This is a genomic window from Mariprofundus erugo (genome assembly GCF_005818865.1).
GTDB classification, from domain to species: domain Bacteria; phylum Pseudomonadota; class Zetaproteobacteria; order Mariprofundales; family Mariprofundaceae; genus Mariprofundus; species Mariprofundus erugo.
The window spans coordinates 57672-115342 of the sequence record NZ_VBRY01000005.1 but is presented as its reverse complement, the minus strand read 5'-3'; the positions used below and the strand labels follow the sequence as shown (position 1 = coordinate 115342).

At 53.5% G+C, this 57671-nt stretch carries 58 protein-coding genes (2 of these 58 cut by a window edge); 39 read left to right on the top strand and 19 right to left on the bottom strand.

Annotation, left to right across the window (positions count from 1 at the left end; genetic code table 11):
• The 3 genes in view from FEF65_RS06550 to FEF65_RS06540 are tightly spaced (at most 13 nt apart) and all read right to left on the bottom strand, a layout consistent with a single transcriptional unit that may run on beyond the window.
• On the bottom strand, positions 1 to 279 hold the 5' end (the start) of the coding sequence (locus tag FEF65_RS06550; protein WP_138239003.1) for an ATP-binding protein. It extends 3234 nt beyond the left edge of the window; the window shows 279 of its 3513 coding nt (coding positions 1–279); its start codon is at positions 277 to 279; its stop codon lies beyond the left edge, outside the window.
• A 13-nt stretch (positions 280 to 292) separates the two neighbouring features.
• On the bottom strand, positions 293 to 685 hold the full coding sequence (locus FEF65_RS06545) for a response regulator (RefSeq protein ID WP_138239002.1): 393 nt from the start codon (positions 683 to 685) through the stop codon (positions 293 to 295).
• On the bottom strand, positions 675 to 1289 hold the full coding sequence (locus FEF65_RS06540; RefSeq protein ID WP_138239106.1) for a response regulator: 615 nt from the start codon (positions 1287 to 1289) through the stop codon (positions 675 to 677). The genes FEF65_RS06545 and FEF65_RS06540 overlap by 11 nt, the downstream gene beginning before the upstream one ends.
• Positions 1290 to 1834: 545 nt before the next feature.
• On the opposite strand from FEF65_RS06540, the gene FEF65_RS06535 reads away from it, so the two are divergent.
• Positions 1835 to 3139, top strand: coding sequence for a mechanosensitive ion channel family protein (locus tag FEF65_RS06535; RefSeq protein WP_138239001.1), 1305 nt, complete (start codon positions 1835 to 1837; stop codon positions 3137 to 3139).
• A 537-nt stretch (positions 3140 to 3676) separates the two neighbouring features.
• On the opposite strand, the gene FEF65_RS06530 is transcribed toward FEF65_RS06535, so the two are convergent.
• The 4 genes from FEF65_RS06530 to FEF65_RS13390 all read right to left on the bottom strand — a co-directional run bounded on the left by FEF65_RS06530 (position 3677) and on the right by FEF65_RS13390 (position 7736).
• Positions 3677 to 5602 (bottom strand): M48 family metallopeptidase, encoded by a 1926-nt coding sequence (locus tag FEF65_RS06530; RefSeq protein WP_138239000.1) that lies wholly within the window; start codon positions 5600 to 5602, stop codon positions 3677 to 3679.
• Between the two features lie 13 nt (positions 5603 to 5615).
• Positions 5616 to 6224 (bottom strand): LemA family protein, encoded by a 609-nt coding sequence (locus FEF65_RS06525; RefSeq protein ID WP_238701228.1) that lies wholly within the window; start codon positions 6222 to 6224, stop codon positions 5616 to 5618.
• A 76-nt stretch (positions 6225 to 6300) separates the two neighbouring features.
• Positions 6301 to 7551, bottom strand: a complete 1251-nt coding sequence (locus FEF65_RS06520; RefSeq protein WP_138238998.1) for an MFS transporter — start codon at positions 7549 to 7551, stop codon at positions 6301 to 6303.
• 41 nt (positions 7552 to 7592) lie between these two features.
• Positions 7593 to 7736: a hypothetical protein gene (locus FEF65_RS13390; RefSeq protein ID WP_161595195.1), complete on the bottom strand. Its 144-nt coding sequence runs from the start codon at positions 7734 to 7736 to the stop codon at positions 7593 to 7595.
• Between the two features lie 80 nt (positions 7737 to 7816).
• Between FEF65_RS13390 and FEF65_RS06515 the strand changes: the two genes are divergently transcribed.
• The gene (locus FEF65_RS06515) at positions 7817 to 8770 is read left to right on the top strand and encodes a serine hydrolase (protein ID WP_138238997.1); all 954 of its coding nucleotides are present in this window, start codon (positions 7817 to 7819) and stop codon (positions 8768 to 8770) included.
• A 267-nt stretch (positions 8771 to 9037) separates the two neighbouring features.
• Here FEF65_RS06515 and FEF65_RS13385 read toward each other — a convergent pair whose 3' ends face one another.
• On the bottom strand, positions 9038 to 9214 hold the full coding sequence (locus tag FEF65_RS13385) for a hypothetical protein (protein ID WP_161595194.1): 177 nt from the start codon (positions 9212 to 9214) through the stop codon (positions 9038 to 9040).
• Positions 9215 to 9394: 180 nt separating this feature from the next.
• Between FEF65_RS13385 and FEF65_RS06510 the strand changes: the two genes are divergently transcribed.
• Positions 9395 to 11473, top strand: a complete 2079-nt coding sequence (locus FEF65_RS06510) for a putative bifunctional diguanylate cyclase/phosphodiesterase (protein WP_238701227.1) — start codon at positions 9395 to 9397, stop codon at positions 11471 to 11473.
• Between the two features lie 101 nt (positions 11474 to 11574).
• Here FEF65_RS06510 and FEF65_RS06505 read toward each other — a convergent pair whose 3' ends face one another.
• Both FEF65_RS06505 and FEF65_RS06500 read right to left on the bottom strand, forming a co-directional pair.
• The gene (locus FEF65_RS06505; RefSeq protein ID WP_138238995.1) at positions 11575 to 12351 is read right to left on the bottom strand and encodes a TatD family hydrolase; all 777 of its coding nucleotides are present in this window, start codon (positions 12349 to 12351) and stop codon (positions 11575 to 11577) included.
• Between the two features lies 1 nt (position 12352).
• Complete coding sequence (locus FEF65_RS06500) at positions 12353 to 13111, bottom strand: HAD-IA family hydrolase (protein WP_138238994.1); 759 nt, start codon at positions 13109 to 13111, stop codon at positions 12353 to 12355.
• Between the two features lie 49 nt (positions 13112 to 13160).
• Here FEF65_RS06500 and clpS point away from each other — a divergent pair, with 49 nt between their 5' ends.
• The 5 genes from clpS (at position 13161) to FEF65_RS06475 (ending at position 19492) form a co-directional block, all read left to right on the top strand.
• Positions 13161 to 13490 carry an ATP-dependent Clp protease adapter ClpS gene (gene clpS, locus FEF65_RS06495; protein ID WP_138238993.1) on the top strand — a complete coding sequence of 110 codons (330 nt, stop codon included), beginning with the start codon at positions 13161 to 13163 and terminating at the stop codon, positions 13488 to 13490.
• 60 nt (positions 13491 to 13550) lie between these two features.
• Positions 13551 to 15818: an ATP-dependent Clp protease ATP-binding subunit ClpA gene (clpA, locus tag FEF65_RS06490; RefSeq protein ID WP_170304427.1), complete on the top strand. Its 2268-nt coding sequence runs from the start codon at positions 13551 to 13553 to the stop codon at positions 15816 to 15818.
• Positions 15815 to 16384, top strand: a complete 570-nt coding sequence (gene tsaA / locus FEF65_RS06485; protein ID WP_138238992.1) for a tRNA (N6-threonylcarbamoyladenosine(37)-N6)-methyltransferase TrmO — start codon at positions 15815 to 15817, stop codon at positions 16382 to 16384. The genes clpA and tsaA overlap by 4 nt, the downstream gene beginning before the upstream one ends.
• Before the next feature lie 72 nt (positions 16385 to 16456).
• The gene (locus FEF65_RS06480) at positions 16457 to 17437 is read left to right on the top strand and encodes an SPOR domain-containing protein (RefSeq protein ID WP_138238991.1); all 981 of its coding nucleotides are present in this window, start codon (positions 16457 to 16459) and stop codon (positions 17435 to 17437) included.
• Positions 17438 to 17524: 87 nt separating this feature from the next.
• Positions 17525 to 19492, top strand: coding sequence for an SPOR domain-containing protein (locus tag FEF65_RS06475; RefSeq protein ID WP_161595193.1), 1968 nt, complete (start codon positions 17525 to 17527; stop codon positions 19490 to 19492).
• 96 nt (positions 19493 to 19588) lie between these two features.
• On the opposite strand, the gene FEF65_RS06470 is transcribed toward FEF65_RS06475, so the two are convergent.
• Positions 19589 to 20548: a 5'-nucleotidase gene (locus tag FEF65_RS06470; RefSeq protein WP_138238989.1), complete on the bottom strand. Its 960-nt coding sequence runs from the start codon at positions 20546 to 20548 to the stop codon at positions 19589 to 19591.
• 97 nt (positions 20549 to 20645) lie between these two features.
• Between FEF65_RS06470 and FEF65_RS06465 the strand changes: the two genes are divergently transcribed.
• The 6 genes from FEF65_RS06465 to FEF65_RS06440 all read left to right on the top strand — a co-directional run bounded on the left by FEF65_RS06465 (position 20646) and on the right by FEF65_RS06440 (position 29520).
• A complete protein-coding gene (locus FEF65_RS06465; protein ID WP_138238988.1) occupies positions 20646 to 21125 on the top strand; it encodes a GreA/GreB family elongation factor in 480 nt (159 codons plus the stop codon).
• Between the two features lie 497 nt (positions 21126 to 21622).
• On the top strand, positions 21623 to 22594 hold the full coding sequence (locus FEF65_RS06460) for a type 2 periplasmic-binding domain-containing protein (protein WP_138238987.1): 972 nt from the start codon (positions 21623 to 21625) through the stop codon (positions 22592 to 22594).
• Between the two features lie 3 nt (positions 22595 to 22597).
• Positions 22598 to 25243, top strand: a complete 2646-nt coding sequence (locus FEF65_RS06455; RefSeq protein ID WP_138238986.1) for a hybrid sensor histidine kinase/response regulator — start codon at positions 22598 to 22600, stop codon at positions 25241 to 25243.
• 164 nt (positions 25244 to 25407) lie between these two features.
• Positions 25408 to 26316: a GGDEF domain-containing protein gene (locus tag FEF65_RS06450; protein WP_138238985.1), complete on the top strand. Its 909-nt coding sequence runs from the start codon at positions 25408 to 25410 to the stop codon at positions 26314 to 26316.
• A gap of 238 nt (positions 26317 to 26554) precedes the next feature.
• Complete coding sequence (locus tag FEF65_RS06445; RefSeq protein WP_138239104.1) at positions 26555 to 27460, top strand: cupin domain-containing protein; 906 nt, start codon at positions 26555 to 26557, stop codon at positions 27458 to 27460.
• Positions 27461 to 27729: 269 nt separating this feature from the next.
• Positions 27730 to 29520 (top strand): ABC transporter substrate-binding protein, encoded by a 1791-nt coding sequence (locus tag FEF65_RS06440; protein WP_138238984.1) that lies wholly within the window; start codon positions 27730 to 27732, stop codon positions 29518 to 29520.
• Positions 29521 to 29705: 185 nt separating this feature from the next.
• Here FEF65_RS06440 and purT read toward each other — a convergent pair whose 3' ends face one another.
• A complete protein-coding gene (gene purT, locus FEF65_RS06435) occupies positions 29706 to 30893 on the bottom strand; it encodes a formate-dependent phosphoribosylglycinamide formyltransferase (RefSeq protein WP_138238983.1) in 1188 nt (395 codons plus the stop codon).
• A gap of 73 nt (positions 30894 to 30966) precedes the next feature.
• On the bottom strand, positions 30967 to 31410 hold the full coding sequence (locus tag FEF65_RS06430; RefSeq protein ID WP_138238982.1) for a DUF1499 domain-containing protein: 444 nt from the start codon (positions 31408 to 31410) through the stop codon (positions 30967 to 30969).
• 70 nt (positions 31411 to 31480) lie between these two features.
• Here FEF65_RS06430 and FEF65_RS13380 point away from each other — a divergent pair, with 70 nt between their 5' ends.
• The 7 genes from FEF65_RS13380 to FEF65_RS06400 all read left to right on the top strand — a co-directional run bounded on the left by FEF65_RS13380 (position 31481) and on the right by FEF65_RS06400 (position 36257).
• Positions 31481 to 31726, top strand: a complete 246-nt coding sequence (locus tag FEF65_RS13380; RefSeq protein ID WP_161595192.1) for a hypothetical protein — start codon at positions 31481 to 31483, stop codon at positions 31724 to 31726.
• Positions 31723 to 32151 (top strand): BLUF domain-containing protein, encoded by a 429-nt coding sequence (locus FEF65_RS06425; protein ID WP_138238981.1) that lies wholly within the window; start codon positions 31723 to 31725, stop codon positions 32149 to 32151. The genes FEF65_RS13380 and FEF65_RS06425 overlap by 4 nt, the downstream gene beginning before the upstream one ends.
• A gap of 134 nt (positions 32152 to 32285) precedes the next feature.
• Positions 32286 to 33017, top strand: a complete 732-nt coding sequence (locus FEF65_RS06420) for an EAL domain-containing protein (protein WP_202978240.1) — start codon at positions 32286 to 32288, stop codon at positions 33015 to 33017.
• Between the two features lie 218 nt (positions 33018 to 33235).
• Positions 33236 to 34108 (top strand): AraC family transcriptional regulator, encoded by an 873-nt coding sequence (locus tag FEF65_RS06415; protein WP_170304426.1) that lies wholly within the window; start codon positions 33236 to 33238, stop codon positions 34106 to 34108.
• 256 nt (positions 34109 to 34364) lie between these two features.
• On the top strand, positions 34365 to 34628 hold the full coding sequence (locus tag FEF65_RS06410; RefSeq protein ID WP_138238979.1) for a VF530 family protein: 264 nt from the start codon (positions 34365 to 34367) through the stop codon (positions 34626 to 34628).
• A gap of 184 nt (positions 34629 to 34812) precedes the next feature.
• Positions 34813 to 35118: a hypothetical protein gene (locus tag FEF65_RS06405; protein WP_138238978.1), complete on the top strand. Its 306-nt coding sequence runs from the start codon at positions 34813 to 34815 to the stop codon at positions 35116 to 35118.
• Between the two features lie 275 nt (positions 35119 to 35393).
• Positions 35394 to 36257 (top strand): zinc-ribbon domain-containing protein, encoded by an 864-nt coding sequence (locus FEF65_RS06400; protein ID WP_138238977.1) that lies wholly within the window; start codon positions 35394 to 35396, stop codon positions 36255 to 36257.
• A gap of 234 nt (positions 36258 to 36491) precedes the next feature.
• Here FEF65_RS06400 and sucD read toward each other — a convergent pair whose 3' ends face one another.
• From sucD to mdh, 3 genes are all read right to left on the bottom strand, one after another.
• Positions 36492 to 37361 carry a succinate--CoA ligase subunit alpha gene (gene sucD / locus FEF65_RS06395; RefSeq protein ID WP_138238976.1) on the bottom strand — a complete coding sequence of 290 codons (870 nt, stop codon included), beginning with the start codon at positions 37359 to 37361 and terminating at the stop codon, positions 36492 to 36494.
• A 2-nt stretch (positions 37362 to 37363) separates the two neighbouring features.
• Entirely contained in the window at positions 37364 to 38530 is a 1167-nt protein-coding gene (sucC, locus tag FEF65_RS06390; protein ID WP_138238975.1) for an ADP-forming succinate--CoA ligase subunit beta, read from the bottom strand.
• Between the two features lie 370 nt (positions 38531 to 38900).
• Positions 38901 to 39881 (bottom strand): malate dehydrogenase, encoded by a 981-nt coding sequence (gene mdh, locus FEF65_RS06385; protein WP_138238974.1) that lies wholly within the window; start codon positions 39879 to 39881, stop codon positions 38901 to 38903.
• 266 nt (positions 39882 to 40147) lie between these two features.
• On the opposite strand from mdh, the gene FEF65_RS06380 reads away from it, so the two are divergent.
• The 7 genes from FEF65_RS06380 (at position 40148) to FEF65_RS06350 (ending at position 43696) form a co-directional block, all read left to right on the top strand.
• Positions 40148 to 40507, top strand: coding sequence for a pentapeptide repeat-containing protein (locus FEF65_RS06380; RefSeq protein ID WP_138238973.1), 360 nt, complete (start codon positions 40148 to 40150; stop codon positions 40505 to 40507).
• Entirely contained in the window at positions 40504 to 40902 is a 399-nt protein-coding gene (locus tag FEF65_RS06375) for a hypothetical protein (RefSeq protein WP_138238972.1), read from the top strand. Before FEF65_RS06380 ends, FEF65_RS06375 begins: the two co-directional genes overlap by 4 nt.
• A gap of 42 nt (positions 40903 to 40944) precedes the next feature.
• Positions 40945 to 41904, top strand: coding sequence for an ADP-glyceromanno-heptose 6-epimerase (gene rfaD / locus FEF65_RS06370; protein ID WP_138238971.1), 960 nt, complete (start codon positions 40945 to 40947; stop codon positions 41902 to 41904).
• Positions 41904 to 42227, top strand: coding sequence for an outer membrane protein assembly factor BamE (locus FEF65_RS06365; RefSeq protein ID WP_138238970.1), 324 nt, complete (start codon positions 41904 to 41906; stop codon positions 42225 to 42227). Before rfaD ends, FEF65_RS06365 begins: the two co-directional genes overlap by 1 nt.
• A gap of 212 nt (positions 42228 to 42439) precedes the next feature.
• Entirely contained in the window at positions 42440 to 42784 is a 345-nt protein-coding gene (locus FEF65_RS06360; RefSeq protein WP_138238969.1) for a hypothetical protein, read from the top strand.
• Positions 42777 to 43262, top strand: coding sequence for a roadblock/LC7 domain-containing protein (locus FEF65_RS06355; protein WP_138238968.1), 486 nt, complete (start codon positions 42777 to 42779; stop codon positions 43260 to 43262). Before FEF65_RS06360 ends, FEF65_RS06355 begins: the two co-directional genes overlap by 8 nt.
• 35 nt (positions 43263 to 43297) lie before the next feature.
• On the top strand, positions 43298 to 43696 hold the full coding sequence (locus FEF65_RS06350; RefSeq protein WP_138238967.1) for a roadblock/LC7 domain-containing protein: 399 nt from the start codon (positions 43298 to 43300) through the stop codon (positions 43694 to 43696).
• A 195-nt stretch (positions 43697 to 43891) separates the two neighbouring features.
• Here the strand turns inward: FEF65_RS06350 and FEF65_RS06345 are convergent, their stop codons facing one another.
• Positions 43892 to 45418 carry a metallophosphoesterase family protein gene (locus FEF65_RS06345; RefSeq protein WP_138238966.1) on the bottom strand — a complete coding sequence of 509 codons (1527 nt, stop codon included), beginning with the start codon at positions 45416 to 45418 and terminating at the stop codon, positions 43892 to 43894.
• 173 nt (positions 45419 to 45591) lie between these two features.
• Here FEF65_RS06345 and FEF65_RS06340 point away from each other — a divergent pair, with 173 nt between their 5' ends.
• From FEF65_RS06340 to FEF65_RS06290, 11 genes are all read left to right on the top strand, one after another.
• Complete coding sequence (locus tag FEF65_RS06340; RefSeq protein WP_238701224.1) at positions 45592 to 45978, top strand: hypothetical protein; 387 nt, start codon at positions 45592 to 45594, stop codon at positions 45976 to 45978.
• Between the two features lie 42 nt (positions 45979 to 46020).
• A complete protein-coding gene (locus FEF65_RS06335; protein ID WP_138238964.1) occupies positions 46021 to 46770 on the top strand; it encodes an oxygen-binding di-iron domain-containing protein in 750 nt (249 codons plus the stop codon).
• Positions 46771 to 46806: 36 nt separating this feature from the next.
• The gene (locus FEF65_RS06330; RefSeq protein WP_138238961.1) at positions 46807 to 47172 is read left to right on the top strand and encodes a roadblock/LC7 domain-containing protein; all 366 of its coding nucleotides are present in this window, start codon (positions 46807 to 46809) and stop codon (positions 47170 to 47172) included.
• Between the two features lie 230 nt (positions 47173 to 47402).
• A complete protein-coding gene (locus FEF65_RS06325; protein ID WP_138238963.1) occupies positions 47403 to 47924 on the top strand; it encodes a protoglobin domain-containing protein in 522 nt (173 codons plus the stop codon).
• A 241-nt stretch (positions 47925 to 48165) separates the two neighbouring features.
• Positions 48166 to 48531 (top strand): roadblock/LC7 domain-containing protein, encoded by a 366-nt coding sequence (locus tag FEF65_RS06320; RefSeq protein ID WP_138238961.1) that lies wholly within the window; start codon positions 48166 to 48168, stop codon positions 48529 to 48531.
• 53 nt (positions 48532 to 48584) lie between these two features.
• Positions 48585 to 49106 (top strand): protoglobin domain-containing protein, encoded by a 522-nt coding sequence (locus FEF65_RS06315; RefSeq protein ID WP_138238962.1) that lies wholly within the window; start codon positions 48585 to 48587, stop codon positions 49104 to 49106.
• A 44-nt stretch (positions 49107 to 49150) separates the two neighbouring features.
• Complete coding sequence (locus FEF65_RS06310) at positions 49151 to 49516, top strand: roadblock/LC7 domain-containing protein (RefSeq protein ID WP_138238961.1); 366 nt, start codon at positions 49151 to 49153, stop codon at positions 49514 to 49516.
• A 558-nt stretch (positions 49517 to 50074) separates the two neighbouring features.
• Entirely contained in the window at positions 50075 to 50779 is a 705-nt protein-coding gene (locus FEF65_RS06305; RefSeq protein ID WP_238701223.1) for a hypothetical protein, read from the top strand.
• 2 nt (positions 50780 to 50781) lie between these two features.
• The gene (locus FEF65_RS06300) at positions 50782 to 51363 is read left to right on the top strand and encodes a GTP-binding protein (protein WP_138238960.1); all 582 of its coding nucleotides are present in this window, start codon (positions 50782 to 50784) and stop codon (positions 51361 to 51363) included.
• Positions 51364 to 51501: 138 nt separating this feature from the next.
• On the top strand, positions 51502 to 52737 hold the full coding sequence (locus tag FEF65_RS06295) for a LysM peptidoglycan-binding domain-containing protein (RefSeq protein WP_138238959.1): 1236 nt from the start codon (positions 51502 to 51504) through the stop codon (positions 52735 to 52737).
• On the top strand, positions 52707 to 54386 hold the full coding sequence (locus FEF65_RS06290) for a peptide-binding protein (RefSeq protein WP_138238958.1): 1680 nt from the start codon (positions 52707 to 52709) through the stop codon (positions 54384 to 54386). Before FEF65_RS06295 ends, FEF65_RS06290 begins: the two co-directional genes overlap by 31 nt.
• A 174-nt stretch (positions 54387 to 54560) precedes the next feature.
• Here FEF65_RS06290 and FEF65_RS06285 read toward each other — a convergent pair whose 3' ends face one another.
• Together FEF65_RS06285 and FEF65_RS13375 are read right to left on the bottom strand one after the other, a co-directional pair.
• Positions 54561 to 56906 (bottom strand): hybrid sensor histidine kinase/response regulator, encoded by a 2346-nt coding sequence (locus FEF65_RS06285; RefSeq protein WP_138238957.1) that lies wholly within the window; start codon positions 56904 to 56906, stop codon positions 54561 to 54563.
• 12 nt (positions 56907 to 56918) lie between these two features.
• Positions 56919 to 57671 carry the 3' portion of a response regulator gene (locus FEF65_RS13375; RefSeq protein WP_161595191.1) on the bottom strand. Its footprint extends 225 nt past the window's final position, so the window shows 753 of its 978 coding nt (coding positions 226–978); the start codon falls outside the window, past its right edge; the stop codon is at positions 56919 to 56921.

The following is a 57671-nucleotide window of genomic DNA, read 5'->3' as shown; positions in this document are numbered from 1 at the left end:
CCCGTCTGTTCGATAGATGCGCACACTTTCAACATCGGGCAGTGATGAAATGCGGTTGATCCAGTCGCGAACAATATTGGCATGGCCGGTCAGCATGATGCTGCGCAGACTCGCCTCCAGCGAGCTGGCGGTAGCCAGTGCCCGCTCCTTTTCGCCCTGATCGGCAAGCGAATTGCCCACCCGGTCAAGCCAGCCGCCACACAGGGCCAGCATCAGGGCAGCCAGTCCTCCCACCACCATGGATGTTCTTACGCTGATACTCCTCATTCCAACCCCCATTCAGCCTCCACGGTTAACATGCAACAGCCAGATTACCCGGCGTCATGATCTGCCCGATTACCTGCAACAGCTGATCCGGCTCAACCGGCTTTAGCACAATCGGAGCAATGTGCTCACCGGCGTGCGTAAAATAGTCGCCGCTGACCAGCACCGTATGGGCAAGCAGGCCGGGTCTGCAGATGGCAACATGATCCAGTAATTCTGTGCCGGTATGCCCACCATCCAGATGCTGGTCACAGGTCATCGCATCCACCGTCACATCACTGCTCAGGATCTGGAGGGCTTCTGAAAAACTGCCAGCCGTGATGATCTCATAATCGAACTCGAGCACAGCGATGTAGTATTCCAGTTGAATGGGGTCATCATCGACAATCAAAACAGATTTATTGCCTGGCTCAACACCCATGGGCAACCACCTGCTGCTTCCCTGCCATCAGCAAACTGCCGATTGTCTCAACCAGCGTCGGAACAGCGACGGGTTTGTGCAGTACGGCATCCGGTCCCGCCTTGCTCAACCGTTGCATGACCAGCCTGCGATCCTGAGCACCGGTCAGCACCAGGGTCGACATGGTCGCGGCCAGTTCGGCATCCTTTTTAATCCGCTCAATCAGCTCCAGGCCGTTGATCTCCGGCATCATGATATCAAGCACCAGCAAATGCGGTGTAAAACGGCCGATTTCGATCAAACCGGCATAACCATCATGGGCAAATACAAATTCCGCATTGATGCCCCCCATCATACAGGCATCCTCTACAAACGAATGAATATGCGGGTCATCATCGACAACAAGAATACGGAACGACTCTGCAGCTGCCGCCGGTTCAACACAGCGCTCCTCTTCGGGCCCGTTTTTTTGTCCGGCCGAAGCGAGAAAACGATCAAGCTCGGCGGCTGAAATACGCCAGTGACCGCTCGGCAACTGAATCGCCTTTATATGGCCGCTCCGAATCCAGCTTTTGATCGTATTCAGGCCCACCCCGCATATACGGGCCGCCTTCCCTGTCGTCATTAACACCTGCCAGCCTCCTGCCAAAAGATCTGCGAATATCTGACGATTTTGACGATTTTGTCAATTATTACACCTGAAATTTACAGTGCACGCGCCCGGCTTGCTGTTGATTGCCCCTACCGGCTCCCGCCTTGCAGATGCATGCTCCTCCGGCAAAAGAGACGACCTCATAAGCATTTATTAAATAGCTGCTGACGCATCAACATGCAAATGCGAAACGAGGCGTTGGCTGCGCTTACAATGCCGACAGTGATGCCCCCTGTTTGACTCGATGCATCATATATTCCAGCCGATAGTGGCAAAGGCGTCCGATCCGCCCGGCCTGACAAATGGTGGCATCAATCCATCTCCTGCACGGAAGCGCGGAATACATCTGCGCTTACTTGCAGCTCACCATCCCTCAGCTTGCTCTGTCTGATCCATTCATTTACAGTCAATGAGTGACAGCGCAGGAAGCATGACCCTGCCATCCGGGGCAGATGTCGATGATTGCCGCCTGGCAAATATCATCGTTTCCCGGGGCACAACGCACACAGGAGGCCTCCATGCCGGAGTGGATTCAACAACATGCATTGGTCTGGACAGATATGATGCAACAGAGCGCATTCTGGTGGCAGCTCATCGTGCTTGGGCTGGCTGTGACGACCGCACTTGCGATGCGTCAGTGGATCAAGCGGATACCTGAATCACACCATCATACGGACCAGCAGAATCGTTTGCGTACCATTTCATGGCATACGCTGGAGCGCATTCAGTTTCCCATCTCCATGTTACTGGTCACACTGGTCGGACAGGCCATTCTGCATGCTGCCGGACTTCCATCGTCGATCCTGATCGTTGCCACCCCGCTGCTGCTGTCGCTGGCAGGTATCCGCATCGCAGTCTATCTGCTGCGCAAGGTGTTTACCCCCGGTCCTCTGATCAAAGCCTGGGAAAATGTCATTGCCTCGGTGATCTGGTGCATGGTCGCACTGCACCTGCTGGGCTGGCTGCCCGATGTACTGTCAGCACTCGATACACTGGCATTCAGGCTCGGTGATAATCGCATCTCGCTGCTGCTTGCCATCAAGCTATGCCTGACGGTTGTATTCTTCTGGATTCTGGCGTTGTGGATCGCCAATATCATCGAACAGCAACTGCATCGTTCGCCCCATATCAGCAGCAGTGCACAGGTCGCCCTCTCCAAGTTCAGCAAGTTTTTCCTCATTGCCCTGGCCATACTGATCGCACTCGATGCTGCCGGTATCGACCTCACCGCTCTGACCGTTTTCAGTGGTGCCGTCGGCGTCGGTATCGGTTTCGGCCTGCAGCGCATCTCCAGCAACTTTATCAGCGGCTTCATCCTGCTCTTTGACCGGTCCATCAAACCGGGAGATGTCATCACCGTGCGCGACAAGTTCGGCTGGGTACAGGAGCTGAGGGCGCGTTATATCGTTGTCCGTGACCGTGACGGTGTAGAGACGCTGATTCCGAATGAGAATCTGGTGACATCCGAGGTGATCAACTGGAGCTATTCCGACCCCAATGTCCGCATCAAAATCCGTATTCAGATCAGCTATGACGACGACCCTGAACAGGCCATGCAACTGATGCTTGAGTGCGCCAGGGCATCTGCCCGCGTATTACTCACGCCTGAACCGCTCTGCCGGCTGATTGAATTTGCCGATAACGGCATTGTGCTTGAATTAAGAATCTGGATTGCCGATCCGGAAAAAGGGCTGGGGGGTGTACGCTCCGAGGTCAATCTGGCCATCTGGCGGGCATTCAAACAACACGGCATCACCATCCCCTACCCGCAACGGGATATTCATATCAAAGAGGGCGGAAAATTGCAGCTCAGTCAGGAGTAATGACCGGGCAATCGCATGAAAGAGCCCGTCATCCAACAACCTTTCACCGCCAAGGACGCAGAGTTACGCAGAGTAAACGCCATGTTCACACCATGGAATGGTTGCCTTCGCCCGGCATGTGGCTTCCACCCTATCCACATCAAGTGATGATTGGTTGCCATCCCGGCGGAAACCAGTCTGTAAAGGCAAACACGTGACAAAGAGGCAGGAAGCCGACTGGACGGCCAAAGGCAGCCGGCAGGGCGAGGGCATGATGCCCGGGTCACTTTGTTTTTACTGACCAATCAAGTGCTTACGCGCGTGATTTGACTCGAGCTCATATGCCGGCGGCAAAACGGTCCAGTCCGTGACCTGTATGGGAGTACTGATAGATCAGCACCGCTTCATGTACACTTTTCTGACTTCCTCTGCGCTTGATTAAATGCACAGCCTGTTGCGCGCCGGGAGCACCGGCGTTTAATTCTGTGGTGCATGGCTGTGATAAGAGCCAGGGACAAAGGGGGTTTTAATGCGATGGCCCCGGGAGTCATGCTGCTGTTATGCCAGTGACCAGGGGGGCAGCGGCGTCTCCAGTGCATCACAGATCGCACGCAGCATCTCCTGCGCCTGGCCGCTCACACGCCCGTCCGCCATCACCGCGACCGTGCAGACCGTGACGATTTTTTTCTGCATGGATGGCATACCATGACGCAAGAAATGCAGGGCACGATCAAGCCTCTCCATCGTGCAGATCTCACGCCCTGGCATCGGCGGAACAAGCTCTGTGCCATACTGCCGCATGGCATCACGATAGACCGATTCAGGCAGGCGATGGTGCCCCAGCCGGATCAGCATCGCCACGACCACCGCCAGATGGCTCAACACCTCTCCGGCAGGCAGCGGCCTGTTGCCGGCAGGCTGCACCGGCTCAAATGCCGGTGATACATGCCGCTCTACCATACGTTGCAGCATAAACTCAAACATGCTGACCTCGTGATTGGCATGGATCAGCATCATGGTATTGGCTCTGAACTGCTGATACTGCGCCAGAGAAAGCTCCTTTAAAGCCGGCATCAGCAACTCCAGCAATGGAATGCGCATACGAATATCCATGGCTGCAAGCCGGGGATAAATATCCAGCACCTCGCCAAACACGGCAGCATCCGCCTGGGTCTGCAAGACATCCAGTTGCCGTCCGCGTATGGCAGCTTCACTGTCCAGTAACAGGCAATACACCATGGCACGCGCCATATAAGGATCACGGGCAAAACCTCTCAAGGCCGCCGGCAGCTCAGCCAATATTCCCTGCGCCAGCTCACAATCCGGCTGGCCAATTGAATCCACGACTGTCACCGGATCATGTGATCGCTCCCCGGCAACAGGTGGCGCATTTGTTGTGATACCGGCCATGGCGTGCACGGCCTCATCGAGGATGTGCGTGCTGCGCGCGGCCACCTGCACCGGTTCAATCCGCCCCTGAAAGCCCGGTTGCAGCCGGCGGATTCGCTCAAGTAGCGGCGGGTGGCTAGCCCACCAGTCGGATCCCTCCTCCTTCATGGCATTACCGAAAAAAAAGTGACTGGCCTGACGGGCTGCCGGATGAGCAACGCGAGCCCCTCGTGAATATCCGGCGATCACCTTCAATGCACCAGCCAGCCCTGCCGGATTACGGGTGAATTGAACCGCTGCTGCATCTGCCAGAAATTCACGCTGACGGGAGACCGCCCGTTTGATCAGATCGGCAAACACCACGCCGGCAGTCCCGGCAAGAAACAGCAGGAAACCGATCACCAGCAAGGCCGGATGCGTCCCCCGTTTATCATTGGAGTATGCGACAGATCGCCTTGATGAGAGCAGCATAATACCGGCATCTGAAATCAGGGTAATGCCGAATAGCACCCCGGTCAGATACATTTTCAAGCGCATATCGCCATTGAGAATATGGCTGAACTCATGGGCAACCACCCCCTGCAGTTCGTCACGCTCCAGCAGCTCAACCGCCCCCTGCGTCACGGCAATCACAGCATCCGCAGGTGAGAATCCGGCTGCAAAGGCATTGATACCTGCCTCATTCAACAGATATACCGGCGGTACAGGCAGACCGGATGCGATAGCCATCTCCTCCACCACATTGAGCAACCGCCGCAACAGCGGGTCGGCACTGGCCGCAGGAATGCGGGAAGCAGCAAGCATCTCGGCAACGGCACGCCCTCCCCCCTGCTTCAGACTATACAGCCGATACCAGCTCCCCCCGGCAATGACCATGATCGTTAACAGGGAGACCCAGCCAAATCGGGTTGGCTGCCAAAGTGTCTGAACAGAAATCAGCCCTTGCCCGCCCTGAAAAAGATCGGCGAACAGGAGACCGAGACTGACAGCCAGATAAACAGCCACAATGATCAGCAGTACCGCCATGGCAAACAGGATGACAAGGCGGGTGGTCTGCCGTCGTGCCTGCTCCTGCTGGCCGAAGAAATCTACCATGGCAGCAATAAACTCAGAGCGTGTCCGACCCCTGGAAGCTTACCCGGACCGCCTTGCCTGCAGCCGCCTCATCAAGCTCCCATAATGCGGCCTCATGGAAGCCGAACATGGCGGCGAAGATCACTGCCGGAAAGGTCTCGCGTTCGGTATTGAACAGCATCACCTCATCGTTATAGGCCTGTCTGGCAAATGAGACGCGGTTTTCAGTCGAGACCAGCTCTTCCGATAACTGTGCCATTGTCTGATCGGCCTTCAGATCAGGGTAGTTTTCCATCACAGCCTGAAGATTCAGCAGTGCGCTACCCATGGCTGCCTCTGCGCCGGCCAGAGATTTCATCCCGCTGCTATCGCCGGGGTGAGCCCCTGCCGCCTTGATCGCTGTCAGCGCGTGGTTGCGGGCCTGAATGACTGCTTCCAGCGTGTCATGCTCATGCTTGAGATAGGCCCTGGCCGTTTCAACCAGATTGGGAATCAGATCATAGCGCCGTCTGAGCTGCACATCGATCTGGGAAAATGCATTTTTAAAGCGATTACGCATACGCACCAGGCGGTTATAAATCGCAATCACATAGATTAAAATGATACCGATTGCGATCAGCACCGACAGTAATACAGTCACCATCATTCGTCTCCTGTGTTTACCACAAGCCCGATAACCGGATCTGAATCAGCGGGAGGTACTTCACCCGTTCATCCGATCAGGGCTTATCATTCACCTGTACACGATAGAGCAACGCAGCCCCGGCTGCAAACAGGATCACAATCACCAGAATCGAAAAACGGGCGCTGCCGCTTACCATACTGACAGCGCCCATCAACAATGGCCCGACCACAGCAGCAAATTTACCCAGCATATTAAAAAAGCCGAAAAACTCGGCCGACTGATGTTCGGGAATCATACGGGCATACATCGAACGGGATAAGGCCTGAATACCACCGATAACCAGACCGATCGAGCCGGCCAGCCAGTAAAAGTCACCGGCATCCTGCATCGTCGAGCTCCAGATACAGACCATTGCATAGACCCCGATGCAAACCAGTAATACCCCTTTGCAGCTCCAGCGCTCGCCCAGCCAGCCAAGAGCCAGTGCTGCAGGAAAGGCAATAAACTGGGTCATCAACAGCGCGGTCATTAAAACCGAGGCATCAAAGCCAAGCGCCAGACCGTAATCAACAGCCATGCGCGCCACCGTATTCACCCCGTCAATATAGAGAAAATAGGCCAGCAAGAAGAGCCATACCTGCCTGAGACTGCGCAGATGCCGGAATGTGTCGCCCAGCTGAGCAAACCCATCCCTGGCCGCCTGATGCCAGTGCGTCCCCCCCTCAACATCGGCCTCCCTGACATGATATGCCAGCGGCAATGAAAAAAGCCCCCACCAGATGGCAACAGAGACAAACGACCAGCGTACTGCCTCCGCCTTATCAGCCAGCATGAACCACTCCGGATGCAGCGTCATGGCGATATTCACCGCAAACAGTACACCACCACCGATATAGCCGAGTGCATATCCGAGCGAAGAGATACGGTCCAGCTGACTGCGCTGTGCCACATCGACAATCAAGGCATCATAAAAGACGTTGGCTCCGGAAAAACCGATCGCACCAAGAGAGAAGATCACCACAGCCCAGCCCCACTCGCCATGATCAACCAGAAAGAGGGCTGCCGTCATTAATACGCCCAGCGTGGTAAAGCTGAGCAACATACGTTTTTTCAGACCGCCGCGATCGGCCATCGCTCCCAGCACGGGTGCGAGTAGTGCGATCAGCAGGCCGGAAAGTGCATTGGCCAGCCCCAGCCAGAACGTGCTCTCGTTGGCCGAAAGATCTGCAGCCCAGAACTGCTTGAAAAATACAGGAAAGAAACCTGCCATCACTGTCGTGGTATAGGCGGAGTTGGCCCAGTCATACATGGCCCATGACCATGCGGCTTTCGAAACGGATCTCATATGGCAAAAATTGTAAGTGATCGTCATACGGCTTGCCAGTATCAACCTGTATCCTGATCTCCTGCTTTCCAACAACGGGAGGGTGATTGCTCTTTTTGCCAGTCAACCGAACGATCAAGACGAAAGCTGATCGCTCCGCTATTGGCCTGCCCGTCACTTGTCTGACGACTACGGATCGATTGCATCCGTACGTGTGATACAACTTTGCTTTGCTGCTATAGCCATGCTACTCTGGGAGTGCATCCGGTCTGCACGGGAGGGCAACATGAACGCGAAAAAGAAGATTCGGCTTCCGCTTCTGGCTTTGACCCTGTTTTCACTGTTCATGCCATATAAATCCACCGCAGCACAACCCGGCCAGCAGCCCATTCGCAGTCATGCAAGTCAGCCTCTGCAAAAACTTCTCGATCAGCGCATCAAATCACTGCACCTGACTCAGGCGGTACGCCAGAAGCATCTCGCTGTCGTGCTGGTGGATATGACAGAACCGCTGACGCCACAACTTGCCCAGATCAACGGGGACGAGATGATGTATGCGGCCAGCCTGCCGAAAATAGCCATTCTTCTGGCGGCATTTGAGCGCATTCAGCAGGGCAGACTCACTCTCAACGATGAGACACGCTCAATGATGACGCGGATGATCCGATTTTCGTCCAATCGTGATGCCACTGCCATGATTCATCTTGTCGGACCGGAATACATTAATCAGCTGATGCAATCGGACAAATACCGCCTGTATGATCGTCAATACAATGGCGGATTATGGGTCGGCAAGGAGTACGCTGATAGCGAACCATTCGAGCGTGATCCGCTGCACAACATCTCGCATGGTGCGACCGCCATACAGGTCGCCCGTTTTTACTATATGTTACAGACGGGAAAACTCGTTTCACCCCATTATTCGACTGAAATGAAGCGGATTATGAGTAAGCCTGGTATCAATCATAAATTCGTCATGGGCTTACAGGCGATGGAGCACCCGGAGATCAACATGTTCAGGAAATCCGGCTCGTGGCGCGACTGGCATGCCGACAGTGCCCTGATCGAACATGATGGTCACCGCTATATTGCCGTGGCGCTGGCCCATGACCCCAATGGTGGAAAATGGCTGAAAAATATCATTCATGAAATGGATCAACTGATCGTTCATTCAGCTGCCCCCGCAGCAGACCTCGCCAGGCTGGCTACGCCAATGCCATCATCGCCCAGACAGCTTTAGGGAGGTGCTGATTGATTGCCCTCCTGGCAAAAATCAGTTCGCAAAGTTTAAAGCGTGACAAAGAGACAGGAAGCCGATTGGACGGCCAGCGGCCGCCCGCAGGGCGAGGGCATGATGCCCGAGTCATTTTGTCTTTGCTTACAAATCAGACACTTGCGCGTCTGATTTGATTCGCTGCATCCTGCAGCTTACCTGGCGGCGGCAAAGCCGTCCAATCCGGCTATCCTGGCGGATTGTGGCGCCCGTCCATCGCTCGCTCGGAAGCGCCTAATTAATCAGCGCTTCCTTAATGAAGCCGGTCGGCCGTATTGGTGAAAAGCCGCTTGTGTGATGGGGGCTACAGCCACGCCAGCCCGAACCGGCCATCATCCTCCCCGCTGGAAACACCATCATATCTGGCAATAAATAAAAACTCTGCACCGAACTTGCTAGTACTGCCATCATGATGAGAAATATTCACCGCAAACATGCTTTATATACACCATATGGTGACACCGGTTCCCGCAGTCGGAGCTTCAAATCGCAATGAACCAACAGAGCAAACGATGCACCGATGACACAACCAAACACGTTGCCGCCATTGATACCGGCACAAATGATCACGCTGATCACAGAGGGGCTGATTTGACCGCTCACATTCTGATTATTGATGATAGCGAAAGAAACAGAACGCTGCTGGCCCGATTGCTGGATGCGCTCGGCTATATCACGACCACCGCTGAAGGCGGCACCGCTGCACTCGCCCTGATGGAACGACATACGTATGATCTGATACTGCTGGATATGGTCATGCCTGAAGTTGACGGCCTCACCACACTGCAGCTCATTCGACGGCGCTATCAGATTAATGAACTGCCGGTCATCATGGTCACTGGTATGAGCGAGGTTGCCAGTGTCACCCGGGCTCTCGAACTGGGCGCCAATGACTATATCAGCAAACCTTTTCAGAAAGATATTCTTCTTTCACGTGTGCGCATGCAGCTGGAGATGTGCCGGCTTTACAAGGATGTCAAAACCAGTGAGGAACGTTATTCGCTCGCCTTCTCGGCAGCCAATGATGGCCTTTGGGACTGGAACATTGTCACCGGCAAGGTCTTTTTCTCCGATCAGTGGCATGAAATGATGGGCATTTCACCTGCCTGCTATCTCGATTCCATTGATGACTGGTTTGACCGTGTTCATCCGGATGATATCACGGCGTTACGACAGGCTGTCGAAGCACATCTGCAGGATGCGCACTGTATCGTCAAACAGGAGTATCGCGCCCTGCATGCTGATGGAAATTATCGCTGGATGATGTGCCGGGCCAGGGTACTGTTTTCCGATACAGGCAAGCCACTGCGCATGACGGGAGCCCAGGCTGATATCTCTGCCAGCAAAACGTTCGACCCGATCACCCGCCTGCCCAATGCAGCGGTATTTATGGATCGCCTGCGCCGCGTACATGCCCATGCCTGCCGCACCGGCATCAATATCCGACTGGCACTGTTTTCACTGAGCCTCAACCACAAGGAGAAAGTTACCTCTGCACTGGGACCAGCCGGCTATGAAAAGCTAACTTCGGCCATTGCCCAACGACTGAACAAGCTGACATCCACAGGCGACTTTCTGACACAACTGAAAGAACCGGCCTTTATCAGTCTGTTGGCGGATAACCGCTTTATGATTCTTCTTGAAGGCATCCCCGGAGAACATGCGGAACTGCTCAAAATTGGCAGACATATTCAGAACTGCCTGGCAGAACCCTTTTCCATCTTTAACGAAACGATTTACTGCACTACCAGCATCGGTATTGCATTACCGGCCATAGCCGACACCCCCGTAGACATGATGATTCAGGATGCGATCTCGGCTGAGTCCATTGCCCGTCAGGCCGGCGAAAACATTACACATATTTACAACCCTCAGCTGCATGGCAAGGCCATTGATCATCTTCGCCTTGAAAATGAGCTTCGCCATGCCATCAGCCATGGCGAGCTAAAAGTCTTTTATCAGCCGGTTGTCTCGGCAACCGATGGAGCAATCGCCGGCTCTGAAAGCCTGGTGCGCTGGCAACACCCTGAACGCGGCCTGCTCGCCCCCTGCCATTTTATTCCGCTGGCCGAATCGGCCGGACTCATTCATGCCATTGACCTGTGGATATTTCGTGAATCCTGCCGGCAGTACCGGGAATGGATCCTCCATGGCGGATCAGCATCGATGTTTATATCGGTCAATATTTCCGTACAGAGCCTGGATATCAGCTGGGCCGATCAGATTCTCAAAGCCGTGGCGGAGTTCGGCATTCCGCCGGAATCCATTCATCTGGAAATCACCGAGTCCGTTTTTGCCGGTGACATTGAAAAGATTATTGGCCTGCTGGAGCAACTTGCCGGGCTCGGTATCAGCTTCGCCATCGATGATTTCGGCACCGGTTACTCCTGCTTCTCCTATCTCAGGCGCCTGCCCGCCTCCTGCCTGAAAATCGACAAGGCGTTCATTGACGATATCGTCGACCATGAGAAAGCCCGTGCACTGGTCCGGAGTATTATTCATATGGCACATGATCTGGGCATGAACATCATAGCAGAAGGAATTGAGAACAAAGAGCAGGCAGCCATTCTTGCCTCTCTCGGGGCGGATTACATGCAGGGCTATTATTTTGGACGTCCGCTGGCTGCAGAAGATTGTGACATGAGCGCAGGCAGGCGCCTGCCCGGCTGACCAGCTCCGTGCTCCGGCCACAACAAAAGCCACACAACCGGACACCGTCCATTGCAGGGCGGGAGCTCACCGGAATCCGGCAAGCCCCCCCTGCAATCAGATCAGGCTATACCAAAACGGCGCATCGCATTTGCTGTGGTCTGCTCAGCCAGGGTAGCCAGTGAAACACCTCGCACGCCGGCAATGCATTCAGCCACATGGCGCACAAATGACGGCTCATTGCGTTTGCCCCGCATCGGCATGGGAGCCAGATAGGGGGCATCGGTTTCAACCAGCAGCATATCATCGGGAACCATACGGGCCACTTCTCTCAACTCAACATTCCGGTTAAACGTGACATTGCCGGAAAATGAGATCGACAGCCCCATATCCAGTGCCCGTTTTGCCACCGGCCATGAAGAGGAAAAACAGTGCATCACACCACCGCAAGCCGCGATATTTTCCTCCTCCATCACCCTGAGGGTGACTTCATCGGCATCACGCATATGTACAATGACCGGTTTGGCCAGTGCTGTTGCTGCCCGGATATGGGCACGAAAACGCGCCTCCTGAATGGCCGGATCGACGCGATGGTGAAACAGGTCCATTCCTGTTTCACCGATGGCCACACAGCGAGGGTGCGTTGCCAGACGAATCAGCTCATCCACCGCCGGCTCCTGCTCCACCTCGTGATTCGGGTGTACCCCGACAGAAAACCAGACACGCTCACGCTCTTCCGTCAGCGCAATCAGCCGCGCTACCTGTTCAAGCTCAACCGCGACCGCAACCGCACTGGTCACACCTGCTGCGAGCATGCGTGAAAATACGGCATCACGATCTTCATCAAAATGGTGAAAGTCGACATGACAATGCGTATCGAAAAGAGCGATTTGTGACATATTAATCCTGCATCACAGCCTTAAGATGATCGAGGGTCACACAGTGCAGATCAACCAGCCCGTGCGGATTATCCAGCACCTCTATTGCTGCAGCATCCGGCTCTCCGAACTCTGAAACCACCAGATCAGCGCCATTAAAGTCCTGATCACGGGTATAGTCGTTCACCGTCACAATACATTTAAGACCGGCAGCCTGTGCCGACTTCCAGCCGTTACCTGAATCCTCCAGCGCCAGCGTACTGGCCGCCTCCACACCGAGCTGCTCCATGGCATACTGGTAGATATCCGGCGCCGGTTTTTTGGCAGGGACAATATCCCCTGCTGCCAATACAGCGAAACGATCAAACCATTCTGCGCCGAGCGAGTGCTCAATCAGGGCATCCAGTGCTGCCGGTGTCGTCGTCGTAGCCACCCCCAGCGTGATACCCGCAGCATATGCCTCTTCAAGTAACCGCCTGACACCGGGCCGGAGTGGTATACGCCCCTCGGCAATCAGTGCCTGATAGTGGGCGGTTTTGCGCGCATGCAAACCGGCAATAGCGGTATCCGCCATATCGGCCATGCCACCCCGTTCGATATCAAAACGAATACGCTCCTTGCCACCGGTCACCTTCAGCAATTCACCATAGGTCGGTACATCCCACTCACGCGCATGACCTGCTTCATCAAATGCCATGTTGAATGCCACCCGATGGCCGTCACGCTCGGTATCGGCCAGTGTGCCATCCACATCCCAGAGTATACATTTCAGTTCCGCCATTTACGTTACGCCTCCTGACAAGATTTTCCGGCCCTGCTATGCTCGCCGCATGAGCAAAATTACCGTACCTGACCATGTACGCAACCCTGCGACGGAAGTGGTTGAACCTCAACTGCAGCCACCGCCGATGTTTCGTATACGGATGTTAAATGATGATTTTACCCCGATGGACTTTGTGGTTGACCTGCTGATGCGATTCTTTCACAAATCGGAGGAATCTGCGAACCAGCTGATGTTACAGATTCACAATGAAGGCAGTGCAGTATGTGGCATCTACACCCGGGACATTGCTGAAACCCGGTTGCAGCAGGTGGAAACGGCCAGTCGAACCAGCGGCCACCCGCTACGCTGTGTGATGGAACAGGACAGGCCCGACTGATCCGGATATGGATACAAATTGGCACCATTATTGCGGCACGATGAATACGAGGTGATTGCCATGGGAATTCTGAGCGAAGAACTTGAAGAAACACTGAACGATACATTTCGTAACGCCCATATACGTCGTAACGAGTTCGTCACAGTCGAGCACCTGCTGCTGGGCCTGCTGGATAACCCGAATGCACTGGGAGTTTTGCTTGGCTGCCGGGCAGATATCGAGCGACTGCGCCATGAACTTAACCAGTTTATCCGCGACCACGTTGCGATCCTTCCCGATGACAAGGGCGAAACCACAGCCAGCATCGGTCTGCAACGCGTTATTCAGCGCGCCGTGATGCAGGTTCAGGCATCCGGCCGCCATGAGGTCACCGGGGCCAATGTGCTGGTGGCAATTTTTTCCGAAAAAGATTCCCATGCAGTCCATTTCCTCAACCGTATGGGCATTACCCGTCTGGATGTGGTCAGCTTTATGGCACATAACACTGTGCGCGATGAACATGTGCAGGGTGAAAGCGCCCAGCAACCCCCAGCCGCAGGTGAAAGCAGCGGCAGCCAAACCGCAAAATCGCCATTGCAAAGCTACTGCATCGACCTCTCCCAGCGCGCCAGGGAAGGGAAAATCGATCCGCTGATCGGTCGCAGTGAAGAGCTTGGTCGATGCATCCAGATTCTTTGCCGGCGCCGGAAAAACAATCCGTTGCTTGTCGGCGAAGCCGGCGTCGGAAAAACGGCGATTGCCGAAGGGCTGGCACTGCGCATCGAGCAACAGCAAACACCGGATGTCATTCACGGAGCCACCATTTACGCTCTCGATATGGGAGCCCTGCTGGCCGGCACCAAATATCGGGGTGATTTTGAAGAGCGGCTGAAGGCCGTCTTGCAGGCATTGCATCAGCAGGAACGGGCTGTGCTGTTCATTGATGAGATTCACACCATCATCGGCGCCGGTGCCGCCAGCGGCGGTACCATGGATGCCTCCAACCTGCTCAAACCGGCACTGGCCAATGGCGAGTTGCGTTGCATTGGTGCCACCACCTATCAGGAGTATCGCAATCTGTTTGAAAAAGATCGCGCCCTCTCCCGCCGCTTCCAGAAGGTTGATATTCCCGAGCCAAGTGTGGAAGAAACCATCGAGATCCTTAAAGGGCTGAAGAGCCGCCTGGAGGAGCACCATGCGGTCACCTACAGTCAGTCGGCCATTGAACATGCGGCACGACTGGCAAAACGTCACTTGAGCGAGCGCCACCTGCCAGACTCTGCCATCGATGTTCTGGATGAGGCCGGGGCGGCCATGCGTGTGAAGCCGGAAGAGAAACGGCGCTCCCGCATCAATGTGCATGATATCGAAAGCATGATTGCATCAATGGCCCGCATTCCGCATCAGCAGGTCAATGCCAATGATCGCAAACGCCTGGCCCACCTTGATCGTGATCTGAAACTCGCCGTGTTCGGCCAGGACAAGGCCATTGATCAGCTGGCTGCCAGCATCAAACTCTCCCGTGCCGGCCTTTCCCATCCGGAAAAACCGATCGGCTCATTTCTCTTTACCGGTCCGACCGGTGTCGGTAAAACTGAGGCGGCACGACAACTCGCCCGCATCATGGGCGTGAAGCTGATCCGCTTTGATATGTCCGAATATATGGAGTCGCATACCGTATCGCGCCTGATCGGTGCGCCTCCGGGTTACGTCGGTTTTGATCAGGGCGGCCTGTTAACCGAGGCGGTGAACAAACACCCCCATGCAGTGCTGCTGCTGGACGAAATAGAGAAGGCGCACAGTGATCTGTTTAATCTGTTATTGCAGGTGATGGATCACGGTACGCTGACGGATAATAACGGCCGCAGTGCTGACTTCCGCCATATTATTCTGATTATGACCAGCAATGCCGGTGCCTTTGAAATGCAGCAGAATGCGGTCGGCTTCAACCCTCAACCCCGCAAGGGTGACGATGATGCTGCCATCAAACGTATCTTCACACCTGAGTTCCGCAACCGACTGGATTCGATTATCGGCTTTGCACCGCTCAGTGAGGAGATTGCACTGCACGTGGTCGACAAGATGCTTATCGAGCTGGAGACTCAACTGCAGGACAAGAAGGTTGAACTTGATGTTTCGGATGAATCCCGTCACTGGCTGGCTCGTCGCGGCTATGACCCGTTGATGGGTGCACGGCCTATGGCGCGACTGATTCAGGAGCACATCAAGAAACCGCTGGCAGATGCCATCCTGTTCGGTCAGCTGCAAAAAGGCGGCGTTGCCCGCATCGCATGCGAGCAGGACCAGCTTGTCCTGCATCACTCGGAGGAGTCGTCCATCCCGGCATGAGTCATTCCCATCAGCGCAGAACACGCATCAAACCGCCAAAGCAGTATACCGATGAATTCAACCACACTGAAAGCGCTGCCATGCATATCAGCATGGCAGCCATCGGTGTGGTCAAAAGCAGCTATCGCGAGCGCTTTGCCACTCCCCGTCAGCCATCACTGGATCAACCGGAACAGGCAGAGATTCACCTCAATCCGGGCTTGAATTTTGAGCAGGCCCTCGCTGATCTTAACGGTTTCTCACATATCTGGGTGATCTACTGGATGCACCTGAACAATGGCTGGAATCCCACCGTGATGCCGCCCAGAGGACCGAAGCAGCGACGGGGGCTGTTTGCAACCCGGGCGCCGCACAGACCCAACAGCCTCGGCCTCTCCGCCGTACGCCTGACCGGAATCAAGGGACGGGTACTCTTTATCGAAGGCCACGACATGCTTGATGGTACGCCGGTACTCGATATCAAACCATACATCCCCTATGCCGACATGATTGAGGATGCTTCAAGCGGCTGGCTTGCCGAGGTTGGGCTGGTGGGCCCGGATGGAAAAGCCATCTCAGACGGTTGATCCCGCCCCGTCTCCGGTGCATGCTGTCGGTGTACAAAATTCCGACTCAACAACGACGCCCGGAGCCGCCTGATGACCTACAAAAAATCAGATGACAGTGACTTTGCCCTCAACCATCTGGATGATTCCGCCCACCCCTCCCATACACATGATGAGCCGCTGACATTCGACTCCATGCCGCCACTGGACCACCGGACGGATGCAGCGACAGATGAGCATGACTTTCCATTCGGCAACACATGGGAGCAAACACCACCTGCAGCGGATTTTTCCTCACGCACCGAACCGGTCATTAAAGCAACCGATCCGGATGATCTGTACGATCCGTATCAGTCACATCAATCGAAAAGTGATGTGAAGGCCGAGCCTGTATCAGAGCCCATCCACCACGCCGCCGACATGAACCCGCCATCCGCTGCGGCCGCCGCCAACGGCAATCAGATGGATACACTGCTCCGTTATGCACCTGCAGCGCTCGCTTCTGTTGCAATGATTTTATCGCTGATCGCCCTTGCTTCCGGCGGCACAACAGTGACACAGGATAACTCGCCTATTGAGGAAGCATATAATAGTCGACTTCAGCAACTCGAGCGCCAGGTCGCTGATCTTGAGCTGCAGAAAAACCGTCAACCGTCCGACTATGAAGAACAAATCAGCCAGTTACAGGAGCAGTTTGCCACCCTGGCCAGAGGCGTGGCAGAGATCTCCAAACGGCAACAGGAGCAAAGGGCCGCTCCTGCCCCGGCGCCGGCCCATTCGCAAACGCATGCCTCAACACCTGTAACCAGCCCCGTCCGCAGCGTCAGCCACAGCACAACATCCGGATGGGCCATCAACATTGTCTCCCTGGACGCGCTGGCAACCGCCAAAAAGGCACAGCAACGATTGCAGGCTCAGGGGATCAGTACCGAAATTTCTGAAACGACTATCCGCGGCAAGACATGGTATCGCATACACACACCGGTATTTCCCAACAGGGAGCAGGCCGATGCGTATAAAAAAATGCTGGCAGAAAAACATGGCATCAAAGATGCGTGGACTCAAAAATATTAACCTGCATGACCACGATCATCCGCTGATGGCCGGTCACGTATTACCGGAGATATCATGACCCAAGCAAAAGAGCCGCACCCTGGCACCATGCATACTGATCCAGATGATATCATTCTTGATTCAGATGAATTGTTTGATCTCGACATCTCCCTGGATGATCCGGTCACACCTGTAACCCCGGAAGCCGCCAACCCATCGGATACAAATGCGGAAGAGGCCAGCGCCCGGCAAGAAGAACCATCGCTGGATGAAATACTTTCTGCATCACTGGATGATAAGCCGGATCAATTCGATGAGTTTGATCAGCTGATGGAAGAGTTTTCCCGTGACGATACGGACAAAACAGCACCACGCGATGAACCGCCTGATATCTCGCTTGATGAAATGCTTTCCGCATCGCTACATCCGGGGCGCAGCAACCCCGCCGATGTTGAGCAGGCCCTGAACAGCCCGGATAGCGGCGTACCCGTCACCTCAGAGCCCACTGGTCTTGCCGGCGGCATTTCTCTTGATGAGCTGCTGGCAGAGCAACCCGATTCATTTCACACTCCCCCTCCTGAACAGTCGCTGGATGAAATGCTCTCCGCCTCACTTAACGCTTCTGACAGAGGTCACGAGGATGAGCATGCCGGGGCTGCCGATGAAGCTGCAATGGAAGCTCGAGATGCAACAACCGAGCGACCTGAAGAGCTGTTGGCAGATGAGCCCGCCGCCGCCCCGCCTCATACTGAAGCGTCACCGGATGCATTGCTGGCAACCCCATCCGAATCACTCAACGATCACGCGCCTTCAGAGGCATCGCTCGATGAAATGCTCTCTGCCTCGCTTAATCCAGCTGGCAAGGATGATGAGAATGACGGGCTGGCAGATGAATCTGAACCGGCTGTCTCGCCAACGCCTGAACTGCCTGAAGATCTTGCGGCGGACGAGAGCCTCATTGCCAGTCCCCCTCATACTGAACCATTACTGGATGAGCTGCTGGCTACCCCGCCCGCCTTTTCGAATGAGCTTGAACCACTGGATCTTGATGAGCCTCTTGATCTGGATCGCCCCCTCATCGATGAGTCTGCTGAGGATAACGCACCGGAGCTGGCAGCTGATGAACCAGAGACTCCTGCGGCACCGGTTGAAGATGTCTCGGATATCGAGCACGAGCTTGCATCTCTGGCCTCTCGTGAAAGCAAGCAGCTGAACGATGAGCCCGGGCCGGTGGCTTATGGCGCTATTGATACTCCGCCCCAAAACGATAAAAGAAACCCCGGCACCCCACCTCCCCCCAATATGGGCGTCACTGATGAAGTGCACCCGGAACATGACACATCTGCCGATGATGGAGATAAACCTATGAAACTGGCCGGTAGTATGCCCTACATCCTTGGTGCCGCGCTGGCGCTGATCAGCGCGGGAGCCACCTGGCTTGCCAGCAGTGCCGTGGAACGTGTCGGAAAAGTGGAGCAAAGCTCTGCCGCACTGGCCACACAACAGGAGGCGGGCAACCAGGCCGTATTGCAGCGACTGGAGGAGATGGATTCACGCCATCATGAACAGACGCAAGCCTATGAACAACGGATGGCATCACTTGAACAACAGGTTCGCGCACTGACGATGGTTCTCTCCAGTGAGGCCAGCAAGCAGTGGCAGGATGCACTGGCGGCATCATCCCCCCAAAAGAGCGATGTGCCCGCTGCCGAGGCACCCGATCAACCGACAGTGACACCTGAGCCGGTTTCTCCTGCTCCCGAGCCCAAAGCAGCCGCCCCGACTCCGCCCGTTGCAGAGGAAAACCCTGCTGCACCATCACTTACGCCCAAAGTAACGGCCAATGGTCACTGGGCCGTCAACCTCACCTCGGTCGAGACGAAAGCCGAAGCAATGAACGAGATTTCCCGCTTTGCACTGCGCGGCATCAAAACCGAATACATCATCGTTCAGTTAAAGGGCAAAAACTGGTACCGAATCCGCGTCACCGGCTTTGCCACCGAACATGAGGCTTTGGCATATGAGAAATACCTGCGTGATTTTCAGGATGTGGATGCCTGGCACCAGAAGATGTAGTGAATGGTCAGCTGATGCATGATCGGAGAACCGGAGCACTTCCCGAACCCCTGACCATATAGAGGCGTTCAGCCCCTCATATGCAGCAAATCCGCCTTACTTCCTCTCCTTGCCGAGCGGAGAGCTGCTCTTGTAGGGCACCTTGCCGGACGGAACAAAATTCGCCGCCTTCTCAAGATGAAGATCCTGATCATCAAAAAAGATGTGGGGTCTGAACGCCTTTAACACGCTGGCCTTTTCAACACCGCCCAGAAAAAAAGCCTCATCCACATAAACACCCCAGTGACGCAGGGTTTTGATCACCCGCATCTCTGCCGGTGCACTCCTGGCCGTCACGATTGCAATTCGAATCGGCGAAAAATCGACACTGAAAGGAAGGCGGTCCTGCAGGCGGGAAAGCTTGCGCAACAGTGTGGAGTATGGGCCATCGGAAAGAGGAATATCCTGATTCCTGTCTTCATTTTCCTGGAAGTTTTTCAACCCCTCCAATCTGTAAACAAGCTCACTGCTATCATCAAACAGGACTGCATCACCATCAAAGGCAATACGAACCTGTCCTTCGGGAATATTCGATGGCGAACCGGGAGGCGCCTTGACGATCGCGACGGCACAATTGCCACCATCGATCACCCGCTGGGCATCCTCCACACTGGTAGTCAGAAACAGGTCCACATCAAATGCTTCGAGATAATCAACAACCGACTCACCACCGGTAAATGCGTGTCGGGTGATATTTAACTTCCGTTTGCGAATATTATGCAGCACACAGACACCTGTTTCAGGGCTGTTGCGAGACATCACGACCACCTCGATCAGTGATGGCTCATGCTCCGGCTGGTATCGGTTCAGGTCGAGCAGCGCCTTCACCAGCGGCATCCCGGTTCCATCGGCCAGATCACTGTTTTCGCTCTCCAGCATATAGGCCCGATAGGCCCGAACCGAGCCCTCGCGATCTTCCTGATATTTTGACCGAAACAGCGCATCAGCTGCAGTCAGGTCAAAAAGTGCTGTCGCCGAGATGCCAACGACCAGCGTATCTGATAAATCCAGTGACATCTCTCTTCTCCTCCGGAACTGATGTACTTCATCAGGCTATCGTCGCCCTGATGCACAGGAAAGACATTTGATCGGCCAATATGCATATTTCGCCGCAATGGTCATTCATAAACACGATATTCTCACCCTGATACAAACACGGCTACGTACCGATTTATCGATCCTTGAACAGGCTGTAGCACTGGCACGGGACACGGCTACCCATGGCGATTGTCTTGGCTCGAGCAAATATGAAACCATGGCGCTGGAGGCATCCTATCTGGCGCAGGGCCAGGGAACACGCCTGCTTGAGGTTGTGCGTGCACTGGAATACTTCAAGCGACTGAAACCGACTGCCAACACGAACATCGGCCTCTCATCACTGGTTTTGCTTGCCGATGAAGAGGCAAAGCAGCAACTGCTCTGGTTATCGCCGGAGGCCGGTGGCCTTAAAGTCCCCTATCATGGCCTCGAGGTTACGGTTATCACCCCCAGATCACCGCTTGGCCAGGCGCTGCTAAACCACAGCGCCGGAGATGAGATCCATATCACCATCGCCGGAAAGTTGCGCAGCTATGAAATCGTTGAGATCTACTAAAGAGCTGCTGATTTATTGCCCTCCTGGCCATCAAGATCAACGCAAGGCTTTGGCCTTTGCAATCACTTGCAGCAAACCCGCTGATCGATATCTCACTATCAGCTCCGCCCCCTCTTTTCAATCGGAATTTATCGTATTTTTCCACCGCCCGCCAGGGCGAAGGGGCATCGTCAGCAAGTTAGCGAATAAAACTATAATTAACATTATAAAAATAGCACAAACAATTATTTCATATAGATTAATCTGATATGCACAATTATTAGTCAACATGTATGCAGGAGCCGGAAAACGTAACAAACACAATACCCCTGCCAGTTTGTCCCCAGAGTTTTCCACAGGATCTGTGGAAAGTATCCATGCGCACCTTCTGCGCCATCCCCGCTTCATCACGACGGCTCGACATTGCTTTTACCACCTGATTTTGGCAGCGTACTTGTTAGTAACCGGGACTGTATGACGGCATGAGTTTATGTAACTACTTTCAAGGGGGCGGACTCATGAAACTGCTTTACATGCTGATGTTACTTTCCTCCCTGCTTCCTGCCTCTCTCCAGGCAGCTCCCCGTGATATTCCGACATTCACCTCACCGGAAAAGGTTTACACAGGCAAATCAACACAATGGATACAACAGCCTGTTGTCTACGATCAGGGCGTTGATGCCGACATCGTTCTGTCACTGGATCAGCAACTTTATGACAGCATGCTGCCGCTGATTAACACCTATGCCAGAGACCATCATCTGACCATCGTAACCGGCAAAGGTACTTGCGGTATCTCTGCCGGCAACATCGACAAAAAGAGCGTTGATATCGGAGGCTTCTGCTGCCCGCCAGCCGAAAACGACCGCCTACCCGGACTGACATGGCACACGATCGGCATTGCCCCGATCGCCCTGATTGTTCCAACAGCGAATCACACCCGGACCATTTCACTCGCTCAGGCCAGGGATATTTTTTCAGGCAACCTCTATAACTGGGGTGAGGTTGTGGGCAGTCAGATCGACGGACTGATTCATCCGATCGGACGCCTGCACTGCAAACAAAGACCCGGTCACTGGCGACTACTGCTCGAGCATGAAGACGATTTCAGTCCTGACCTGATGGAGGTAGGGGCCATTTCGGACATGATCCGAACCGTTGCCATGGATAAGCAGGCCATCGGTTATGAAACAGAGTGGATGATTCAGACATTCAACAGCAAGCACAGCGTACGAACAGTGGCCATCGACGGCGCCTACCCGGATGAAATTGCATCCACCCGCTACCCTCTCTACCGAACCTACAATCTTACCTCATGGAGCAGTGACCCTGCAAAAAACAGACTGGCCGAGGAATTAATCCAGTACCTTCTGAAGCAAGCCGATACACTGCCTGCTCATTTCCACCTTGTTCCCGCCTCCCTGCTGCGTCAACAGGGCTGGCACTTCCAGGGAGATGAGCTGACCGGCGAACCTGATCACTGGAAATAACGGATGCTAAAGCGGCTGCCACTCACCCTGAAGCTGTTGATCATCACAATTCTGGCTGCGGCACTCTTCAGCTTCATCATCGATACCTACCATAACAGGCAACTCTATCAACTCTATGAATCGGAGCTGCTGGATACACTCAAGCAACAGGCTCGCATCGAACGGCTTCGATTTGACTACCAGATCAAGTTCTTCATGCAAATCAGTCGGGTTGCCGCCAATTACCCTCCCCTGATCAGGCAGCTGCACAGTGGGAAAGCCGGCGAGCTGAAGATTAATCTGCGCCGGAAACCAGCCTGGTTTCCCGGTCGTTCGCTGATCAGCAGCCAGGTTCACCCCAGACTGGTGATGCTGCTCAATCCGGATGGAACCATTCACAACTCATTCAGCACCCAGCTGAGATCCATCCCGATTTCGCTGCAACCGCCTTCGGGTTACCTGCTCACCCACTCCATCGGCCAGACCATGTTATCGATGATAGACAATAAGCCCTGGGTCCTGGCTACCTCCGGGGTCTATGATGAGGGGGTGCTACAGGGCTATCTGATGTTGGCAAGCCCGCTGGATGCCGAGTTTTTATCCAACGCCCACCGTTACGATGTCGCCCCCAACCTTACCGCACTGGTGGATGTTTCCGGCAAAGAGCCGGTCATACTGGCCAGCTCCAACAGCGAACTGGTGCCGCCCGGGATGCCGCTTGGTGAAATCGAAAAATCATACCTGGTCACCGGTAAGGAGTTTTTTGACTACGGATCATCTGATCTGCCACTCCATTTCATTTCACTGCAAAGCAAAAAGAAAATTGATGATAAGCTGAACGTAGTGCTGCATGTAGCCAATCAGCAGCGCAACCTGCAATCCGCAGGCCTTGCACTCGTCTTTATCCTGGCCATCGCAGGCCTGACCTATCGCATGCGACGTTTATCCCGTGAAGTGGCCGCATTTGCCCGGGAGCACCTCGGCGTTGAGATCTCAAGTCAGTCCGCCGACTCACTGGCAAGGCTTGAGCATGACATACACCTGCTTGAGAAAAAGGTCGTTGAGGTACATGAGCAGGAAATCAACAAGGAGAAAGCCGAAAAACAGAAAGCACGCCAGCAACTTCATATATCGGAGATGCGCCTGTATGAGTTCTTCAATCAGGCGGATGAGCTGATTCAGAGCGTTTCTCCTGAAGGTGATATCCGCTATGTGAATCAGCGCTGGATGGATGAGTTGGGCTACACACCGGATGAGATAGCCTGCATCAATATCAGCTCCATTGTGGCACGGCCATGCCTCATCGATCATTTTAAACGACTCGAACAACTGGCTGACGGCGGTAGCCCGGGACTCTTTGAAAGCATACTGGTGACCAGGGATGGGGCACAGATTGAGGTTGAAGGCTCATCCCATGCGCATATTGAAGATGGCAAACTCATTGAAGTCCACACCATTTATCGCAACGTCAGCATGCGCAAACAACTTGAGCGGGAAGCACGGGAGCACAGGGAACACCTTGAACATACCCAGCGACTGGAGAGCCTCGGCGTCCTGGCTGGTGGTATTGCCCATGATTTCAATAACATCCTGACAACCATCCTCGGCAATGCAGCTATTATGTCACGCCATATCCCCCGCCAGAGCGAGGCATACGATCGCCTCCAGCGTGTGATTGAATCCACCGAAAGAGGCGGAGACCTGTGCAAGCAAATGCTGGCCTATGCCGGCAAAGGCAAGTTCATGATCAGACCGATCAATCTCTCAACCATGATGCAGGAGATCACCAAACTGCTTTCGGTCTCCATCAGCAAGCATGTGACACTCACCTATCAACTGGAAAACGAGCTCCCTTCCATCAGTGGCGATGCAGCCCAGATCCAGCAGGTGATGATGAACCTGATTATCAATGCATCAGAGGCCATTGGTGATCAACGCGGGGAGATTCACGTATCCACCGGCGTCATCGATGCCGGGCCATCGCTGCTTGATAGCTGCCTGGCCAACAAGCCCGTCCCCGGATCATACGTGTGGATCGAAGTCAGGGATAACGGCTGCGGCATGTCGCCAGAGGTCCAGAAGAAAATATTTGAGCCGTTCTTTACCACCAAACTCTCCGGACGCGGCCTCGGCATGAGCGCTATCCTCGGCATTATCAAAGCCCATCAGGGAGCATTGAAACTAACCAGCGCGCCGGGATCCGGCACGACCTTTACCGTCTATTTCCCCGTCAGCGATAAGCGGACAACGCCGTCTCTGGTCGACACAGAAACAAGACCATATATGGGCTCATATCCGGGTAAAACCGTGCTGGTCATTGATGATGAGGAGAGCATCCGTGAACTTGCCGTCGTTTTACTGAATGAGCAGGGAATCCACACCCTGGAAGCTGTTGATGGTGAGGACGGTATCGCCCGCTTTAAAGAGCACATGCAACACATCGATATGGTCATTCTTGATCTGACCATGCCGAAGCTGAGCGGCGAAAACTGCTGCCGGGAAATCAGAAAACTACGCCCTGACGTCCCCGTCATCATCGCTTCCGGTTACTCCAAAGAGACGGTCAGCCCCCGCTTCCTGAATCATGAAGTCACCGCATTCCTGCAAAAGCCATATACACCCGATGCATTCTATCATGTCGTTCATTCGATTTTTGATCATCACAATTAACATGCGAAGATTTATTGCCGTCCCGGGCAAAAATCAGCTGCTCCTTAGCCGGTTCGCCTGATTGTCTGCTAAGCTGATACTAAGTTGTCAGTTGTGCTTCCCGTTCCATTGCGCGCACACTTGTAAGGCGGGAGCAACTCGACCATGGCCATAAGGAATCAGATATGAAAGTAAGAGAAGTTCACTGTTTTATGGAGGCATTGCCCGATGCCGCACTGCTGGTGAAGCCAAACGGGGAGATCATGGCGGCCAACCGGCATGCCATTGAGTCACTGAAACATCCTTTTGGCGAAAAAGATATCACTCTTCATATCATTGACTTGATTCCGGAGCGCTTTCACTCCAGACACGACGCACTCATGAGAGGCTTTGTCATGAGTGGACAGCAGCGCTCTATGGGGGCGAGCGGCAACTATTTTCCGACAAGGTTGGCCGATGGTACGGAAATCATGACAGAAATCAGCATTGGAAAACTGAATGTTGAAAACTTTCGTGAGCCACTTCTTCTCGTGATTCTGATAGACCGAACGGATAAGGTCAGACTCGAGGAGGAGCTGAAAAAAAGAGCCAACATCGATGAGCTGACCGAGCTATATGCACGCACCTGTTTCATGGAAAAGCTGCAACATGAAGCAGACCGGGCCATCCGATATGTACGTCCCCTGACCATCATCTACTTCGATATCGATCATTTCAAAAACATCAATGACAGCTATGGGCATTACATTGGTGATCTCGTTTTAAGGCAGGTCGGACACGTCTGCAGAAATACAATTCGACAATTTGATTTTACGGGTCGTATCGGTGGAGAAGAGTTCGTGGCCGTACTTCCCGAAACAAGCCTTGAAGCAGCCGTCATGGTTGCAGAGAGGCTCAGGAAAGCGGTGAAAACGATTCACATTCCGAACCAGAACGATGAAATCACCGTATCTGCATCATTTGGAGTTACGATGATGCTACCGAATGAATGTCAAATCACCGACCTGTTAAAGCGCGGGGACCAGGCACTATACCGCGCCAAATCCAACGGAAGAGACCGTATCGAAATTGAGATCCCATCTACATCACTCTGATACAAAAGGTCACCGCGAAACAACATCGTCTGATGCGCAAGTAAACCGCGAACTGGAACCTGTTTGGGCAGGGATAGCGCCTGGCGGGCCTGAATAACCTGACTCTTTCGATGGCGAATTACTGCCTCCACATGATTGCATAGCACCTGCAATCCCCCCAGCATCGGCATGGTCGCGACACCCCCGTCCGGGTAAGTCCCGACCATACTTTTTTCTGCAGCCAAAGGGGAAACAGATGATGTATCACAACGATCAATGGGCCCAACAGGTGGTGAGCTGGGAATACTCCTCGGCAGCAACCCCTGACCTTCATGAGGTGCCTATTCAACCATTCCCGGCCAGCCTGTATGAACAGGGCGAAACACGCGTCATTGCACTCGACCTGTCGGCTGAACTTGAAACCCCTTATCTGGCCACCGCTCCCAACCTGCTGGCCAATTATATTCGCATCTGTGCCGGTGAGCAGATCACCACCTCGGTGACTGCAACATCTGAAGTTTACTTTGTCCTGCGCGGCTCCGGCCGCACAGAAACGGCTGATGGCGTCATCACCTGGCAGCAGGGAGATGCATTCACCCTGCCCTGCAACAGTGGCGTAACCCATTATGCCGATGACGAAAGTGCACTTTACTGGAGCCATGATGCTCCCTTACTGCAGTATATGGGGGTCGCCCCCGTCAGACCGATGTTCAGCCCGGCTTTTTACAGCAAGGCGTATATGTGTTCCGAAGTTGAAAAGCTGCGAGAGATTGCCATTCGCGAGAACCGCAACCGTGTCGGCATCATTCTGGGCAACAACGCGTGTACCAAAACGAAAACGATGACCCACACCATGTGGTCACTGTTTAATCTGCTCCCGGCCGGAGCCGTACAAAAGCCACATCGCCACCAATCGGTGGCACTGGATCTGGCTGTATTCTCAGGTCCGGACACCTATACCCTGATCGGTAAAAAGGTAGACCCGGAAGGAAATATCATCCATCCGGTCAAAGCCATGTGGGCAACCGGCAGCGTATTTGTCACACCTCCCGGATGGTGGCATTCCCATCACAACGAATCGGATCAGGATGCCTATGTATTCCCTGTTCAGGATGCCGGCCTGCATACTTATATGCGCACCCTCGACATACAATTCATTCGCTGAAAGAGCAGCTCAACCACAGATCTCAACAGGAATCGATCATGATGGCAGTTACCACGGGCGCAGCTGGCTACTGCCATCATATTGCAGGACCATCTGCATGAGCGACGTGCAAGACATAGTAAACAATCGCACCTCGACACAAGCCAGGTGCATGCAATTGGCCGTTGTTTGAACACCGTCGGATTGGCTATACTGTGATAGTTTCAAATGATTAACCATCCCGATGCAGGCGCGAGCGAAATCAACAGGCTGCAAAGACAGGAGACCCGGTGAACTCAACTCATGCCATCACTGCTCACCGGCTCCTCCCCACCTCGCTGCTTCTGGCTCTGCTGCTGCTTTTATCTGTTCCGGCCTCTGCCGAGCCGGTAGTTCTGCAACTGAAGTGGAAGCATCAATTCCAGTTTGCCGGATTTTATATGGCCAAAGAGAAGGGGTACTACCGCGATGCAGGTCTTGATGTCGAGATCAGACAACTGGAACCGGATACCGATATCACCCATGGCCTCAACAATGGCGACTACAACTATCTGGTCACGGACCCCGGTATCCTGAAAGATGCTGCGGCAGGTGCTCCGGTCAGAATTCTGGCAGCAATTTTTCAGCACTCCCCACTGGCTCTGATGACGCTTGAGCGTCCTGATATCCACAAGCTTGCTGATCTGCGCGGCAAGCGCATCATGATGCTACCCGGTATGAGTGCCCATATTGATGCAGCGCTCGCCATCGCCGGTGTCGGAGCGGGCGATTTTATACGACTCAGAAACAGCCTGGACCTCAATGACCTGATTGACGGACGGACTGATGCATTCAGTGTCTACATCTCTGATCAACCCTATCAGCTGGAGCTGAAAGGCATTCACTATCAACTCTTTTTACCAGCCGATTATGGCATCGATTTTTACGGTGATATTCTGGTGACCAGCAACGATGAAGTTCTCCATCACGCCGAGCGAGCCCAGACATTTACAGATGCATCCATGCGCGGCTGGCAATATGCACTCGATCACATCGATGAAACCATCGATGTGATCGAACAGAAATATAACCCCCAGCACCTGCCGCGCGCCCAACTGCTATATGAGGCAAAAAAGGCGAAAGCCATGATTCTCAGCGACGTGGTTCAAATCGGCTATATGAGTCACCATCGCTGGCAAAAAATTGCTGAAACCTACATCAGCCTTGGCCTGCTACCGCCGAACTTTCAGGTGGACTCGCTCATATACCGCCCTGAGCCGGGACTGATGGATGCAATCAAACAGCATATATGGAGCATCACGATCGCCCTGTTTTTGCTGACTGCACTACTGCTGACGTTACATATTCAAAGGTTACAACGGGTTGTCCGCACACGAACGGATCACCTGCTGCAACGCGAGCAAACCAACCGCCTGCTAACCCAGCGCCTGATTACCACCAGTGATGATGAGCGGCGCTTCATTTCGCACGAGCTTCATGATGAGCTGGGGCAATCACTGACCGCAATCAGCACACTGACCGCCATGATCAAAGGTGAATCCAGCCAGGGCCGTGTCATTGCACATGCCGATCACATCAGTGTGACGGTCAAACAGCTGTTTGAGCTGGTTCGCAAAATTCTCACCCGCATCAATCCGGACATGCTCGACACATCCGGCCTGATTCTTGGTCTCCAGGCCATGATGGCTGACTGGCGGAAAATCACCCAAATAGAAATCGACTTTTCCACTGCAGGCAGCATGGAAAACCTTTCCGATGCCCTGAACACAACCCTCTTTCGTATTGTTCAGGAAAGCCTGACCAATGTCATGCGCCATGCTTCAGCCAGCCATGTGAGCATTCGCATAGCCGCACTGGAAAACACACAAAAGATCGAGCTTGAAATCAGCGATGATGGTATCGGCTTTGATATGAGCCAGTCTCCGACCGGCGTCGGACTGACCACGATCCGGGAAAGGGTTTATGCACTCAAGGGCGAATACAGCCTGCATAGTACGCCGGGACACGGTGTTCGACTGTTTATCTCCCTGCCACTAAGACGAAAACAGTCACCTCCCCCCTTCCAGGTGGCTGCTGATTGATTGCCCTCCTGGCAATCAATCAGCAGCTCCCTAAGGAAGCGCTGATCAATTCAGTGCTTTCCTGGCGGGCCATGGATGGCCTGCCAAATCAGACACGTAAGTGTTTGATTTGTAAGCAAAGGAAAAATCGCGCTTTTGCCTTTGCGGACTGATTTTTGCCAGGAAGGCAATAAATCAGCATCTCCCTAAAGAATAATCCCGATACGATGACAGGCTGCAACGGCTTTCTCTCTCGCCGCTTCGATTGAGTCTGCTCTTGCCAGCGCCACAGCCATGCGTCGCTTGCCATGGACTTCCGGTTTTCCAAACAAACGGATCTGGGTATCCGGAACAGAGAGTGCTTCATCAAGCCGGGTAAATATCACCTGGTCAGAGTCACCCTCCACAACCAGAGGACATGAGGCGGCCGGTCCATGCTGACGGATATTGGGAATCGGCAACCCGAGTATTGCCCGGGCATGCAAGGCAAACTCCGACAAATCCTGAGATATCAGCGTCACAAGTCCGGTATCATGAGGACGGGGGGAAACCTCACTGAAAATGGCCGTATCGCCCTTGATAAAGAGCTCTACGCCGAATAAGCCGTAGCCCCCCAATGCTGCTGTAACCTTGCCGGCAATCTCTTCAGCTGCCTGTAACGCTTCTGCACTCATCGCTTGAGGCTGCCACGACTGACGGTAGTCCCCGTCGATCTGCAGATGACCGATCGGCTGACAGTAAGAGGTACCATCCCGATGACGCACTGTCAGCAAGGTAATCTCATAATCAAAATCGATAAATCCTTCGACAATCACCTTGCCCTTGCCTGCTCTTCCCCCTTTCTGGGCATAATCCCAGGCAGCCTGCACAGCGCTGGCTTCACGGATAACAGATTGCCCCTTGCCGGAAGAGCTCATGATCGGTTTCACCACACAGGGCAGGCCTATTTCAGCGATCGCCGTCTCAAACTCATCAAAGGTTGCAGCAAATCGATAGGGGGATGTCGCCAGCCCCAGTGTTTCAGCGGCCAGCCGGCGGATGCCCTCACGATTCATCGTCAACTGGGTTGCTCTGGCCGTCGGGATAATATGAAACCCCTCCTTCTCCAGCGCCGCCAGTGTATCTGTGGCAATGGCTTCCACCTCAGGCACGATCAGATCCGGTTGTTCAGCTTCGATCAGGGCCCGTAGCGCAACACCATCAAGCATACTGATCACATGTGCACGGTGGGCCACCTGCATCGCCGGCGCATGCGGATAACTGTCCACCGCAATCACCTCAACACCAAGCCTCTGCAATTCAATCACCACCTCCTTACCCAGCTCACCTGAACCGAGTAACATCACCTTTGTTGCTGTGGCTGATAACGGTGTACCTATCTGAATCGCTGACATGACTTAACCTCCGAATCTTGCGGCATCGTACTGTATCGTTTCACTCTCCGGAATCCACACAGGCAAAAACGGGCTATTGCGACAACTGCTCAACCCGCTTGCGATTAACACCGAAATCGGAGTGCCCCACCCGCGAGGCAGAACGGATATGAATCACACCTTGCTGCTCATCCAGGCGCAACTCCACATCATCCACATAGCGAAATACCGGCGTGGTAAATGTCGCATGCAGATAATGCCCATCATCCTGCTCAATCACACCGCCCTGAGCCACCATGATACTTTTCATTTGTACCCAGCTTCTGTCGGCAAGGTTGATCGGCCGGATGGCATGTTGCTGACTTGCCTGGCTATGTGCCTCACTGCAAACGCAGTTGGGTGAATCCGGGCACGGCCGCAGCAAACCCTGCTGCAACCCCAGGTTTGCAGGTGTTTTATGTGAATAGATTGCCATGGCTACAAAGGTGATGAACCCGAGCGCCAGCAACAGTCCGGTTACGATGAATATCCACTTCATATGCCCTCCTCTGGCGGCAACATTGGCTGTCCGAGCCGCATACCGCATTCACAACCATTTCAAACCCTGAATGGCAGCAGATAGAGATACAAGCATCGATCGTTCATTCGAAAATGAGGCCATCCGGATGGCCTTTCGCATCACTGAACAAACGCCTGCCAGCATTGGCGGATGCAGTAAGCCACCTCTTAATATCGGCATCACTGGCCATGATAAAGGCATCGCCCCCTGTTCCGGCATGCTTTTTGCTCAAACATTTGGGCACAAGCTTTGCAGATCAATAGATGCCGGGGCGAGGTATCGGGAGCATGTATGAGGTTAACTCACATTATTTATGCCAGCAAGGATCGGGCTGGATTTACCAATGAGACAGTTCTGGGGCTGCTGACCAAAGCCAGAGACAACAATGAAGCCTTAAATGTAACCGGTATGTTGCTATTCGATGGTAACAGCTTTTTTCAGGTGCTTGAGGGCGAAGAAACCGTGGTAAGCCATCTTTTTGATCGAATTTCTCAAGACAAAAGACATTACAATATCGTGCAAATCGTCAGGGAGGCGATCCCTCACCGACACTTTTCCAACTGGAGTATGGGCTATGCCCCGGTAAGCCGGGAAGATTTAAATTCGATTGATGGCCTGAATGACTTCTTTGACCAAAGCACCTGTCTTGCTGATATTGATGAAGGACGAGCCAAAAAACTTCTTCATGCATATACGAAGGGTATGTGGCGGCTGCATTAATGAGATGCTGATTTATTGCCCTCCTGGCAAAAACTCAGTTCGCCGTCCATGGCTCACCCGGAATCGCTGGATTAATCTGCGATTCCTTAACAGGCCGGAGTGCTACCACGCTTGCGGCCCAACGGAGGGCGATTATGATGACAGATGACTCACTTTTCAGTGGTATTGAGTTCACCCATGCCTTTCAACCGATCGTCGACATGGATACCGGGCAGATTGTTTCTTATGAAGTTTTATTACGCGGAAAATGCAATGAATCCCCCGGGGCAGTGTTTGGAAAAGTTACCCCGGCAAAACTTATGCTGTTTGATCAGCTCAGCCGGGAAAAGGCGCTTGTCATGGCCAGAAACCTGGGCATTTCTTGCCGTATCAATCTTAATTTCACACCGGGCGCTATTCTGTTTGAGAACGGACGTTATGTGCATGACACCATGCAGGCAGCTGTAAGGCTCGGGATGCATACCTCACAATTAGTGATAGAGATCACTGAAAGTGAATGTATTCATGACATAAAACATCTCGTGGCAGTATTAAACGATGCACGTCGGGAGCAATTCACCATTGCCATTGATGACTTCGGATCCGGCTACGCCGGACTGAATATGCTTGCCGAGATTCAGCCGGATATAATCAAACTTGATATGTCTCTGTTACGCGACATTGAACTGCATGGTCCTCGGCAATCCATTGTAAGAGCAATCATTCAGGTATGCCTGGAGCTGGGCATAGACCCGCTGGCCGAAGGCGTCGAGTCTGAGGCTGAATTCAACTTTTTACGCCAGACAGGCATATCTCTGTTTCAGGGCTACCTGTTCGCGAAGCCGGGATTTGAATGCCTTCCAGAGGTATCCCTCCCTCCCGGGTAATTTACAACCGTTTTATCTCTCGTCGCTTATCTGCAATCTGCACGATCAACAGGGCCAGCTTCGCCCAAAGCCTGAGCCGTCCCCCGCCACCGGCGGCAATCATGGCCCTCCCTCACGGAAGCACTGGCACATCAGCGCTTCCCTGTCGGCATCGCCATAGAGCAATATCAGTCAGGATTGCACTCTGATAGCACAGCAGAGTTGGCACTGTGAGGAAAATGTCAGTGAATGAGATAACGCTAAAGTCATATGTGAAACGGTTTGAACGGGTGTTCGACTATATCGATCATCATTTGGCTGAGCCGCTCGACATTGAGCAGCTGAGTCGTGTAGCCAACTTCTCGAAGTTCCACTTCCATCGGCAGTTTTCGCAGTATGCGGGCATCAGTGTCTTCGCCTATATCCGTATGATGCGACTCAGGCGGGCTTCGTACCGGCTGGTGTTCTGCACAGAAGAGCGGATTATCGATATCGCGCTGGATGCCGGCTTTGAAAATCCGGAATCTTTTTCGCGTGCCTTTAAGCAGTCGTTCGGGCAATCCCCCTCTCAATTCAGAAAAGAGCCGTTATGGAAGCCGTGGAACGAGCTGTTCCAACCGCCGCCAAGGCAAAGGAGCGAGAAAATGGAAGTCAATATAGTTGATTTTGCAACAACCAGGGTCGCAGTGCTGGAACACCGCGGAGCGCCGGAACTGGTTAATAATTCGGTGATGCAATTTATCGAGTGGCGCCAACAGAGCGGATTATCTCCGGTAAAATCGAGTCGCACGCTGGGACTGGTCTACGATGATCCGGCCACTGTGGAGCCGGAGAAGTTCCGTTTCGATATTTGCGGCGAGGTCTCTTCGGATGTGCCGGAAAACGTGCAAGGCGTGAAAAGCGGTGTGATTCCCGGAGGGCGCTGTGCAGTGCTACGCCACTCCGGACCTCTCGATCAGATTGGTGAGAAGATCTACTATCTCTACCGTGAGTGGTTGCCGGAGAGTGGCGAAGAGCTGCGGGATGCCCACCTCTTTTTTCACTATCTGAAACTGCTCCCGGACGTACCCGAGCATGAATTGCTCACCGATATCTACCTGCCCTTAAAGTAGCGTGTGGCTGTGAGCGATTTTTTATCCTCTCGCGTGAATATCTGCCCTGACTTCATTTCAGGCTGAGCGGATCGAATACTGTCGTCAGGGAAGTGCTGTGAATGGATCAGTGCTTCCCTGCAACAGCACATGTGATACACGTTGTAGCCAGGCATCCTTTCATCATGCGCCCGTGCGGATACCTGCTTCTGTTTGTTTGCCCGCTTTGAGCTAGAGTCAGCCTCATTTCCATAACCATTGACCACAAAGGCTGACTATGAATGAGCAACCGAACAACCCGCTGCACGGCATGACGCTTGAAGCCATCATCAACGCGCTGGTAGCCCATTATGGCTGGGGAGCATTGGGCATTCACGTCAAAATCCGCTGTTTCAACGCAGACCCGTCGGTCAAATCGAGCCTGAAATTCCTGCGCAAAACGCCCTGGGCACGGGCAAAGGTCGAACAGCTCTACCTCACCATGCTGGCCGAAAAAAAGCGCAAGGATAACTCGCCGTGGGCCAAGCTGGATAAGCAATAACCGGCTCGGCGCTGATTGATTACCATCCAGGTAAAATGCAGTATCTCCTGAATGAACATCCCGGCTGGCATGCCATATGCTGGAAGTCTGATATGTAAGCCGTTTTAATAGTCACCCGCTTTTCTGCGATATAGATTAACATGAGGCACCAGAACTGATCAGAATATCCGAATGGAGGTCTGCTATGTTAAGAGTGAAAGTATCCGACCTGAATTACGAGTATCAGCCAGATGCATATTTTGAACGCAAGATGACCGCAAGTGGCTGGGATATTGAAAAACTAGATGCGCCTTTTGATTATTTCACCGTCAATATTGCCACCCTTGGCAAACTGAACAAAGTATGTTCCGTCGATCATATCGCCGAATGTTTTCTCGAATCCGGTGGCAGCATCGTCAGGGAAAAGCTGATCATCCCGGGCGTTGCATCACTGATCACCTGTCAGGATGACTCCGGCCACATCTTCTCATTTATCGAAGATGCCATGTAAGTAGTGAATATCATACTCATGGCCTGCCCATCCCATCCGACCGAAACGTGATGCGGCAGGCCATGCAAGTATGGCTCTGTATCAAACTGCACAGATATACTCCCGCCTTTGCTACAACACCCTTTTTTTCTGTAAACCTCATTGAGCGCAGCACGCATCCGGACATATCTGGCATACAACTTGATAGAAACCCTTGATCACCTTCAGTTCACCGTGCATTTTCTATCCGGGCATCAATCACTGTAGCGGGAAACAGAATCGATCAGGAGGTCCATGTGGAGTATATCCAGTGTCCGCACTGTCTGAACAAGTACGGGGTCAACGACCGTATGCGTCAGGCTTTGGGCAAACAGATCCGCTGCAAACACTGCCAACAACCCTTTCGCATCGTCATTAGCGGAACACCGGATAAATTACCTGTCAGCAGCAGTGAACAGATTCGCCCTGCCGAAGCGGATCAGCACCATCCCCCCATGCCAGAGCAGCCGGCGCAAGTGACTCCTCCCGCTGTTGTAGCGGAACAAGTCGCCGCACCTGCTACCGATGAAAATGAACCTGTATCAGTTGAAAAGAGTCCCCGGCCGGTCAGGCTGAAGAAAAAACTGAATACCCAGTTTCTGCTCTTTGCTGTGCTGTTGACCATTCTTCTCTGTGCCGGTACCGGACTGTTCATCTATACACAGTTTCCGCAATGGTTTGAAAAAAGCAGTGATCGTTCCGACCATGTCATCCCGGAAGAGCTCATCAAACCGATGAGTGTATTCCCGACAGACACATCAAAGAAGGAGGTCAGCGCCCCGCAACACACGGAAACAGGCAGTGCCGACAAGTCTCTGCTTGAGGGCCCTGAGCAACCATCACAGCCATGCAGGGAGTTGGCGGCAGAGATGTGGATCCGCCTTCACCTGTTAGCCACGACAAAACTTGATACACAGCTGTATATGCAATTGATGGATCAGGGGATTGAGCAGCCCGCCGAGCTGCGCAAGCTGTGCAAGGATCGTTTTCTGGCATCCCGCATCACCGATGCGGCCAAACAGGAGATGGTTCCCGACTGGATCAGTCACGAGATAGAGAAACGCACTCGCAAAAAGAAAGCAGAAGGAGAAGGTCCTCCCGCTCCGCAATCAGCGCCATGATCGGTTCATCTATGTAGAAGCGCTGATTCACCCTGCGCTTCCAGGGATCAGATGAAGCCTGCGTCCCGGTAGTGATTCAGCACGAAAAGGAAAAAGTACGATTTTCCCTTTTCTCACAAAACCAGGCATGGCCAGCAGGGATATTCTGACTTATTCAGAGTATCCCTGCACCAGACAACCCCGCTAATCAGGCAGACAACCAGACTGACTCCCTGATGACTGCCCGTTACCTCTTCAGTCGAGCAGCGCCTGCATGCGCTTACCCAGCAGCGTAGGATTATGTTCAACGCATACACCGGCAGCCTCAAGAGCCGCATACTTGGCTTCGGCCGTTCCTTTACCGCCGGAAATAATCGCACCGGCATGGCCCATACGTTTGCCACTTGGCGCCGTGGCTCCGGCGATAAAACCGACAACCGGTTTATTGATATGATCGCGAATATATTCGGCAGCATGCTCTTCATCGACGCCGCCAATTTCACCGATCATGATCACACCCTCAGTCTGATCATCCGCCTCAAACAGCTTCAGCGCATCAATGAAATCAAGACCATGCACAGGGTCGCCGCCCATACCGATACAGGTGGACTGGCCTAACCCCGCGTCAGTCAACTGGGCAACCGCCTCATAGGTCAGTGTACCCGATCTGGAGATCACGCCAACCCTGCCCGGCAGATGAATATGCCCCGGCATAATACCGATCTTGGCCTCACCGGGCGTAATAATTCCCGGGCAGTTCGGACCGATCAGCATACAGTCGATACCTTCAATCCGGCGTTTCACCTCCAGCATATCCTGTACAGGGATACCTTCGGTAATGCAGGCAATCAGTTTGATTCCTGCCGTCGCCGCCTCAATGATTGCCGCTGCAGCATAGGGTGGCGGCACAAAAATCACCGAGGCCTCAGCTCCCTCCTGCCTGACAGCATCAGCCACACAGTCAAAAACAGGGCGGTCAAGGTGAGTCTGTCCGCCCTTACCGGGGGTCACACCGCCAACCAGCGTTGTTCCATATTCAATCATCTGGCTGGCATGGAATGAACCCTGCCGACCGGTAAAACCCTGACAGATGACACGGGTGTGTCGATCCAGCAATACGCCCATCGCTATATCCCCTTTGCGGCAGCAACCGCCAGCTCGGCCGCCTGATCAAGGTCAGCAGCCCATCGCACATCCAGTCCGGCCTCGTGAATCAGTCGCCGACCCTGCTCCTCATTGGTACCCACCAGACGCATCACCACCGGCACCTGCATCGGGTGCGTGCGAATCGCCTCAAGCAGTCCCTGCGCAATAATATCACAGCGAACAATACCGCCAAAAATATTGACCAGCACTGCTTTCACCTGCTGATCGGAAAAGAGCAGCTTGAATGCTTCGCACACGGCATGGACAGTCACGCCACCTCCCACATCAAGAAAGTTGGCCGGCCGGTCACCCTTGAGCTGGATAATATCCATCGTTGCCATAGCCAGCCCGGCACCGTTGACCATGCAGCCAATCCGGCCATCCAGGGCAATATAATTGAGACCATGTGCAGAAGCTTCAATCTCTCTCGGATCCTCTTCATCCAGGTCCCGCATGGCCGAAAAATCGGCATGGCGATACAAGGCATTATCATCAATCGCCATTTTGGCATCGAGTGCGATCAGGGCTCCATCCGTTGTTTCAATCAACGGATTCAGTTCAAGCAAACTGCAATCGCTTTCGCAAAAGGCGCGATAGAGGGATGCGGCCAGAGCAGGGAATGCCGCTGCTGCAGCTTCACCAAGGCCGAGCATGGCAATCATGGTGGCACAATCATCGGCCGTCAGTCCCGCACTGCCATCGATCGGACACGTCAGAATTTTTTCAGGTGATGCCAGCGCCACCTCTTCGATCGCCATACCGCCGGCCGGACTGACAACAAATGATACCGACTCGCTTTCCCGGTCGACCAGCAAACTGAGGTAATACTCGCGCGCAATGCTGACACCCTGCTCAACATAGAGCCTGTTCACACGCTTTCCCGACGCACCGGTCTGATGGGTTACCAATGTGCTGCCAAGCAGCCCGTCCGCTGCTTCCCGCACCTCTTCAACAGAGCGGCACAGGCGCACCCCACCCGCTTTTCCCCGGCCTCCGGCATGAATCTGGGCCTTCACGACCCAAACCTGACCACTCAGATCGGCAGCAGCGGCAACGGCCTCTTCGACCGATAGCGCCAGACGCCCGCAAGGAACCGGCACATCAAAACGTTTCAGGATCTCTTTGGCCTGATATTCATGTATATTCAAGATCGCTCCTTTCTCCGGGAAAATGTGGGTTTGCAACAATCGGGACCAACATACCACGACATATCCGGGCTATCGCCAGGCGGCCAGCAGCCGCGTTTGCCGGTGCCGGCACACTGCGCATATTCAGGCAGTAATCCTGCCGGATTATGACACGGCGTCCACGATGGCATACACGGAGCTCTCAGCGATTCCCGAAAATCACTGCATGGATACGTTGAGTTACCGCGATGCAGGCTTTACCACTGCCGGCGCACTGCACGATGCAGCGAGTCCGATGAGACACGTAAGTGCCTGATTTACAAGCAACAGTAAAAGCTTTTTTATCTTTGCGAACTGATTATTGCCAGGAGGGTAATCAATCAGCATCTCCCTAAAAATGTTCGAGCGCATCCACATCACGCACCAGCTGCCTGACCGCTGCCAGTGACTGCTCAAGCTGCTGCTGTTCATCAGCGGTCAAATCAAGCTCAATCACACTCTCAATGCCGCGCCCTCCCAGCTTGCAGGGCACCCCCAGGTAATAGCCATCAACCCCGTACTCCCCCTCAAGATAGGCCGCACAGGTAAGAATCCTTTTTTTATCCTTCAGAATCGCCTCGGCCATTTCGACCACCGATGCTCCCGGCGCATAATAGGCAGAGCCAGTTTTCAGCAGGCGAACAATTTCCGCACCACCATCGGCAGTTCGCTGACAGATGGCAGCAACCCGTTCCGGACTGAGCAACTCGGTAATCGGAATGCCGGCCACCGTTGAATAGCGAGGCAGCGGAACCATGGTATCACCATGTCCTCCCAGCACAAAAGCACTGACATCCTCAATAGAAACATCCAGCTCGCTGGCAATAAATGCACGCATCCGTGCCGAATCAAGCACGCCGGCCATGCCTATCACCCGTTCCCTGGGAAAGCCGGAGACCTTCAACGCCGTATAAACCATCGCATCGAGCGGATTGGTCACCACAAGTATCACACAGTCGGGAGAATAACGGACAATCTGCTCTGTCACCCCGGCAACAATGTTGACATTGACCGATAACAGGTCATCCCGACTCATGCCCGGCTTTCGCGCCACACCGGCCGTAATAATAACCAGATCGGATCCGGCAGTATCGGCATAGTCCTGGGTTCCCATCACCGTGGCATCAAATCCGATCACAGGGGATGCCTCATACATATCCAGCCCCTTCCCCTGCGGAACACCATCCATTACATCGATCAGAACAATATTCGCCAGCTCTTTCTGGGCCACCATAAATGCAGCTGTTGCACCGACATTACCAGCCCCGACGACCGTTACCTTTTTACGGTGAAACGCCGGACTGTCATTACCACTCTTTTTCGACCAACGCATACTCCGACTCCTTTCCTGTTTGTGCACTCAACCACACAGTCACAAGCTGTATCATTTGATGGCAAGCCACCTGCATAAAGTCTGCCCTCAACGCCCCTGATTGCAACCTTGAAGAGCCCCCTGTCTGCGTGACCATTCGACACGATCCCGAGCCCCTCAAAAGCAACTGAAATACGCCATCGTGTCTTAACACTTGCGCCATCCGAGTCGGTACGTAGCATTTTGACATTATGCTGCCCACAGGGGCCGATGATATCGGAGGGAATATGGACGTCGCGACGGTGCTAAAAGAGATACAGGAGAACAGGACCATACAGGGTAAAAACCTCTCCGGGCTTGATTTTTCAGGACAGGACATGACAGGGGCCAAGCTGCCCGGCTGTGACCTTTCCGGCTGTAATTTCAGGGATGCCATCCTGCGCTCCAGCGACCTGTCTGACTGCAACCTGCAAAAAGCGGATTTTCGCGGTGCCAACCTGAATCTGGCCAATCTCTATAATTCAGATCTGACCGGGGCACGCCTGCGCCGGGCAAACCTGACACATGCCAACCGGACACTGGCAAAAATCAGCAAGTGGGCCATGAAAGGCGCATATATTGCCGGCCCGACTGCTTATACCGAATGAATAACAAACAAAAGAGAGCATTCCCGCTTCAGGAAGAAAAAGACTTTCTCTCGGAAAGCGAATGGGTCATTTTTAAACTGTTATGCAAGCCTGTTGACTCATTTATCGACAGCGATGCAGATGAGCTGTCCAAAGCAACCGGCGGGCAAGTATCACCTGAACGCTGCGACGAGCTGATTCGCATTGTTCGCATCAGACATCATGCAGGCGTAGGCTCATGGATTGCACGAATCTTTGCCCAGGCTGGTCTGAGCCACATGGATATCCTGCAACGGCCGGCTACGGAGATTGCCGCCATCGTTAATGGCAAGCTTGGCTACCCGCTCTGTAACGAGGCCACCTGCGACGCCCTGGCTCAACTGCAACAGCAACGAGCCGGCACAGCAGCCAGCTGACCACCATCCGGGCAAACCAACAGATCAAATGGAAGAGGACGCATGCGCGAAAGAATTCTTGTAACAGGTGGCGCCGGCTACATCGGCTCCAATATTGCCGCAGCACTGAGCAATCGACCGGGGACCGATGTCCTCGTTGTGGATGACTTCTCCTCCGGTGACTGGCGAAACCTGATACATGTTGACTGCGAAGTGCGCGCCTGTGACTGCGCCGATCCAGCTCTGCTTGAAGAGATTGCCGCCGGCGCATTTGCGGCGGTTTTTCATGAGGCCGCCATTACCGACACTACCATCATGGATCAGCGACGCATGGTGGAGGTCAACACCAATGCCTTTGCCAGCATCCTGAAGGCAAGCTGTACCTCGGGCACACGGGTCATCTATGCATCTTCTGCCGGCACCTATGGCAACTCCCCCGCCCCCAACCGGGTCGGACATGGTGAGGAGCCGGAAAACATTTACGGTTTCTCCAAGCTGGCCATGGACCGCGTTGCCGCCCGCTGGTATGAACGACACCCGGCCGTACTGATCGGCCTGCGCTACTTCAATGTATATGGTCCCGGTGAGACTCACAAAAATGAAAAAGATGGCAACAAAACCGCTTCCATGATCCTGCAGCTGTATGAGCAGCGCAAGGCAGGCAAACCGCCCCGCCTGTTTAAATATGGCGAGCAAAAACGTGACTTTGTTTATATTCGCGATGTGGTCAATGCCAATCTGGCCGCACTGAATGCACCGCGTTCAGGCGTATGCAACGTAGGCTCCGGCCGGGCACGCACCTTCAACGATATCGTCGATATCCTCTCGGACAACCTGAACAACCGGATGGAAACCATCTACTTTGATAATCCGCACAGCTTTTACCAGGAACACACCGAAGCCGACCTGACAGACAGCAACATCATTCTGGGCTGGCAGCCGGAATGGTCGCTGGAGGACGGCATGAAAGAGTACATTACCCTGCTCGAACAAGGCCACCGCGGCCCACTGGAGATCTACTGATGCACGCTTCTAGAATCGCCATCCTTATACTGCTGCTGGCCGGTTGCACTGCGGAACCGATCCATCAGGGCAACCGGCTTGAGGTCGGCAAAGTCGATCGCATTCAGAAAGGCGACACAAAGTTTCACATTGAGCAGATTCTCGGTGCACCGACGCTGAACGACGCCATGCATCCGGACAGAGCCGTCTACTATGAAGAGTATGAAGACAAGGATAGCGGCAAACTCATCAAGCGCAGAGTTGAAATACACTATGACGACGCCAAACGCGTGACCGACATCGAGCGATTCGGCTTTGACAAACAAGTGCAGAAGAGCGAATAAGCCACATGTGCACCATGCCATTGTGGACCACACATGATCCAGCGCCGATAATCACCCGCACATTCGCTACCAACAGCTGAATTATACTGGTATTTTTTGCCAATCGGGTTGACACTATCCCGATGATCACGTAAATTATGCGCGTTTTCTATTGTTTTACAGGGGGATAGGACATTTCACTTCATGATGATCTTAAACAGTTGCTGCAAGAGATGGATCTTATTTTCATCCTTGTCGTCAACGAAGAGGGACTGGCAATGGCTGAAGTCGGCGACTCACCAGGCGAAGACTTTGCCCCCTACTCCTCGTCAATCATGGAGAATGCCAGTAAGATGGCGACCATCGGGCAGCTGGGTGAGCCTGTATGCAGCGCGCTGATACTTGAGCGCGGACGCATGCTGATCATGTATCAGACCCGACTCGATGGCGAGTCAATCTACCTGTCGATTTTATGCCGCAAGGTTCCGGCCGGCGTACAGCGCCTGATCCGGAGAATTGTGGAATGCATTGCCAAAGCTCTGTTGGGCGACGGTTATAAGGAGCATATAGTTGGATAAATATATCAAAGCCTGTCATGACGAGCTCGGTCAGCTTGTCGCCAGAGAAGCCCATCTGAATGCCGCCCTGCTGTGCAGCGTTGACGGCCTGCCAGTTGCTTATGCCGCCAGCATTGATATTGAAGCTGATGCAATTGCCGCCATGTGCTCATCCATGCTCTCGCTTGGTGATGCTCTCGCCATTCAGGGCGGCGATGATGAGGATTGCATTCAGGTTGTGACCCAGTCACGCGGCCACACCGTTGCACTGATCCATGCCGGCCCGGATATGCTGCTTGCCCTGATGGGGAGCCGCGAACTGAAGCTGGGCATGCTGCTTGGCCACGCACGCAAAGAGGTAGAAATCATTGTCGACCTCATCAACAAATCCAAACAAGAAAAGAAAATGAGTGAACAGGCAAAACCTGCAGCAGAGAAGAAACCGGCACTGCTGGAGGAGTTGGTCAAGCGCGTTATGCAGGAAGCACAAAACCGCTAAACTGCCAGCACAACCATCTGAGGGAGAGGGACCCAATGAACCAAACACTGGAAAAACTTGTCAAAGAGGTAAATGGAGGCCTTGCCGCAGCCGTTGTTGATCTCAATAACGGTCTGATTGTCGGCGCTTACCACAACATCCCCTACTTCACGCAGTCGTACGTTGATGCAGTAGGCGCAGCCTCTGTCGACATTTTTCGCGGTAAAACCATTACCGCCGTCGAATCCATGATGGCAGCACAGCGCGGCAACGAACTGAAGTATCACATCAAGGAAATTCAGATGACCACCGACGGCACCTACCACTTCATGGCCATTGTGCCGGACAAGCCTGAGTACCTGCTGGTCTTCATCACCCGCATCACTACCAATCTCGGCTCCGGCTGGATGGCAACCAGAGATGCACTAAAAGCCGTTTCACCGCTCTGCCCATAACAATCACCATCTGCCGCAAAGCCTTCAGCCAACCGCTGAAGGCTTTGTTCGTTTTACAGGCAGCCTTCCTGCACGATCTCCCCCGGCTCTTTCGGCCACTGTTTTCCAGCGCATACTGATTGACCGAAAAAAACTACTGCAATACCCTCACCTTTACTTACCGATGATCAGTAGCACCCCGACGATCCGTATCGACTAAACCCCCTGACGAATGCGCCGAATCAACTCCTCAGGAAATCCTTCACGTTTCATATCCTCGATTAACCGGCCACTGTCATACTCAATCGCCAACATCTCCACACTGCGATCATCCGGATAATAGATGGCCGCCTGAGCCACCGGATTACCCACCCTCGCCTGACCGATGGAGCCCGGACAAACCAGAGCCGCCTCCATTTCACGGGTCTGCAGCACACCATTTTCAGCCAGAACCTGCGTGGATTCTCCGGCCATTCGCACATAACCGCCCTGAATATGGGAGTGACCATGGAAACAGATCGGCATCTCATGCTCAATCAGCCAGTCCAGATTTCTCTCAGCGGTCATATCATAGACATAAGCATTGAAGAAACTTTTGTCGACCGGTGCACCATGCACCGCCATCCAGTTATCACCACGATAGCGAACCGGCAGCTCCGCCAGCCAGCGCCGATCCGACTCATCGAGCACCCCTATCGTCCAGTCAGCAGTCCGCCTGGCCATAATCCCCATGGCCACCCTGACATCACCGGCATAGGCCACATAGTGATCATGATTGCCGCGCAAACAGTACATCTCCCGCTCACGCACCAGATCAATACAGGCCTTTGGATTGGGACCATATCCCACCACATCACCCAACAGCAGATAACGACTGATTCCTCGCGCATCGATTGCCTGCAATACAGCCTCAAATGCAGGCAGATTGGCATGAATATCGGCAATCACCGCAATAGCTTCACCCGATATAAGTTGCCCCTCGGCCTTCGCCGCAGCCACCGAGACAGCGCGCGGACAAAGGGTATCAAGAAATGACTCCTTCAGGGACTCACTGCGTCCCACGATCTGATCTTTAAGCCCCTCACAGACCATATCACCGGCATCCGACGAGTAGGTGCGAAGCAAAGGCTTAAGCACAGTCCCGAGTCGCTTCCACGCATCCTCATCCAGACCGAGCTTGCCGGACAAACGCAACCAGTGCCCAAGCATCGCCGTAAAGGCCGTAAAATGATCCCACGGATAAATATCATCATCCAGATAATAAAGCTCACCCTCGAACAGGGCGAAGTTCGACAATCCGTCATCCAGCTTCAGATTAAAACGGGACAGGAAATCCACGTAGCACGCCAGCAGACGCTCCAGCAGCGACATGCGCTCGGCAGAGGGAAGTGCGTTAAAGTCAACCTGATGCAGGGCCATCATATAGGGTGTCAGGTTGGCCGCCATCCACTCCCCTTCTATCTGCAGCACCACCCATATTCTGGCCGGATGATAAACCGCATACTCTTCCTCTTTCGCCAGCTGGGATCGACACCACTGCTCGGCCACACTGCCCGTTGGAAAGCGGCGGTTTCGGTTCATTTTCAACACCAGCTCACCATCACTGTAAATACAGGTCTCGGGCTTACCGGTAAAAATACCCCTGTGCGAGAAGCTGACAGGCTCCATTCCGAGCAGCTGCTCAACCCTTGCCTCATCGGCAATACAATCCGCCCCCGGCCGACCAATTATGGATATTTCCATAGAATACTGACTCCTGAATACAACTGCCTGATGGCTACGTCATGAGGGCAGTCAGGTCAAACCCCCGCAGCCAAATTCAGAATATTTCCCCTTGTCAGAAGCACAATATTTTTGTGGCAACCACCCCTGTCTTATGGTTATATTACCGCCATGGCAAGGGAGGGCTAAACAGGGTGAATACATCAATCAAACTGGATAAGCGGTTGCATGGCATACTTGAGGACACACGCAGCCAACATGGCCTGCGTTCGCTGCTTCTGGCCGATCATCACGGACTGCCTGTATGTCATGCCGGAACCATTTCCCACGCAGGCATCTCCGCAATCGCGCCGGAGTTAATCCGCGTGGGCAATCATGCAGCACGTCTTGGCGAATACGAAAGCATTACCTGCATCGCTCTGATTCTGGAAGACAGTCATCTGATGGTACTCAGGGACATCGTCATCAACAAGACCCCGTACGTTCTTGTACTGGACACAGCAAGTGTTCCGCGTGGCGTTAAACAGGTTTTAAATCAGCTCAGAGATCGCATCGCCGATGCGATGAACTCCTACTCTTAAGGGTTCACAGAGACAAATACTTACCAGGGAGGGAACAACTAAATGGCCGATATTCTATTTGATCAGAGCGGACATCGTAATATCTTCTTCGAAGACTTCACCGAAGGTGAGATGGTGTCAGCCAATCAGCACCTGATCATTCATAACGGCAAAGGCATGCTGCTTGATCCGGGTGGACACAAGGTATATTCAAAGATTTTCTCGGCTATGCCCGAGTATCTTTCCCCTTCCGCCCTCGACTATCTTTTCCTATCTCATCAGGACCCGGATATTGTCGCCTCCATCAATGGCTGGCTCATGGTGACGGATGCGGATGCATATATGTCCGGCATCTGGCGTCGCTTTGTAGCCCACTTCGGCGTCGATGGCAGTGTCATGGACAGAATGAAAACGATTCCGGACGAAGGTATGACGCTTGACCTCAACGGCTGCAAGCTGATGCTGGTTCCGGCGCACTTCCTGCACTCGGCAGGCAACTTCCATGTGTATGATCCGGTTTCCAAAATCCTTTACACCGGCGATCTCGGGGCTGCACTTGTGGATTACCGCTTTGTCGAGGATTTCGATGCACATGTAAAACACATGGACGGCTTCCACAAGCGTTATATGGCAAGCAATACGGCCTGCAGACTTTGGGCCAACATGGTGCGCGGCCTCGATATTGAAACCATCGCACCGCAACATGGCGCTATCTTCAAGGGTAAAGCAATGTGCAACAGCTTTATCGACTGGGTCGAAGGGCTGGAAGTTGGCGCAGACTATATGCAAGACATATACAAACTGCCCGCATAACTTAATTACGCACAACTTAAATAACTGGAGGTAGACATGGCAACAAAACAGGAAAAAATCAATGCAATTCTGAACGACCTGAAGATGGCAACAGCCGACATCCAGGGCCTTGGCGTTATCAGTCCGGATGGCATGATGATTGCCGATCAGCTCGGTGGTAATCAGGGTGATGCAACCGCGGCCATGGGCGCGGCCCTCGGCAGTCTTGCCAAGCGCGTCACCACCACACTGAAGGTGGGCGAGTTTCAGGAGGTCAACATTCGCGGCAGCAATGCCGGCATCCTGCTATTCGATATCGAGGGGCGTGCAGCATTGATTCTCACTGTATCCAAGGGCGCAAATCTCGGTCTGGTTTTCCTTGAGGCCCGTCAGGCACAGGAACAACTGGCACAGACCATCTGATATCCGCCCCTCCGTCGAGGGGCAGATACTTCAAAATAACGTTTTATTCCGTAACCCGCCATCAACTAACATGGCAATCAAAGATTCGCGACAGAATTGTGCCCATTGCCGCTAACAACGGTTCAATGGGCACAACTTCATATAAGCAACCACCGCTTGCTGCCAGCTCACTACTCGCGGCAAAGTAGCGACCATTGCCTTTGGCAATGGATCAATAAGGATGGAGATGCATGACAAATATCACAAAAGAAAACTTCGACAAAGCAAAAAACTTCTACAACTTTGATACACTCTACGCACCGGTACTGCCGGGACTTAAAGCAACCGTCATGAAGCACCAGGACGCCATCACAGACGCCTTCTACAAGGAACTCGCCAACGATGAGATCGCAGCAAAAATCGTGGCCGGTCGTGTCGACCAGCTCAAGGCAACGCACAAGGTCTGGATGGAAGAGCTGTTCAATGGTGAATATGGTGAGGCATACTTCAATCGCCGTTATAAAATCGGCGAAACGCATGTAAAAGCCAAGATCGCACCGTATTTTGTTGAGGTCATCACCTCATCACTGCGCCGCTCGTTTGCCCAGATCCTGGTCGCTGAGGGTGCTGTTGCGGTACAGGCAGCACTGGCCATCCTTGATCTTGACGCCATGATTATCATTGGCGCTTACCATGAGGATCGCATGCATCGGATGTCCGATGTAACCGGCATGAATCTCAATCTGCTCGAAACGCTGATGAGTTTCGGCTGAATCATCGCACACCGGTCAGACAGCCTATGCTGCTGTCGCGACCCTCAAAGAGATTCTGATATACAGGCAACAGCCGGGCATCAGAGTCGAAAAGGAAATCGGGGCTTTCCTTTTCACAGCAACTGCATGGATGACAGTGATCAAATAATCCGCCACCCCTGCAGTGCTCGCAACAAACTGTACAGACCAGCAACCATAAGACTGGCAACGAAAACACAATGAAGGGAAAGGGGTACAGAACATGGCAACAAAACAGGAAAAAATTAATGCAATCCTGAACGACCTTAAAATGGCAACAGCCGATATCCAGGGACTTGGCGTCATCAGTCCGGACGGCATGATGATTGCCGACCAGCTCGGCGGTAACCAGGGCGATGCAACCGCCGCCATGGGCGCAGCCCTCGGCAGTCTTGCCAAACGCGTCACCACCACACTGAAGGTGGGCGAATTTCAGGAGGTCAACATCCGCGGCAGCAATGCCGGCATTCTGCTGTTCGACATTGAAGGACGCGCAGCTCTTATTCTCACGGTCTCCAAAGGCGCCAACCTCGGCCTTGTTTTCCTTGAAGCCCGTCAGGCTCAGGAACAACTGGCGCAGACCATCTGATCACCGTTTTACACTACTTATCACTGAACAATTAAAAAGGAAGGTACATTACAATGGCACAAGCCACCAAGGAAAGCTTTGAAAAAGCCAAGGCATTCAACAAATTTGATGAAATATACGCTCCGGTACTGCCGGGCCTGAAAGATATTGTCATGAAGCATCAGGACGCCATCACCGATGCATTTTATGGCGCACTTTCCAATGACCCGATCGCTGCAAAAATTGTGGCTGGCCGTGTCGACCAGCTGAAGGCAACCCACAAGGTGTGGATGGAAGAGCTCTTCAACGGCACCTATGGCGATGCCTACTTTGATCGCCGTTACAAAATCGGTGAAACCCATGTAAAGGCTAAAATTGCCCCCTACTTTGTTGAAGTCATCACTTCATTTCTGCGTCGCGCCTTTGCCGAGATTCTTATCAAAGAAGATCCGGCCGCTCTGCAGGCTGCACTCGCCATTCTCGATCTTGATGCCCTGATTATTGTCGGTGCATACCACGAAGATCGTATGCGTCGCATGTCTGAGGTGACCGGCATGAATCAGAAGTTGCTTGAAACACTGATGAGCTTCGGCTGAACAGCTGACAATACAGGGTAAAAAATTCATTCAGGGGAAGGGACATGGCAACAAAACAGGAAAAGATCAATGCAATTCTGAACGACCTTAAGATGGCAACCGCTGATATCCAGGGGCTTGGCGTCATCAGCCCGGACGGCATGATGATCGCCGACCAGCTCGGCGGCAATCAGGGCGATGCGACAGCAGCCATGGGGGCAGCGCTCGGCAGTCTTGCCAAGCGTGTGACCACCACACTCAAGGTCGGTGAGTTTCAGGAGGTGAATATCCGGGGCAGCAATGCCGGTATCCTCCTGTTTGATATTGAAGGGCGGGCAGCGCTCATCCTGACTGTGTCCAAAGGCGCCAATCTCGGCCTTGTCTTCCTGGAAGCACGCCAGGCTCAGGAACAGCTGGCGCAGACCATCTGAACGGGATCAGCCATCGCCCCCTCCGCCACGCAGGCAGAGGGGGCGATTTTTTTTAATGCACCGCCAGGGAGATGCTGATTGATTGACCGACTGGCAAACATCAGTCCGTAAAGGCAAAAGCGTGACAAAGAGGCAGGAAGCCGACTGGACGGCCAAAGGCCGCCGGCAGTGCGAGGGCATAATGCCCGGGTCATGTTGCCTTTACTTACAAATCAAACACTTACGTGCCTGATTTGATTCGCTGCATCCTGCAGCTCACCGGGCGACGGCAATGCAATCCAATTCGCCCACCCTGCCGGATTGTGGCGGCCGTCCATGGCTTGCCCGGAAGTGCCGACACATCAGCGATTCCCCAGGGAGATGCTGATTTATTGCCCTCCTGGCAAAAATCAGTTCGCAAAGACAAAAGCGTGGTTTTGTCTTTGCTTACAAATCAGACACTTACGCGTCTGATTTGGCGAGCCGTCCATGGCTCGCTCGGAAGCGCCTAATTAATCAGCGCTTCCCCAGCTGAAGCTGATACACTGTCAATATCATGGCGAATAGCCGGACTGCTTCTTGCGACTCCTGCAGCAGTCTGTATATTTGCGACTAATTAAAGGTGGGATGGGACGAATTATGAATTCTCTTGTTTATCTCCGCCGTATGATCATCAACCAGAAACCAGCCAGGTTGGATTATACGAAGGGATCAGAAACGAACAGCCTATACTATGAGCGAGCGGGCTTTGAAGGCTCATACGCTGATGTATCACAGAAATTGCGCGACATTTTCGAAGCAGATTCCGTCGAAGTGGTCACCGACCCCGACTTCAGCAACGTCAGCAGCCAGCGTATTTTTGCTCCACAGGCGATTGCATCAGCCCTTGCAGGTTACTCATTCACGCCGGCAACCCGTGCAGAACTGCTTAGCTTTACCATGCGTCTGCCTCCGCTGATCGTCCGACTCTACCCGATGCAGCGTTATTCCTTTCAGGATAACGGTGCCTACATGAAAATGCACATGCAGTTTCAGCACAACGGCGTATTGCGTATGCAGAACTATATTTCACAGGCTGAAAATACGCGTGATGAAGTGGTTCGCCTGCGTGTCATGATGGCGACCTACATTCTGGGTCTGATTGCGCCTCTGAATGGCGGTGCTCAGGGAAGCAGCCAGAAGCCACAAGAAACGGCCAAAGCAGCCACCACGTCGTCTGCACAGCCGAAAGCCAAGAAAACTTCCATTCTTAGCCGTATTATTAATCGAATCAGGGGCCTGTAATCATGACTGAAAGCAAACAGATTGTTAAACTGGTCATTACCGGTCCTGTAAATGCTGGCAAGACGACCATGGTGCAGAATCTTAGTGACTCACAGGTTGCAGCCACCGACGTAGCCGCGACCGACTCCGTTTCCCAGCTCAAGGCAATGACGACAGTCGGACTGGATTTCGGCATTCTCAAGATCGATGACACCCTTGAAATGCACCTGTTCGGTACACCCGGACAGTCGCGCTTCAACTTTATGTGGAAGATTCTTTCCAAGGGCGCCATTGGCGCCATCTTCCTGGTCGACAGTACCTGCGATGAATCCATGCTTGAGATGAAAAAGATGTTCCTCTATTTCTCCGAGCATGTGGATCTTCCTGTAGTTGTCGGCGCCACCAAGCAGGATCTGCCCGGTGCGAAGACCCCGGATGAGATTGCAGCCTTCCTTGAACTGGGCGATACCATGGTCATTCCGGTCGATGCACGTGACAAGGAAAGCGGCAAGATGCTGACCCTGACACTGCTTGGCAATGCTCTGGTCGAAGCGCAGGCGGATGAAGACTATGATGATGATTACGATACAGAAGACCTGTTCTGATTGTACAGCCTGAACGTGATCGCTCTTTTTATCGCTCCTGCCGCATAACAGTATAACGTGGTTTGTCATATTCACCGCCTTAAAGGCTGGTCGCTCTTTGTTATACCTCTTTTGCCCCTTCTCTCTTCATGCGCAGGCATGCAGGGGAAACTCGCTTCCGTCCACACCACACCGGACGTACCGGCTGCGATTGTACAGCCCGCTACGTCCGGTGTGACGGACCATGCCGGCCTCACAGAGGCTAGCCGTCCGCTTGACCCGCTTCTGGCAGGCCTCAGTGATGAGGATATCAACAAGGCCAAACTTCTGGCCAGACACAATTTCCGGCGCAGCTGGAAAGTTATCGGTGAACGTTCCCGCTTTGTCCGCCATCGTATGCTTGAAACGCTGGAGCAACTTGGAGCCCCTCTCTCCCTGCAGGTAGTTCCAGCCGTTGAGTCCACCTATAACCCTTACGCTGTTTCCCAGTCAGGAGCCCTTGGTTTATGGCAGCTGATGCCCCGTACCGCACATGGCCTTGGTGTTGACTCCAATGACAAGACCAATGGCAGAAGATCCATTGCTGACTCCACCCGTGCGGCAGTGGTCTATCTTCAGCAACTGCACGACCGCTTTGATAGCTGGCCTCTGGCCTTTGCCGCTTACAACCTGGGCCCCAATGCGGTGGCCCACAGACTGGAAAAATCGCCGTGGAATGAGAGTGACGGACTTGAACATCTGCCGATTCCTCAGCAGACCCGCCTCTATGTCCAGCATATAATCGGCCTGGCAGCACTGGTTGAGGAGAACGAGTTCACCTTTCCGGGACAGATCAGAACACGCACCATTGAACTCAACACACCCGTCGATATCCACCGACTGGCCACACTCAGCGGCATGGATGAAAACGAGATATTCCGTTATAACCCCTGCCTGAATCAGGCTCAGTATCTGAAAAAGCCGATTACCATTCATGTGCCTGAATCACATTATCAGCAGGTAGCCGACAAGGTGCAGATGGCCGGACCGCAGTATGTGATGACCACGGTCCGCAAGGGTGATTCACTCTGGAGCATTGCCCGGGCCCACCATATCACCGTTGATATGCTCAAGAATCTGAACAAAGGTATCGGCAAGGTCATTCATATCGGCCTGCAATTGAAAGTACCGGCAGGAGAGCTTGCCACTGCCAGCTCGGCGAGAGCGAACCCCCTGCTACCGGTTTCCAGGCAGCGATTGCGCTATACCGTACGTCAGGGTGACTCCCTGTGGCTGATCGCGAATCGTTTCGGCACCACACCTCAGGAGATTGCCCGTTATAATGGCCTGCGTCATAACGGACTGATCCGCGCTGGAGACACACTATGGGTCAAGGCCCGTATTTCGCCAAGCTGATCGCCCCCCTCGCGACATATCTGCTGGCCCTGATCCTGTGTGGCTGCAGTGCTTCCGATAGTGATCAGCCCACATCTCTCCCCTACTCCGCTGTTGCAGACATTCCTGCCGCCGGTGACCGACTGGTCGATGCAAGCAGCGCCGATGCCAGCAACCTGATTCCGATGATCGCCAGTGACGCATCCAGTCATGCGATTGCAGGTCAGCTCTATCTGCCACTGTTAAAATATGACAAGGAGCTGAATCTGACAGGTCAGCTGGCCAGCGCATGGGAAGTCTCAGCCGATAACCTTTCTATCACATTTCATATCCGCCCTGACCTGAAATGGAGCGATGGCAAACCATTCACCTCGGCCGATTGCGCCTTCACCCTGAAGCTGATTCAGGATGAGCATACCCAGAGTGCATACAAGTCCGATTATGCCCTTGTGCGCAGCTTTGATACGCCTGACCCGCTCACATTTATCGTCCATTATCAGGAGCCGTTTTCACCGGCCCTGGCCTCCTGGTCCTCGCTGGCAATTCTGCCCGAGCATGTTTTCGCCCATGAGGATATCATGCATACGGAGTTGTCGCGCCACCCCAAAGCCACAATCGGCCCCTACATGCTGGCGGACTGGCAGTCGCAGCAATCCATCCTGATGCGTGCCAATCCAGACTATTTCGACGGGCCTGTGTGGATCAGCGAACGCTTCACCCGCATTATTCCCGATCGAGCCACCCAGTTTCTTGAATTGTCGTCAGGCCGTATAGACTCTGCCAGCCTGACTCCGATTCAGTTTCGTCGTCTGTTCGACCAGCGCCCGTCACTGAAAAACCATTATGAGCGCTACAAGTATCTTGATTTTATTTACACCTACTTGGGCTTCAATCTCAAACGTCCGCTTTTTGCCGATGTCCGCGTGCGACAGGCCATTGCTTACGCCATCGACAGGCAGGAGATCCTTGACGGTGTACAACTCGGTCTTGGTGAAACCATTGCCAGCCCGTACAAACCCGGAACCTACTGGGTCAACCGGCAACTCAAACCCCGCCCTTTTGATCCGCAGCAAGCGAAGGCCCTACTCGCTGAAGCCGGCTGGCGGGACAGTGACGGGGATGGCATCCTCGATAAAGATGGAAAACCGTTCAGTTTTACCATACTCACCAATAACGGAAATCAACAGCGAGCCGATGCCGCCACGATTATGCAGCAACGGTTAAAAAAGGTCGGTATCGAGGTCAGGATTCGACTGGTCGAGTGGTCCGCTTTTATTGAGAATTTTATCAACAAACGACAGTTTGATGCGGTGATTCTGGGCTGGTCGCTATCCCCGGATCCCGATCAGTACTCCATCTGGCACTCATCCCAGACCGGGCCACGGCAGTTTAATTTTCTCTCCTATCACAATGACAAGGTGGATGCAGCCCTTGACGGTGCACGCCGAACATTTGACCGCAAACAGCGCAAAGCATATTACGACACGATGCAGGAAGAGATCTGGCGTGATGTGCCCATGGTGTTTCTGTTTGCGCCATATTCACTGCCGGTCATGCACAAACGCATTCACGGCATCAAGCCTGCCCCTGCCGGCATCGGTTATAACAGTGAGCACTGGTATGTACCGCGCGAACTGCAAAAATATCATCCGACTGCGATACAGCCGTAACCACGCAGAAGGGTTACAGGCCATGATCGTTTAACCTGACGCTGAACGGCTCGGCCCCTTTATACCCTGTCACCCCTCATGCGGGCAGCCAGCGCCAGATGGGGAGCGGTATACACCTCACATCACGACCCACTACAGCGAGGTAGTGACAGCGATAGATTCAGATCATCCCTGTCAGCCAGCCCGGTTCAGCTGCTCATGCAGCACATGGCTCAGTGTTCCGATCGTATATGGCTTGCTGATCACCAGCGCATCCGACGACGGCATCTCATGCCTCAGTGTTTCATCCTTATCATAGCCGGTCGCATAAATGACCCTGATATGCGGGTTCATGGCCAGAATCTGACCTGCAGCTTTGACTCCGCCCAATCGGGGCATGACGATATCGATGATAATCAGATCAATCTCTCTGACATGCCGCTGCACCATCGATATGGCATCCAGCCCGTCTACCGCAAGCAGGACTTTATAACCGATATTCTCGAGCACCTCGCGACTTGTTTCCCTCACCTGGGCATTATCGTCGACCACAAGAATCGTTTCACCACGCCCCTGAATCACATCATCCTCGTGATAGGACGGGATAATTAGCTCCTCCTCCCCCACCAGCGGCAGATAAATATGAAAGGTTGAACCCACGCCCTCCCCGGAAACCACATCAATAATGCCCTGATGCGATTTTACCGCACCATAGGTCATCGCCAGCCCCAATCCTGTCCCTTTGCCAACATCCTTGGTGGTATAAAACGGCTCAAAGATATTCTTGAGCGCCGAGGGGTGAATGCCCCGTCCGTTATCACTGACAAACAGATGGGCATAATCGCCGGATAAAGGTTCATCATCCTGCAACTGAATTTCGTCAGCGCGCTTAAGCTCAAGTCCCAGTGTAATTTCAGGTTTTTCCACTCCTTCCACGGCATCCACGGCATTACTGAGCAGGTTCATCACCACCTGCTGCAACTGGGTGACATCACCGCGAATGACCAGCTCTTCCCCCGACAGACACTTGGAGAGATGAATATTCTCAGGCACCCCGGCCTGATTCAATTTGGCTGCCTCCCGCAAAAATGAGGTGAGTCCGAACGGCTTCTGATCCACAATGCCCTTGCGGGCGAACGTCAACAGCTGCTGAATCATCGTCGCTGCCTTAAAGCTGAGCTCCCTGATCACATCGAGCCGCTGCATCACCTCGGGAGACTCTTTCGCCTTTTGTGCTGCCAGATATACATTGCCGGTAATACCGGCGAGCATATTGTTGAAATCGTGGGCGATACCGCCTACCAGTGTACCGATCGCCTCCATTTTTTGCGCCTGCCTGAAACGCTCCTCAAGCGCCTGGTGTTCTGTCATATCCTGCTGAATACCGACATAGTGGGTGATTTGGCCGTGATCATCGACGATCGGCGCAACCGACATCATCGCAGAGTAGAGTGAACCGTCTTTTTTGCGATCCACCAGCAATCGCTGCCATACGCGTCCCCCCCCCACCGTTTCCCAAAGGTCCTCATAAAACTGCTCATTCTGCTTACCGCTTTTAAGCAGGCGCGGGGTATGACCGATCGCCTCATCGAGGTGATAGCCGGTAAGACGGGTAAATGCCGGATTGGCATACTGAATCAGACCATTCCTGTCGGTAATAATGATCGACTCCCCCGCCTGCTCGATCGCCTGGGACAGAATACGCAACTTATCATTGCGCCGTCTCTCCTCTGTCACATCCATACAAAACAGGGCCACCCCGACAATGTGGTTATCATGATTGAGGATGCCGGAAACACGCACATCGACAAACGTCCTGGCACCACCCTCACCCCCGCTGATGGTGAAGTTGTATTCGCCACGATGGAGGACCTGATCGATCATCGCCTCGAACTCTGTGCCGATATGACAAATATCCATGCACAGCTGCTGCAGTGAGGAGCCGATTTTCTCTTCGGCAGTGCAGCTGAACAGCGCTTCCGCTTTCGGATTAAAGTAGGTAATCCGGAAATCAAGATCAGTGGTAATGATGCCGTACTCTGTCGCACTGCGCAGAATATTATCGAGGTAGGTACTCTTTTCAGCCAGCTGCCGCTCGGTCTCCTTCACCTCATCCATCGCCCGGCTGATACGCTGAATCGCGTTGCGATTGCTGTGAATGGCAGCTGTCAGGTCCGTTACATCCTGAATGGAAAACAGGGCGAGATTATCCTCTTCCCCCTCTGGCCGCAGCCGCGTCACCACCACATATTGCGTACGCAGCTCTCCGTTCGGCAACGGGGCGGGAATCATGTAGCGGTGCAACTGCGAAGAGAACACCGTCGATTGCATCGAGCCATCAAGTACCTGATTGATGCGCCCGAGAAACTTGCGGTTTTGCAGATGAGGAAACACATCAATCAGATTCCGGCCTGTGATTTCCTCCTTACTGATTCCCGTCCAGTCTTCCAGGCACCGGTTCCAGAACATCACGACATAATCATGCCGCAGGACGAAGTGGCCTATCGGGGTATGGTCGAGAATATCGAGATTCAGATGCATCAGTTCACTAACTCACTTGACAGCATAATGTCTGGAAAGCCCCTCCATCATGGCATCGAAGGACTCCAGGTCAAAGACCAGAAATACACTACCTTCTGCCTGCATGGTTTCCACAGTAAACACGGTCTGCACAACAATCAGTACGCCCTGCTCATGCGGTGCCCTGGACCCCATCAGCTCAAGCAGACTTCCCTCCAGATAGTTCGGCAGGGAATAGTCAAAATGGGTATAAAGAAGATTACCCACCGTCCCCATCACGCAATTGAGAACCACGTTTCCGACTTCATTGAGCGTACCGGCCATCACCGAATCCATATCGGGGCTTCCCGGCACCTCTCCGGTCAGACCACTCACCAGCTTGACCGCACTGACCGGTGGAAAAATCAGCGCCGCCGTTCCGTTGACCTGGCCTCTGAAATCAAGGCGCACACTGGCAAGCCGTTCGGCACTGAGCTCCCTGATACCATGCACAATGGCATCTGCGGTATAGACAGAGACAACCGGTACCTCAAGCTTGATCGGACAGTCCAGCATCTCGCTCAGTGAACTGGCCGCCTTGCCGACACCGATATTGAGAATCTCCCTGAAGGCATCTTTCTGATCATCACTCACTTCAAGCTGTCTGGTTCTGAATTTCTTTTGCAACGGCACAAGGGCGGCCATCAGGTTCGCCTTGTTCACCGGTTTGATCAGAAAGCCCGCAGCTCCCAGGTTGAGGCAGGTTTCCCTGACCGTTGCCTGAATATCAGCCGTTAGCACAATAAC

Coding starts and splice junctions, on each gene's coding strand:
- FEF65_RS06320 (WP_138238961.1), top strand. CDS start 48,166: ATGGCAACAAAACAGGAAAAAATTAATGCAATCCTGAACGACCTTAAA.
- mdh (WP_138238974.1), bottom strand. CDS start 39,881: ATGCGTTGGTCGAAAAAGAGTGGTAATGACAGTCCGGCGTTTCACCGT.
- FEF65_RS06335 (WP_138238964.1), top strand. CDS start 46,021: ATGGCCGATATTCTATTTGATCAGAGCGGACATCGTAATATCTTCTTC.
- FEF65_RS06530 (WP_138239000.1), bottom strand. CDS start 5,602: ATGGTAGATTTCTTCGGCCAGCAGGAGCAGGCACGACGGCAGACCACC.
- FEF65_RS06315 (WP_138238962.1), top strand. CDS start 48,585: ATGGCACAAGCCACCAAGGAAAGCTTTGAAAAAGCCAAGGCATTCAAC.
- FEF65_RS13390 (WP_161595195.1), bottom strand. CDS start 7,736: ATGCAATCGATCCGTAGTCGTCAGACAAGTGACGGGCAGGCCAATAGC.
- FEF65_RS06520 (WP_138238998.1), bottom strand. CDS start 7,551: ATGAGATCCGTTTCGAAAGCCGCATGGTCATGGGCCATGTATGACTGG.
- FEF65_RS06470 (WP_138238989.1), bottom strand. CDS start 20,548: ATGTCACTGGATTTATCAGATACGCTGGTCGTTGGCATCTCGGCGACA.
- FEF65_RS06525 (WP_238701228.1), bottom strand. CDS start 6,224: ATGGTGACTGTATTACTGTCGGTGCTGATCGCAATCGGTATCATTTTA.
- FEF65_RS06430 (WP_138238982.1), bottom strand. CDS start 31,410: ATGAAGTGGATATTCATCGTAACCGGACTGTTGCTGGCGCTCGGGTTC.
- FEF65_RS06475 (WP_161595193.1), top strand. CDS start 17,525: ATGCATACTGATCCAGATGATATCATTCTTGATTCAGATGAATTGTTT.
- purT (WP_138238983.1), bottom strand. CDS start 30,893: ATGTCAGCGATTCAGATAGGTACACCGTTATCAGCCACAGCAACAAAG.
- FEF65_RS13385 (WP_161595194.1), bottom strand. CDS start 9,214: ATGATGGCAGTACTAGCAAGTTCGGTGCAGAGTTTTTATTTATTGCCA.
- FEF65_RS06500 (WP_138238994.1), bottom strand. CDS start 13,111: ATGGCGGAACTGAAATGTATACTCTGGGATGTGGATGGCACACTGGCC.
- clpA (WP_170304427.1), top strand. CDS start 13,551: ATGGGAATTCTGAGCGAAGAACTTGAAGAAACACTGAACGATACATTT.
- FEF65_RS06360 (WP_138238969.1), top strand. CDS start 42,440: ATGGATCTTATTTTCATCCTTGTCGTCAACGAAGAGGGACTGGCAATG.
- FEF65_RS06310 (WP_138238961.1), top strand. CDS start 49,151: ATGGCAACAAAACAGGAAAAGATCAATGCAATTCTGAACGACCTTAAG.
- sucD (WP_138238976.1), bottom strand. CDS start 37,361: ATGGGCGTATTGCTGGATCGACACACCCGTGTCATCTGTCAGGGTTTT.
- FEF65_RS06415 (WP_170304426.1), top strand. CDS start 33,236: ATGTCAGTGAATGAGATAACGCTAAAGTCATATGTGAAACGGTTTGAA.
- FEF65_RS06365 (WP_138238970.1), top strand. CDS start 41,904: ATGCACGCTTCTAGAATCGCCATCCTTATACTGCTGCTGGCCGGTTGC.
- clpS (WP_138238993.1), top strand. CDS start 13,161: ATGAGCAAAATTACCGTACCTGACCATGTACGCAACCCTGCGACGGAA.
- FEF65_RS06380 (WP_138238973.1), top strand. CDS start 40,148: ATGGACGTCGCGACGGTGCTAAAAGAGATACAGGAGAACAGGACCATA.
- FEF65_RS06375 (WP_138238972.1), top strand. CDS start 40,504: ATGAATAACAAACAAAAGAGAGCATTCCCGCTTCAGGAAGAAAAAGAC.
- tsaA (WP_138238992.1), top strand. CDS start 15,815: ATGAGTCATTCCCATCAGCGCAGAACACGCATCAAACCGCCAAAGCAG.
- FEF65_RS06410 (WP_138238979.1), top strand. CDS start 34,365: ATGAATGAGCAACCGAACAACCCGCTGCACGGCATGACGCTTGAAGCC.
- FEF65_RS06480 (WP_138238991.1), top strand. CDS start 16,457: ATGACCTACAAAAAATCAGATGACAGTGACTTTGCCCTCAACCATCTG.
- FEF65_RS06420 (WP_202978240.1), top strand. CDS start 32,286: ATGATGACAGATGACTCACTTTTCAGTGGTATTGAGTTCACCCATGCC.
- FEF65_RS06325 (WP_138238963.1), top strand. CDS start 47,403: ATGACAAATATCACAAAAGAAAACTTCGACAAAGCAAAAAACTTCTAC.
- FEF65_RS06460 (WP_138238987.1), top strand. CDS start 21,623: ATGAAACTGCTTTACATGCTGATGTTACTTTCCTCCCTGCTTCCTGCC.
- FEF65_RS06455 (WP_138238986.1), top strand. CDS start 22,598: ATGCTAAAGCGGCTGCCACTCACCCTGAAGCTGTTGATCATCACAATT.
- FEF65_RS06300 (WP_138238960.1), top strand. CDS start 50,782: ATGACTGAAAGCAAACAGATTGTTAAACTGGTCATTACCGGTCCTGTA.
- FEF65_RS06290 (WP_138238958.1), top strand. CDS start 52,707: ATGGGTCAAGGCCCGTATTTCGCCAAGCTGATCGCCCCCCTCGCGACA.
- FEF65_RS06450 (WP_138238985.1), top strand. CDS start 25,408: ATGAAAGTAAGAGAAGTTCACTGTTTTATGGAGGCATTGCCCGATGCC.
- FEF65_RS06535 (WP_138239001.1), top strand. CDS start 1,835: ATGCCGGAGTGGATTCAACAACATGCATTGGTCTGGACAGATATGATG.
- FEF65_RS06285 (WP_138238957.1), bottom strand. CDS start 56,906: ATGCATCTGAATCTCGATATTCTCGACCATACCCCGATAGGCCACTTC.
- FEF65_RS06405 (WP_138238978.1), top strand. CDS start 34,813: ATGTTAAGAGTGAAAGTATCCGACCTGAATTACGAGTATCAGCCAGAT.
- FEF65_RS06295 (WP_138238959.1), top strand. CDS start 51,502: ATGCAGGGGAAACTCGCTTCCGTCCACACCACACCGGACGTACCGGCT.
- FEF65_RS06545 (WP_138239002.1), bottom strand. CDS start 685: ATGGGTGTTGAGCCAGGCAATAAATCTGTTTTGATTGTCGATGATGAC.
- FEF65_RS06330 (WP_138238961.1), top strand. CDS start 46,807: ATGGCAACAAAACAGGAAAAAATCAATGCAATTCTGAACGACCTGAAG.
- FEF65_RS06505 (WP_138238995.1), bottom strand. CDS start 12,351: ATGTCACAAATCGCTCTTTTCGATACGCATTGTCATGTCGACTTTCAC.
- FEF65_RS06425 (WP_138238981.1), top strand. CDS start 31,723: ATGAGGTTAACTCACATTATTTATGCCAGCAAGGATCGGGCTGGATTT.
- FEF65_RS06350 (WP_138238967.1), top strand. CDS start 43,298: ATGAACCAAACACTGGAAAAACTTGTCAAAGAGGTAAATGGAGGCCTT.
- rfaD (WP_138238971.1), top strand. CDS start 40,945: ATGCGCGAAAGAATTCTTGTAACAGGTGGCGCCGGCTACATCGGCTCC.
- FEF65_RS06465 (WP_138238988.1), top strand. CDS start 20,646: ATGGTCATTCATAAACACGATATTCTCACCCTGATACAAACACGGCTA.
- FEF65_RS06345 (WP_138238966.1), bottom strand. CDS start 45,418: ATGGAAATATCCATAATTGGTCGGCCGGGGGCGGATTGTATTGCCGAT.
- FEF65_RS06515 (WP_138238997.1), top strand. CDS start 7,817: ATGAACGCGAAAAAGAAGATTCGGCTTCCGCTTCTGGCTTTGACCCTG.
- FEF65_RS06445 (WP_138239104.1), top strand. CDS start 26,555: ATGTATCACAACGATCAATGGGCCCAACAGGTGGTGAGCTGGGAATAC.
- FEF65_RS13380 (WP_161595192.1), top strand. CDS start 31,481: ATGGCAGCAGATAGAGATACAAGCATCGATCGTTCATTCGAAAATGAG.
- FEF65_RS06540 (WP_138239106.1), bottom strand. CDS start 1,289: ATGACGACAGGGAAGGCGGCCCGTATATGCGGGGTGGGCCTGAATACG.